The sequence below is a fragment of the Duganella sp. Root198D2 genome (assembly GCF_001428585.1).
Classification (GTDB): domain Bacteria; phylum Pseudomonadota; class Gammaproteobacteria; order Burkholderiales; family Burkholderiaceae_D; genus Rugamonas.
Genome location: NZ_LMIC01000003.1, coordinates 57,672 through 115,342 on the forward strand (window position 1 = coordinate 57,672; position 57,671 = coordinate 115,342).

At 65.2% G+C, this 57,671-nt stretch carries 49 protein-coding genes (2 of these 49 cut by a window edge); 39 read left to right on the top strand and 10 right to left on the bottom strand.

All coding sequences use genetic code 11. The features are described from left to right. The 15 genes in view from ASE26_RS05325 to ASE26_RS05395 are tightly spaced (at most 16 nt apart) and all read left to right on the top strand, a layout consistent with a single transcriptional unit that may run on beyond the window. Nucleotides 1–721, top strand: partial view of an XrtA-associated tyrosine autokinase gene (locus tag ASE26_RS05325; RefSeq protein ID WP_055926931.1) — the 3' portion only. The gene continues 218 nt to the left of window position 1, outside the view; 721 of the gene's 939 nt are visible here — the last part of the coding sequence; its start codon lies off the left edge, out of view; the stop codon is at nt 719–721. Continuing rightward, on the top strand, nt 714–2,270 hold the full coding sequence (locus tag ASE26_RS05330; RefSeq protein ID WP_055926929.1) for a TIGR03016 family PEP-CTERM system-associated outer membrane protein: 1,557 nt from the start codon (nt 714–716) through the stop codon (nt 2,268–2,270). The genes ASE26_RS05325 and ASE26_RS05330 overlap by 8 nt, the downstream gene beginning before the upstream one ends. A gap of 16 nt (nt 2,271–2,286) precedes the next feature. After that, entirely contained in the window at nt 2,287–3,315 is a 1,029-nt protein-coding gene (locus tag ASE26_RS05335; protein WP_055926928.1) for an XrtA/PEP-CTERM system-associated ATPase, read from the top strand. Further along, nucleotides 3,312–4,442, top strand: coding sequence for a non-hydrolyzing UDP-N-acetylglucosamine 2-epimerase (wecB, locus tag ASE26_RS05340; RefSeq protein ID WP_055926926.1), 1,131 nt, complete (start codon nt 3,312–3,314; stop codon nt 4,440–4,442). The genes ASE26_RS05335 and wecB overlap by 4 nt, the downstream gene beginning before the upstream one ends. 2 nt (nt 4,443–4,444) lie before the next feature. After that, nucleotides 4,445–5,290, top strand: coding sequence for an XrtA system polysaccharide deacetylase (locus ASE26_RS05345; protein WP_055926924.1), 846 nt, complete (start codon nt 4,445–4,447; stop codon nt 5,288–5,290). Next, complete coding sequence (locus ASE26_RS05350) at nt 5,287–6,513, top strand: FemAB family XrtA/PEP-CTERM system-associated protein (RefSeq protein WP_082507168.1); 1,227 nt, start codon at nt 5,287–5,289, stop codon at nt 6,511–6,513. Before ASE26_RS05345 ends, ASE26_RS05350 begins: the two co-directional genes overlap by 4 nt. 3 nt (nt 6,514–6,516) lie before the next feature. Further along, entirely contained in the window at nt 6,517–7,761 is a 1,245-nt protein-coding gene (locus tag ASE26_RS05355; protein ID WP_055926922.1) for a TIGR03087 family PEP-CTERM/XrtA system glycosyltransferase, read from the top strand. Next, complete coding sequence (gene xrtA, locus ASE26_RS05360; protein ID WP_082591294.1) at nt 7,758–9,305, top strand: exosortase A; 1,548 nt, start codon at nt 7,758–7,760, stop codon at nt 9,303–9,305. The genes ASE26_RS05355 and xrtA overlap by 4 nt, the downstream gene beginning before the upstream one ends. 9 nt (nt 9,306–9,314) lie before the next feature. Beyond that, nucleotides 9,315–10,484, top strand: coding sequence for a TIGR03088 family PEP-CTERM/XrtA system glycosyltransferase (locus ASE26_RS05365; RefSeq protein WP_057245719.1), 1,170 nt, complete (start codon nt 9,315–9,317; stop codon nt 10,482–10,484). Beyond that, the gene (locus ASE26_RS05370) at nt 10,472–12,367 is read left to right on the top strand and encodes an XrtA/PEP-CTERM system amidotransferase (RefSeq protein WP_055926918.1); all 1,896 of its coding nucleotides are present in this window, start codon (nt 10,472–10,474) and stop codon (nt 12,365–12,367) included. Before ASE26_RS05365 ends, ASE26_RS05370 begins: the two co-directional genes overlap by 13 nt. 2 nt (nt 12,368–12,369) lie before the next feature. Next, nucleotides 12,370–13,584, top strand: a complete 1,215-nt coding sequence (locus ASE26_RS05375; RefSeq protein WP_055927339.1) for a TIGR04063 family PEP-CTERM/XrtA system glycosyltransferase — start codon at nt 12,370–12,372, stop codon at nt 13,582–13,584. Further along, entirely contained in the window at nt 13,581–14,726 is a 1,146-nt protein-coding gene (locus ASE26_RS30450; RefSeq protein ID WP_229207077.1) for a glycosyltransferase family 4 protein, read from the top strand. The genes ASE26_RS05375 and ASE26_RS30450 overlap by 4 nt, the downstream gene beginning before the upstream one ends. Then, nucleotides 14,723–16,093 (top strand): phenylacetate--CoA ligase family protein, encoded by a 1,371-nt coding sequence (locus ASE26_RS05385; RefSeq protein WP_057245720.1) that lies wholly within the window; start codon nt 14,723–14,725, stop codon nt 16,091–16,093. The genes ASE26_RS30450 and ASE26_RS05385 overlap by 4 nt, the downstream gene beginning before the upstream one ends. Nucleotides 16,094–16,106: 13 nt before the next feature. Continuing rightward, nucleotides 16,107–17,399: a putative O-glycosylation ligase, exosortase A system-associated gene (locus ASE26_RS05390; protein WP_055926913.1), complete on the top strand. Its 1,293-nt coding sequence runs from the start codon at nt 16,107–16,109 to the stop codon at nt 17,397–17,399. Continuing rightward, nucleotides 17,389–18,360 carry a polysaccharide deacetylase family protein gene (locus ASE26_RS05395; protein WP_229208115.1) on the top strand — a complete coding sequence of 324 codons (972 nt, stop codon included), beginning with the start codon at nt 17,389–17,391 and terminating at the stop codon, nt 18,358–18,360. Before ASE26_RS05390 ends, ASE26_RS05395 begins: the two co-directional genes overlap by 11 nt. On the opposite strand, the gene ASE26_RS05400 is transcribed toward ASE26_RS05395, so the two are convergent. Next, entirely contained in the window at nt 18,357–18,674 is a 318-nt protein-coding gene (locus tag ASE26_RS05400; protein ID WP_055926911.1) for a hypothetical protein, read from the bottom strand. The two genes, ASE26_RS05395 and ASE26_RS05400, sit on opposite strands and share 4 nt — an antisense overlap. A gap of 62 nt (nt 18,675–18,736) precedes the next feature. On the opposite strand from ASE26_RS05400, the gene ASE26_RS05405 reads away from it, so the two are divergent. Further along, nucleotides 18,737–18,994: a MoaD/ThiS family protein gene (locus ASE26_RS05405; protein ID WP_055926909.1), complete on the top strand. Its 258-nt coding sequence runs from the start codon at nt 18,737–18,739 to the stop codon at nt 18,992–18,994. Nucleotide 18,995: 1 nt separating this feature from the next. Then, nucleotides 18,996–20,084: a hypothetical protein gene (locus tag ASE26_RS05410; protein ID WP_057245721.1), complete on the top strand. Its 1,089-nt coding sequence runs from the start codon at nt 18,996–18,998 to the stop codon at nt 20,082–20,084. Here the strand turns inward: ASE26_RS05410 and ASE26_RS05415 are convergent. After that, nucleotides 20,077–20,688 carry a TetR/AcrR family transcriptional regulator gene (locus tag ASE26_RS05415; protein ID WP_055926905.1) on the bottom strand — a complete coding sequence of 204 codons (612 nt, stop codon included), beginning with the start codon at nt 20,686–20,688 and terminating at the stop codon, nt 20,077–20,079. The two genes, ASE26_RS05410 and ASE26_RS05415, sit on opposite strands and share 8 nt — an antisense overlap. A gap of 104 nt (nt 20,689–20,792) precedes the next feature. On the opposite strand from ASE26_RS05415, the gene ASE26_RS05420 reads away from it, so the two are divergent. Both ASE26_RS05420 and ASE26_RS29695 read left to right on the top strand, forming a co-directional pair. Continuing rightward, a complete protein-coding gene (locus tag ASE26_RS05420) occupies nt 20,793–21,788 on the top strand; it encodes an MBL fold metallo-hydrolase (protein ID WP_057245722.1) in 996 nt (331 codons plus the stop codon). Between the two features lie 96 nt (nt 21,789–21,884). Further along, on the top strand, nt 21,885–22,904 hold the full coding sequence (locus ASE26_RS29695) for a TonB family protein (RefSeq protein ID WP_082591295.1): 1,020 nt from the start codon (nt 21,885–21,887) through the stop codon (nt 22,902–22,904). Here the strand turns inward: ASE26_RS29695 and ASE26_RS05430 are convergent, their stop codons facing one another. Together ASE26_RS05430 and ASE26_RS05435 are read right to left on the bottom strand one after the other, a co-directional pair. Further along, nucleotides 22,905–23,225, bottom strand: a complete 321-nt coding sequence (locus ASE26_RS05430) for a hypothetical protein (protein WP_156409883.1) — start codon at nt 23,223–23,225, stop codon at nt 22,905–22,907. 160 nt (nt 23,226–23,385) lie between these two features. After that, a complete protein-coding gene (locus ASE26_RS05435; protein ID WP_057245724.1) occupies nt 23,386–25,842 on the bottom strand; it encodes a TonB-dependent receptor in 2,457 nt (818 codons plus the stop codon). 140 nt (nt 25,843–25,982) lie between these two features. Here ASE26_RS05435 and ASE26_RS05440 point away from each other — a divergent pair, with 140 nt between their 5' ends. Genes ASE26_RS05440 through ASE26_RS05460 form a run of 5 tightly spaced genes read left to right on the top strand, consistent with a single transcriptional unit; the run spans nt 25,983 to nt 32,225 of the window. Then, nucleotides 25,983–26,960, top strand: coding sequence for a LacI family DNA-binding transcriptional regulator (locus ASE26_RS05440; RefSeq protein WP_229208116.1), 978 nt, complete (start codon nt 25,983–25,985; stop codon nt 26,958–26,960). A 51-nt stretch (nt 26,961–27,011) separates the two neighbouring features. After that, nucleotides 27,012–29,324 (top strand): glycoside hydrolase family 65 protein, encoded by a 2,313-nt coding sequence (locus ASE26_RS05445; RefSeq protein ID WP_057245726.1) that lies wholly within the window; start codon nt 27,012–27,014, stop codon nt 29,322–29,324. After that, nucleotides 29,321–29,992: a beta-phosphoglucomutase gene (gene pgmB, locus ASE26_RS05450; RefSeq protein ID WP_055926894.1), complete on the top strand. Its 672-nt coding sequence runs from the start codon at nt 29,321–29,323 to the stop codon at nt 29,990–29,992. Before ASE26_RS05445 ends, pgmB begins: the two co-directional genes overlap by 4 nt. Then, nucleotides 29,956–31,218, top strand: a complete 1,263-nt coding sequence (locus tag ASE26_RS05455; protein ID WP_057245727.1) for a sugar MFS transporter — start codon at nt 29,956–29,958, stop codon at nt 31,216–31,218. The genes pgmB and ASE26_RS05455 overlap by 37 nt, the downstream gene beginning before the upstream one ends. Beyond that, nucleotides 31,215–32,225 (top strand): substrate-binding domain-containing protein, encoded by a 1,011-nt coding sequence (locus ASE26_RS05460; RefSeq protein WP_055926890.1) that lies wholly within the window; start codon nt 31,215–31,217, stop codon nt 32,223–32,225. The genes ASE26_RS05455 and ASE26_RS05460 overlap by 4 nt, the downstream gene beginning before the upstream one ends. Here the strand turns inward: ASE26_RS05460 and ASE26_RS05465 are convergent, their stop codons facing one another. The 3 genes from ASE26_RS05465 to ASE26_RS05475 form a co-directional block, all read right to left on the bottom strand. Then, nucleotides 32,226–33,731, bottom strand: a complete 1,506-nt coding sequence (locus ASE26_RS05465; RefSeq protein WP_162259160.1) for an alkaline phosphatase D family protein — start codon at nt 33,729–33,731, stop codon at nt 32,226–32,228. Nucleotides 33,732–34,013: 282 nt separating this feature from the next. Next, the gene (gene icmF, locus ASE26_RS05470) at nt 34,014–37,307 is read right to left on the bottom strand and encodes a fused isobutyryl-CoA mutase/GTPase IcmF (protein WP_057245728.1); all 3,294 of its coding nucleotides are present in this window, start codon (nt 37,305–37,307) and stop codon (nt 34,014–34,016) included. A gap of 164 nt (nt 37,308–37,471) precedes the next feature. After that, complete coding sequence (locus ASE26_RS05475) at nt 37,472–41,005, bottom strand: indolepyruvate ferredoxin oxidoreductase family protein (protein ID WP_229208117.1); 3,534 nt, start codon at nt 41,003–41,005, stop codon at nt 37,472–37,474. Between the two features lie 211 nt (nt 41,006–41,216). Here ASE26_RS05475 and ASE26_RS05480 point away from each other — a divergent pair, with 211 nt between their 5' ends. Then, complete coding sequence (locus ASE26_RS05480) at nt 41,217–41,909, top strand: ABC transporter substrate-binding protein (protein WP_229208118.1); 693 nt, start codon at nt 41,217–41,219, stop codon at nt 41,907–41,909. Nucleotides 41,910–42,023: 114 nt separating this feature from the next. Here ASE26_RS05480 and ASE26_RS05485 read toward each other — a convergent pair whose 3' ends face one another. Continuing rightward, nucleotides 42,024–42,953 (bottom strand): LysR substrate-binding domain-containing protein, encoded by a 930-nt coding sequence (locus tag ASE26_RS05485; RefSeq protein ID WP_057245778.1) that lies wholly within the window; start codon nt 42,951–42,953, stop codon nt 42,024–42,026. Nucleotides 42,954–43,022: 69 nt separating this feature from the next. Between ASE26_RS05485 and ASE26_RS05490 the strand changes: the two genes are divergently transcribed. Continuing rightward, nucleotides 43,023–44,249: an HD-GYP domain-containing protein gene (locus tag ASE26_RS05490; RefSeq protein ID WP_055926881.1), complete on the top strand. Its 1,227-nt coding sequence runs from the start codon at nt 43,023–43,025 to the stop codon at nt 44,247–44,249. A gap of 3 nt (nt 44,250–44,252) precedes the next feature. On the opposite strand, the gene ASE26_RS05495 is transcribed toward ASE26_RS05490, so the two are convergent. Continuing rightward, nucleotides 44,253–45,299 (bottom strand): GGDEF domain-containing protein, encoded by a 1,047-nt coding sequence (locus ASE26_RS05495; protein WP_055926879.1) that lies wholly within the window; start codon nt 45,297–45,299, stop codon nt 44,253–44,255. A 299-nt stretch (nt 45,300–45,598) separates the two neighbouring features. Between ASE26_RS05495 and ASE26_RS05500 the strand changes: the two genes are divergently transcribed. The 13 genes from ASE26_RS05500 (at nt 45,599) to ASE26_RS05560 (ending at nt 57,474) form a co-directional block, all read left to right on the top strand. Continuing rightward, the gene (locus ASE26_RS05500; RefSeq protein ID WP_055926877.1) at nt 45,599–45,772 is read left to right on the top strand and encodes a Flp family type IVb pilin; all 174 of its coding nucleotides are present in this window, start codon (nt 45,599–45,601) and stop codon (nt 45,770–45,772) included. A gap of 48 nt (nt 45,773–45,820) precedes the next feature. After that, a complete protein-coding gene (locus tag ASE26_RS05505; protein ID WP_055926875.1) occupies nt 45,821–46,258 on the top strand; it encodes a prepilin peptidase in 438 nt (145 codons plus the stop codon). Nucleotides 46,259–46,325: 67 nt separating this feature from the next. Continuing rightward, entirely contained in the window at nt 46,326–47,615 is a 1,290-nt protein-coding gene (locus ASE26_RS05510; protein WP_057245730.1) for a hypothetical protein, read from the top strand. Further along, nucleotides 47,612–48,469: a Flp pilus assembly protein CpaB gene (gene cpaB / locus ASE26_RS05515; RefSeq protein ID WP_057245731.1), complete on the top strand. Its 858-nt coding sequence runs from the start codon at nt 47,612–47,614 to the stop codon at nt 48,467–48,469. Before ASE26_RS05510 ends, cpaB begins: the two co-directional genes overlap by 4 nt. 9 nt (nt 48,470–48,478) lie before the next feature. Continuing rightward, on the top strand, nt 48,479–49,846 hold the full coding sequence (locus ASE26_RS05520; RefSeq protein ID WP_057245732.1) for a type II and III secretion system protein family protein: 1,368 nt from the start codon (nt 48,479–48,481) through the stop codon (nt 49,844–49,846). Next, nucleotides 49,843–51,246, top strand: coding sequence for a pilus assembly protein TadG-related protein (locus ASE26_RS05525; protein ID WP_055926867.1), 1,404 nt, complete (start codon nt 49,843–49,845; stop codon nt 51,244–51,246). The genes ASE26_RS05520 and ASE26_RS05525 overlap by 4 nt, the downstream gene beginning before the upstream one ends. Continuing rightward, complete coding sequence (locus tag ASE26_RS05530) at nt 51,243–51,680, top strand: TadE/TadG family type IV pilus assembly protein (protein ID WP_057245733.1); 438 nt, start codon at nt 51,243–51,245, stop codon at nt 51,678–51,680. The genes ASE26_RS05525 and ASE26_RS05530 overlap by 4 nt, the downstream gene beginning before the upstream one ends. Beyond that, a complete protein-coding gene (locus ASE26_RS05535) occupies nt 51,670–52,230 on the top strand; it encodes a TadE/TadG family type IV pilus assembly protein (RefSeq protein ID WP_055926863.1) in 561 nt (186 codons plus the stop codon). The genes ASE26_RS05530 and ASE26_RS05535 overlap by 11 nt, the downstream gene beginning before the upstream one ends. Nucleotides 52,231–52,253: 23 nt before the next feature. Continuing rightward, on the top strand, nt 52,254–53,429 hold the full coding sequence (locus ASE26_RS05540) for an AAA family ATPase (RefSeq protein WP_055926861.1): 1,176 nt from the start codon (nt 52,254–52,256) through the stop codon (nt 53,427–53,429). A 13-nt stretch (nt 53,430–53,442) separates the two neighbouring features. Beyond that, nucleotides 53,443–54,786, top strand: coding sequence for a CpaF family protein (locus tag ASE26_RS05545; RefSeq protein ID WP_055926859.1), 1,344 nt, complete (start codon nt 53,443–53,445; stop codon nt 54,784–54,786). A 10-nt stretch (nt 54,787–54,796) separates the two neighbouring features. Further along, the gene (locus ASE26_RS05550; RefSeq protein WP_057245734.1) at nt 54,797–55,774 is read left to right on the top strand and encodes a type II secretion system F family protein; all 978 of its coding nucleotides are present in this window, start codon (nt 54,797–54,799) and stop codon (nt 55,772–55,774) included. Beyond that, a complete protein-coding gene (locus ASE26_RS05555) occupies nt 55,771–56,706 on the top strand; it encodes a type II secretion system F family protein (protein ID WP_057245735.1) in 936 nt (311 codons plus the stop codon). Before ASE26_RS05550 ends, ASE26_RS05555 begins: the two co-directional genes overlap by 4 nt. A gap of 9 nt (nt 56,707–56,715) precedes the next feature. Continuing rightward, nucleotides 56,716–57,474: a LytR C-terminal domain-containing protein gene (locus ASE26_RS05560; RefSeq protein ID WP_055926852.1), complete on the top strand. Its 759-nt coding sequence runs from the start codon at nt 56,716–56,718 to the stop codon at nt 57,472–57,474. 33 nt (nt 57,475–57,507) lie between these two features. On the opposite strand, the gene ASE26_RS05565 is transcribed toward ASE26_RS05560, so the two are convergent. After that, nucleotides 57,508–57,671: the 3' end of a GIN domain-containing protein gene (locus tag ASE26_RS05565; protein ID WP_055926850.1), read on the bottom strand. 598 nt of this gene lie beyond the right edge of the window; only the last 164 of its 762 coding nucleotides appear in the window; its start codon lies beyond the right edge, outside the window; it ends in the stop codon at nt 57,508–57,510.

Sequence of the window (57,671 nt, forward strand, 5' to 3'; positions counted from 1 at the left end):
CCATGTGGTGGAACTGGACCTGATGCGCATGCATGAATCCGGCCTGGTGACGGCCGCCGGCGGCCGCACCGCCCTGGTGGAAGACTTCCGCATCATCAAGCGCCCGCTGATCAAGCGCGCTTTCGCCGCCCGCAAGCCGGGCGACAACCCGGGCAACCTGATCATGATTACCAGTTCGCTGCCGGGCGAAGGCAAGACTTTCTGCGCCATCAACCTGGCCATGAGCATTGCCATGGAACTGGACCATACCGTGCTGCTGGTCGACGCCGACGTGGCGCGTCCATCGGTGCTGCGCACGCTCGGCCTGCCGGCCCAGCGCGGCCTGATGGACATCCTGCTGGACGACAATGTCGACATGGCCGACGTCATGCTGCGCACCAACGTCAATACGCTGTCGATCCTGCCGGCCGGCACCAGCTCGCCGCGGGCGACCGAGCTGCTGGCGTCGCACATGATGAAAAACCTGGTGAACGAGATCGCGAACCGCTACCCGGACCGTATCGTGATCTTCGATTCGCCGCCGCTGCTGCTGACGTCCGAATCGCATGTGCTGGCCTCGAATATGGGCCAGATCGTCATGGTGGTGGAGTCGGAACGCACCACCCAGCATGCGGTCAAGGAGTCGCTGCGCCAGCTGGAAGGCTTGAGCAACGTCAACCTGATCTACAACAAGTCGCGTGAATTCCCGGGTACCGAAACCTATGATTATCACTATGGCTAAGCGCCATGGGCTGGCCCTGCTGCCGCTGGCAGCAGGCCTGGCACTGGCCTTTCCGGCGCATGCCGCGTGGGATTTCACGCCCAGCGCCGCGGCGCGCGCCACGTATTCCGATAACGTCGGCCTGCAGACGGATGAGCGGGCCGAGAGCGGCTGGGTGCTGCAGCTCACGCCAGGCTTCCAGTTGCTCAACCATTCACAGCGCTTCGACTTCAGCCTCGACTATTCGCTGAACCTGTACGAATATGCCGGCGCGCGCCGCAATGGCGCCCAGCGCCACAACCAGAACCTGAATGGCTTGCTCAAGTCGCGCCTGCTGGACGACTTGCTGTACCTCGACGCCCAGGCCGGCATCCACCAGCAAGCCACCTCGGCCTTTGGCCCGCAGCAAGCCGGCAACGATTATGTGAGCACCAACCGCACCGAGGTGCGCACCTACCGCATCAGCCCCTACCTGGTGCACCGCTTCGGCGCGTTTGCCAACGGCCAGTTGCGCTACACGCGCGACTCGGTCAGCACCGACAACGCCGGCATGCGCCGCAGCGATGGCGACACCATCAGCGCCCAGCTGACCAGTGGGCCGACGTTCCGCCGTTTTGGCTGGGATGCCACGGCGTCGCGCTCGGTGTTCGACGAGCAGTTGCCGGTTGCCGGCGGCGGCGAGCGCCAGCAAAGCACCAGTTCCAAGGCCGCCAACGTCAACCTGCGCTACGCGGCCACGCCCCAGCTCAATCTCGGCATGTACGGCGGTTACGACAGTTTTGATTTCAGCAGCGTAGGCGGCGCCCAGTCCGGCGCGGCCTATGGCGGTTCGCTGCAATGGACGCCGTCCGCGCGCACCTCGCTGCAGGCCACCGCCGGCCACCGCTTCTATGGCCCCAGCTACAGCCTGGCGCTGCAGCACCGCAGCCGCGGCACCGTGTGGAACATCAGCTACAGCGATTCCGTCAGTTCGACCCGCAGCCAGTTCGTGCTGCCGCAGGCGATCGATACCGCTGCCATGCTGGACAACCTGTTCCGCGCCCAGGTGCCGGACGCACTGCTGCGCGCTGCCGTGGTACAGGCCTATATCCAGTCGGCCGGGTTGCCGCGTTCGCTGGCCACCAGCGTCAACTTCCTGAGCAACCGCTATTCGCTGAACAAGCAGCTGAACGCCGGCATGGCATGGCAGCTGGCGCGCACCACGACAACGGTCAGCATGTTCAAGAACAAGCGCCAAATGCTGTCGAGCCAACAGGTCGACAGCGTGCTGCTGGGCAGCTCGCTGGCCACCCTGAACGACAATACCGAGCAGATCGGCGCCATGGCCAGCATCAGTTACCGGCCCGGGGCGCAAACCGTGGCAACCCTGATCGGCAATGCCATGAATGTCAAATCGTTGAGCGATGCGCGCGGCAGCAACCATCGCGACGTGCGCCTCAACCTGTCGCGCACGTATACCCAGCGTACCACCGGCATGGTGGAGCTGCGCCACGTGCGCGGTTCGCTCGGGCTGGGCGGCCAGAAATACACGGAAAATGCCGTGTCCGCGACATTGACAACGAGATTCTAAGCATCAAGGCCTTCTCATGTACGAAAGCTATTACGGGCTCAGCGACAAGCCCTTCCGCCTGCGGCCCGACCCGCATTTCTTCTTCGGCAGCAAAGGCCATAAACGGGCCATGGCTTACCTGGAGTACGGCCTGTCGCAGGGCGAGGGCTTCATCGTCATCACCGGCGAAGTCGGGGCCGGCAAGACCACGCTGGTGCGCAACCTGTTCAACCAGATTGCGTCGGACAAGATCATCACCTGCCACCTGGTCAACACCCACCTCAATTCCGACGACGTGCTGCGCGGCGTGGTGGGCGGCTTCGGCCTGCCTTGCGAGGACACGGCCAGCAAGACCACCCTGCTGGGGCGCCTGGAAGTCTTCCTGCGCCAGTGCGAACAGGACGGCCGGCGCGCCCTGCTGGTGGTTGACGAAGCGCAGAACCTGACACCGAAAGTGGTGGAAGAATTGCGCATGCTGTCCAATTTCCAGACCGACGAGAAATCGCTGCTGCAGACTTTCCTGCTGGGCCAGCCGGAATTCCGCGCCACCCTGCACAGCCCCGGCATGTCGCAGCTGCGCCAGCGCGTGATCGCGACCTACCACCTGGGCCCGATGGACAGCAGCGAAAGCAATGCCTATATCGAGCACCGCATGCGCACCGTCGGCTGGCGCGGCAACCCGCACCTGACGCCGGCCGCCTATGCTGCCGTGTTCCAGTACACCGGCGGCATCCCGCGCAAGACCAACCACCTGATGGACCGCCTGCTGCTGATGGGCTTCCTGGAAGAGATGCAGGAGTTCACCGATAGCGACGTCGACACGGTGATCCGCGATATCGCGCAGGAATTCCAGCCGCCGCCGCCCGAGGCGGCGCCCGCCGATGGCGCTATTGGCGCGCCGCACGCCGCCGGCGGCGCCGACCTGGCGTTCGGCAGCCCGTACCCGGCGGTGCTGGACGAACGCATGATGCGCGTCGAGAAATCCCTGGCGTCGGTGCTGTCGATCCTGAAGAAGATCGTGCGTTCGCCTTCGTCTTACAACATCCACCAGGACAGCAACGAATGAGTGCCTTCCGTATCCTGTGCGTCGTCGGCGCGCGCCCGAATTTCATGAAGATGGCGCCCATCATGGCCGCCTTCGCCCAACTGAAGCCGCAGGTCGAGGCGCTGCTGGTGCACACCGGCCAGCACTACGACGTGGCCATGAACCAGCAGTATTTCGACGCGCTGGGCATCCCCAGCCCGGACATCAACCTGGAAGTCGGTTCCGGCAGCCATGCCCAGCAGACCGCCGACGTGATGAAGCGCTTCGAGCCGGCCATGGATGAAGTGCGGCCGGCTGCCGTGCTGGTGGTGGGCGATGTCAACTCCACCATCGCCTGCGCGCTGGTGGCGGCCAAGAAGGGCGTGCCGGTGATCCACGTGGAAGCGGGCCTGCGCAGCTTCGACCGCGCCATGCCGGAAGAAATCAACCGCCTGCTGACCGACCAGCTGTCCGACCTGCTGTTCACCACCGAGGAGAGCGGCGCCGACAACCTGGCCAAGGAAGGCATCGCCGGCGGGCGCGTGCACTTCGTCGGCAACGTGATGATCGATACCCTGCGCGCCAACCTGGCGCGCGCCGTCCCGGCGCCGCGCATCGCGGCCGATGCCGGGCGCCCCGACTTCAAGGCCGGCCAGGGCGAATACGCCGTGCTGACACTGCACCGCCCATCGAATGTGGACGACAGGGCTGTGCTGCAAGGCCTGCTGGAAACGGCCGCCAAAATCTCCGAGCGCACGCCGGTGATCTTCCCGGTCCACCCGCGCACCCGCGCCACCATCGAGAAGTTCGGCCTGAGCCACCTGCTGGACCGGCCGGAAGTGCTGCTGCTGCCGCCGATGGGCTACCTGGAGATGCTGGGCCTGATGAAGGATGCGCGCGTGGTGCTGACCGATTCCGGCGGCATCCAGGAAGAGACCACTGCGCTGGGCACGCCGTGCATCACGCTGCGCCACAACACCGAGCGCCCGATCACGGTCGACGAAGGCACCAACACCATTGCCGGCAACGACCCGGCGCACATCCTGGCGGCCTATGAGGCGCAGCTGGCCGGCGCCGGCAAGGCCGGCCGCATCCCGCACTTCTGGGACGGCCGCGCCGCCGAGCGCATCGCCGCCATCGTGCTGGACTGGCTGAAGGCGCGGGGCTGAGCATGGGCGCGGCCGTTCGCAATGCGATGACCATCGACGTGGAAGACTACTTCCAGGTATCGGCGTTCGCGCCGCACATCAGCCGCGAAAGCTGGCCGCAGCGCGAGTGCCGGGTGGAGGCCAATATCGAGCGCGTGCTGGCCATCCTGGACGAGGGCAAGGCCAAGGGCACTTTCTTCACGCTGGGCTGGATCGCCGAGCGCTATCCGGACATGGTGCGCCGCATCGTGGCCGGCGGCCATGAGCTGGCCAGCCACGGCTACGGCCACCTGCGCGCATCCGACCAGTCGCGCGCGCAGTTCATGGACGATATCTCCAGCAGCAAGCGGATCCTGGAAGACATCGGCGGCCAGCAGGTGCTGGGCTACCGCGCACCGAGCTTCTCGATCGGCCCGGCCAACCTGTGGGCGCTCGACGTGCTGCAGGAAGCGGGCTACCGCTACAGTTCTTCGATCTACCCGATTGCGCACGACCATTACGGCATGCCGGATGCGCCGCGCTTCGCCTTCCACCCGAACGGCGAGCAGGGCCTGCTGGAAGTGCCGATCACCACGGTGCGCGTGGGCCAGCGCAACCTGCCGGCCGGCGGCGGCGGCTATTTCCGCCTGCTGCCGTATGCGCTGTCGCGCGGCATGATGCGGCGCGTGAACAAGGCAGATGGCCAGCCGGCCATCTTCTACTGCCACCCGTGGGAGCTCGATCCGGGCCAGCCGCGCCCGGCAGGGCTGGGACTGAAGACGCGCTTCCGCCATTACGTCAACCTGCACCGCATGGAGTCGCGCATCAGGGCTCTGACGCGCGATTTCGCGTGGGATCGCATGGACCGCATTTTCCTGGGGCAGCCATGACGTCGATTATCGAAGCGGCGGCGGAACGCCGCGCGGCACGCGCCAAGGCGGAAGCGGAAGCGGCCACTGCGCTGGCGGTCGCTGCCGGGAAACCGCCAGGCCCGGGCCAGGCCCAGGGGCCGGAGCCGGACAGCGCGACTGCCCCGGACGGGTGCCAGGCACGGGTGCCTGACAGCGGCTTGCCGGTTCTGGTGCAGCTGCTCGGCAGCGGCGCCGACGAGCGCGCGCGCTGGGACGCCTTCGTCCAGACCTGCCCCGACGCGACCTTCTTCCACCGCAGCGGCTGGCAAACCGTGATCGAACAATGCTACGGCCACCCGACCTGGTTCTTCTATGTGGAAGAAGGCGGCGTGATCACCGGCGTGCTGCCGCTGGCCCGGATGAAAAGCCGCATGTTCGGCCACTACCTGGCCGCGCTGCCGTTCTGCGTGTACGGCGGCGTCGCTGCCATCACCGATACTGCGCGCCGGCTGCTGGACAAAGCCGCCGAAGAACTGGCCGCTGCGCTGGGCGTCGGCCACCTTGAGTACCGCAACTACGCGCCGGCCCACCCGGGCGACGCGAAATGGCAGGGCAAGGACCTGTACTACACCTTCCGCAAGGCGATCAGCGGCGACGACGAAGAGAATCTGAACGCCATCCCGCGCAAGCAGCGCGCGATGGTACGCAAGGGTATCAAGCTGGGCCTGCAGGGCGAGGTGGACGACAATGTCGACCGCATGTTCAGCGCTTACGCGCACAGCGTGCACCGGCTGGGCACCCCGGTGTTCCCGAAAAAATACTTCGCCCTGCTGAAGCAGACCTTCCGCGACGATTGCGAGGTGCGCGTCATCACGCAGGACGGCAAGCTGGTGGCCGGCGTGCTGAGCTTCTTCTTCCGCGACGAAGTGCTGCCTTACTACGGCGGCGGCATGGACCTGGCGCGCGAGGTGGCCGGCAATGACTTCATGTACTGGAACCTGATGCAGGCGTCCGCCGCCAACGGCTACCGCATGTTCGATTTCGGCCGCAGCAAGAAAGGCACCGGCGCCTTCGACTTCAAGAAGAACTGGGGTTTCACGGCGCAGCCGCTGCCTTACGAATACCAGCTGTTCGCCGCCGACGCGCTGCCGGACGTGAACCCGCTGAACCCGAAATACCAACTCTTCATCAAGCTGTGGAAGGCAATGCCGCTGCCGCTGGCCAATGCGCTCGGCCCTTTCATCGTCAAGAACCTGGGGTAAATCGTGGAAGACCTGCTGCTGCTGGTGCATCGCATGCCCTATCCGCCCAACAAGGGCGACAAGATCCGCTCCTGGCATTTGCTCAAGCACCTGGCGCAGCGCTATCGCGTGCACCTGGCCACCTTCGTCGACGATCCGGACGACTGGCAGCATGTGGCGGCGGTGCAGGCGCTGTGCGCCTCCTCGCATTTTGCCGCGCTGTCGCCGCGCGCGGCGCGCGTGCGCAGCCTGGGCGCCGTGCTGCGCAACCGCTCGCTGTCCTACGACTACTACCGCGACGCCGGCCTGCAGGGCTGGGTCAACCAGGCCATGCAGCAGCACGGCATCGACCGCATCGTGGTGTTTTCCTCGCCCATGGCGCAATATGCCGAAGCCTGGCCGCAGGCAAGGCGCGTCATCGATTTCTGTGATGTCGACTCCGACAAATGGCGCCAGTACGCCGGGCGCAAGCCCTGGCCCGCCAGCGCGCTGTTCGGCTACGAAGCCAGCCGCCTGCTGCGCTATGAGCGGCGGATTGCCGCCGCTTTCGACGCCGCGCTGTTCGTCTCGGCGCCGGAAGCGGAACTGTTCCGCACCCTGGCGCCGGAGAGCGCGGCCCGCACCGGCTGGTTCAGCAACGGCGTCGACACGTCCTATTTCGCGCCGGGCGAACTGGCCAATCCATATGCTCCCGGCGACAAGGCGCTGGTGTTCTGCGGCGCCATGGATTATTGGCCCAACGTCGATGCCGTGCAATGGTTCGCGGCCGAAGTGCTGCCGGCGCTGCGCGCGCGCGACCCGGCCGTGCGCTTCGTGATTGTCGGCGCCCGCCCGGCGGCCGAAGTGCAGGCGCTGGCTGCGCAACCGGGCATCACGGTGACCGGCACCGTGCCGGACGTGCGGCCTTATGTTGCGCATGCCACGCTGTCGGTGGCGCCGCTGCGCATCGCGCGCGGCATCCAGAACAAGGTGCTGGAAGCGATGGCGATGGCAAAAGCCGTGCTGGTCACGCCGCAGGCGCTGGAAGGCATTGATGCCGGCAGCGGCCGCGAGCTGCTGCTGGCCGACGGGCCGCAGCAATGGATCGCCGCGGCCGGCGCCGCCCTGGCCGGGCCGCCGGCCGCGCTGGCATCGCTGGGCCAGGCTGCCCGTGCGCGCGTGCTTGCGGCCTACAGCTGGGATGCCCGGCTGGCGCCGCTGGACCATATGATCGAAACCCCGGTTGCGCAGCCAGCTGGCGCAGCCCCAGCCCTTTGGAACCCGGCATGAATACCGTCCCTTCCACCGGCCCGGCCGCAGCCCCCGGCGCGGCGCCCGGCCCTGTAGCTGCCGCCCGCAATGCGCTGCTGGTGGCACTGGTCATGCTGCTGCCGCTGCTGGTATTCCATAAGACCGCGCTCAGCGTGGCCGAGATCTGGGAGCGCTCGGAAACCTTTGCGCACGGCTTCCTGATCCTGCCGCTCAGCTTGTGGCTGGTGTGGCGCCAGCGGGCAGTGCTGCAGCAGCTGCCGCTGCAGCCATGCTGGCCGGCCATGCTGCTGCTGGCCGGCTGCGGCGCCGCCTGGCTGCTGGCCGACCTGGCCGATGTCGGCATCGTGCGCCAGTACGCCCTGGCGGCCATGCTGCCGCTGACCGTGCTGGCCGTGCTGGGCCGGCGCGTTGCCGGCGCGCTGCTGTTCCCGCTGGCCTTTATCCTGTTTGCGGTGCCGGTAGGCGAAAGCCTGATCCCGCCGCTGATCGACCTGACCGCCAACTTCACCATCGATGCGCTGCGCCTGACCGGCATCCCGGTCCTGCGCGACGGTAACAGCTTCTCCATCCCCAGCGGCAACTGGTCGGTGGTGGATGCCTGCAGCGGCTTGCGCTACCTGATCTCCTCGATCACGCTGGGCTGCCTGTTCGCCTACCTGAGCTATCGCACCATGTGGCGCCGCGTCGCTTTCGTGCTGGCCTCGATCGTGGTGCCGCTGCTTGCCAACGGCGTGCGCGCCTACATGATCGTAATGATGGGCCACCTGAGCGACATGACGGTAGCCGTTGGCGTCGACCACCTGATTTACGGCTGGGTATTCTTCGGCATCGTGATGCTGCTGCTGTTCTGGGTCGGCAGCTTCTGGCGCGAAGACGGCCCGGCCGGCGCCGAAGCGCCGGCCAGTGCCGGCCCGCTGCTGCCGCTGCCATGGCGCGCGCTGGCCGGCGGCGCTGCCGCGGTGCTGGCGGTGTTGCTGGTGTGGCCGGCGCTGGCAGCGCGCGCCGACCAGCCCGCGCCGCTCCTGCCGCAAGCCCGGCTGGTGCTCGATTCGCCCACCGCGCCTGGCCAGCGCTTCACCGCCTGGCAGCCCGACTACGCCCCGGCCAGCAGCGCGCTGCGCCAGTACTTCGGCGGCAGCCACCCGGTCGGCTTGACGGTGCTGTTCTACCGCGACGTGCCGGGCGGCCCCAAACTGGTCAGCACGAGCAACCGCTTCAGCCCCGGCAAGAGCGAGTTCCGCGAAAACAGCGCCGACCTGCGCGACGAGCATTTCGGCGGGCGCCATATGGCCGTGCGCGAGGCGATGCTGGGCGGCGAAGGCCGGCGCCTGCTGGTGTGGCAGTGGTACTGGGTCAACGGCAGCATGACCAGCAGTAATTATGTTGGCAAATTGTTACAGATCAAGGGCAAACTCCTGTCCGGCAACGGCGACGGTGCGGCCGTGATGGTATTCTCGCCCTACGATGAAGACCCCGCCGTGGCGCGTGCCGCCATGCGTGCCTTCCTCGATAGCAACCTCGTTCCGCTGGACCAGGCCCTGGCCCGCACGCGGCGACCCTGATTCCTGGCCATGAACGACATTCCTCTCATCGTCCACCTGACGTATGCGCTTGATTTTGGCGGCATGGAAAACCTCATGGTCGAACGCATCAACCGCATGCCGGCGGAGCGCTACCGCCATGCCATCGTGTGCCTGACGCGCGTCAACCCGGACTTCGTCAGGCGCATCAACAAGGCCGGTGTTGCCGTGCACACGCTGGGCAAGCAACCCGGCCTGTCGCTGGCCACGCACGGCGTGCTGTGGCGCCTGCTGCGCGCGCTGCAGCCGGCCGTGCTGCACACCTATAATTTTTCGGCCATCGAATATGCGCCGGCGGCGCTGCTGGCGGGCGTGCCGGTGCGCGTCAACGGCGCCCATGGCCGCGACCATACCGATCCGGACGGCAGCAACCGCAAGCACAATTTTCTGCGCCGCCTGATGCTGCCGTTCTACGACGTGTGCTATGCCAATTCGGCCGCCATGGAGCAGTGGAACCGCGACGTGATCGGGGTGCCGCCGGCCAAGAGCCGCATGCTGGCCAACGGCATCGACGCCGAGCGCTTCCGCGTGCGCGGCGAGCGCGAGGCGCGGCCTTTCTTCAACGGCGGCGAGATCGTGATCGGCGCCGTCGGCCGGGTGCAGGACGTGAAAGACCATGCCACCCTGATGGATGCCTTCCTGCTGCTGCGCGAGTTGCTGCCGCAGCAGCGCGAGCGCCTGCGCCTGGCGGTGGTCGGCGACGGCCCGCTGCTGCAAAAGCTGCGCGACAAGGCCGCGGCAGCCGGCATTGCCGACGCGGTATGGCTGCCGGGCGCGCGCAACGACGTGCCGGACATCCTGCGCAGCTTCGACGTGTTCGTGATGTCCTCGATTGCCGAGGGCACGCCCGGCTCGGCGCTGGAAGCGATGGCCAGCGGCCTGCCGGTGGTCGGCACGCGCGTGGGCGGCATTCCGGAAGTGATCGAGAACGGCGTCACCGGCCAGCTGGTGCCGCCGTCCAATGCGCCGGCCATGGCCGCCGCACTGAAGCACTATGTGGAAGCACCGGCGCTGGCGCGCCGCCACGGCCAGGCGGGCCGCGAGCGGGTGCTGCGCAAATACAGCATGCAGGCCATGGTGGCCGGCTACCAGGACATGTACGACAGCTTGTGCGAACGCAAGCTCAAAATCAGAAAGCCAGTACCATCATGTGCGGAATAACAGGGATCATGGATGCGCGCGGCGGGCGCGCGGTGGACGAGGCGCTGCTGCGCCGCATGAACGACACCCAGCACCACCGCGGGCCTGACGAAGGCGATACCTACATCGAACCGGGCGTGGGCTTCGGCCACCGCCGCCTGTCGGTGATCGACATCGCCATGGGCCAGCAGCCGCTCGGCAACGAGGACGGCAGCGTCATGGTCTGCTACAACGGCGAAATCTACAATTACCGCGAGCTGACCGCGCAGCTCAAAGAGCTGGGCCACACCTTCAAGACCAGGAGCGACACCGAAGTGATCGTGCACGCCTGGGAACAGTGGGGCGAAGATTGCGTGCACCACTTCCGCGGCATGTTCGCCATCGGCCTGTGGGACCGCAACAAGCAGGTGATGTTCCTGGCGCGCGACCGCCTGGGCGTCAAGCCGCTGTACTACGCCATGACGCCGGACGGCTGGTTCGCCTTCAGTTCGGAACTGAAGGCGCTGCGCATGCATCCTTCGCTGCCGCGCGAGATCGACCCGCAGGCGGTGGAGGATTATTTCGCCTACGGCTACGTGCCGGAGCCGAAGACCATCTACCGCGGCGCGCTCAAGCTCTCGCCCGGCTTCCGCCTGACGCAAAAAGTCGGCGCGCCGCTGGCGGCGCCGCAGCAGTTCTGGGACGTGCCGTTCAAGCTGCACGAGAAAATGACCGAAAGCGACGCCCAGGGCGAGCTGGTGGAGCGCCTGCGCGAAGCGGTCAAGATCCGCCTGGTGGCGGAGGTGCCGCTGGGCGCTTTCCTCTCCGGCGGCGTCGATTCCTCCGCCGTGGTGGCCATGATGGCCGGGCTGGACGAAGGCGCCGTGCATACCTGCTCGATCGCCTTCAAGGACAAGGCCTTCGACGAATCGGAATATGCGCAGCAGGTGGCCCAGCTGTATAAGACCGACCATTTCGTGGAAACCGTCGACACCGACGACTACGGCCTGCTCGACACCCTGGCCCACCTGTACGACGAACCGTATGCCGACAGCTCGGCGATCCCGACCTACCGCGTGTGCCAGCTGGCGCGCAAGCGCGTCACCGTCGCGCTGTCGGGCGACGGCGGCGACGAGAACCTGGCCGGCTACCGCCGCTACCGCTATGCGATGGCGGAGCAGAGCGTGCGCGGGCGCATTCCGCAGGCGCTGCGCAAGCCGGTGTTCGGCACCCTGGGCCGGGTCTATCCGAAGGCCGACTGGGCGCCGCGCATGTTCCGCGCCAAGACCACCTTCGAAGCGCTTTCGCGCGACCTGGTGGAGGGCTATTTCCACGGCGTCTCGATCATGTCGGACGCCATGCGCGCGCGCCTGTTCTCGGCGAAATTCAAGGCCGCGCTGCAAGGCTACGGCGCGATCGAGGTGATGCGCGGCCACGCCGCCCGCTCGCCGACCGACGACCCGCTGTCGATGATCCAGTACCTGGACATGAAAACCTACCTGCCGGGCGATATCCTGACCAAGGTCGACCGCGCGTCGATGGCGCATGCGCTGGAGGTGCGGGTGCCGCTGCTGGACCACAAGCTGGTCGAGTGGATTTCCGGCCTGCCGCCGGAGATGAAGCTGAACGGCAGCGAGGGCAAGTACATCTTCAAGAAGTCGATGGAGAAATACCTGCCGCACGATATCCTGTACCGCCGCAAGCAGGGTTTTGCGGTACCGCTGGCGGCCTGGTTCCGCGGCCCGCTGCGCGAGCGCGTGCAGCAAGCCTTGCTGGGCCCGACCCTGGCCGATACCGGCATGTTCAACCAGGACTACCTGCGCGAACTGGTGGAGCAGCACCTGTCCGGCCGGCGCGATTACAGCGCGCCGATCTGGACCCTGCTGATGTTTGAAGCCTTCCTGAAAAAAGAGATGCAGGCATGAGTATCCGTATCCTGCACGTGCTGGACCATTCGATCCCGCTGCACAGCGGCTATACCTTCCGCACGCGCTCCATCCTGCAGGCCCAGCGTGCGCGCGGCTGGCAGACCTTCCATATCACCAGCCCGAAGCAGGGCGCCTGCAGTGCGGCCTGCGAAACCGTCGACGGACTGGAGTTCTACCGCACGCCGCCAGCCAGCGGGCCGCTGGCAAAGCTGCCGGTGTTGAACCAGGTGGCTGTCATCAACGCGCTGGCCGCGCGCCTGCTTGAAGTGGCGCGGGAAGTGAAGCCCGACGTACTGCACGCGCATTCGCCGGCCCTGAACGCCGTAGCCGCGCTGCGCGTCGGGCGCAAGCTCGGCATCCCGGTGGTGTACGAGATCCGCGCCTTCTGGGAAGACGCCGCGGTCGACCACGGCACCAGCAAGGAATGGGGCGTGCGCTATCGCCTGACGCGCGCCATGGAAACCTGGGCGCTGCGACGCGTCGACGCCGCCACCACCATTTGCGAGGGCTTGCGCAGCGAGATCATCGGGCGCGGCATCCCGGCCAGGAAAATCGAGGTGATCCCGAACGCGGTCGACATTGGCGACTTCGCAGTCGGCGGCGCGCGCGACGAAGCGCTGGCGCGGCAGCTTGGCCTGGAGGGCAGGACCGTGCTGGGTTTCATCGGCTCCTTCTACGCCTACGAGGGGCTGGACATCCTGCTCAACGCACTGCCGGCCATGCTGGCCCGGCGCCCGGAAACGCGCGTGCTGCTGGTGGGCGGCGGCCCGCAGGATGCAGCGCTGCGGGCGCAAGCCCGGGCGCTCGGCGTCGAGGACAAGGTGGTCTTCACCGGCCGCGTGCCGCACAGCGAAGTGCAGCGCTACTACAACCTGGTGGACGTGCTGTGCTACCCGCGCCACAAGATGCGCCTGACCGACCTGGTCACGCCGCTCAAGCCGCTGGAAGCGATGGCCCAGGGCCGCCTGATGGTGGCCTCCGACGTGGGCGGCCACAAGGAACTGATCGACGACGGCCGCACCGGCGTGCTGTTTGCCGCCGGCGATGCGGCAGCCTTGTCGCAGCAGGTGCTGGCGCTGCTGGAAGCGCCGCAAACATGGCAGCAACTGCGCCAGTCGGGGCGCCGCTTCGTCGAGGAAGAGCGCAACTGGACCGCCAGCGTGGCGCGCTACCGCAACGTGTACGGCAGCATCACGGAGAAGGCACTGGCATGAACGCGCCGCAGCAAGCCTTTGCCGCCGTGCCGCGCACCATGGATGCGCCGGAAGTGCAGCGCATAGCGCTGGTCGGCCCGCTGCCGCCGCCGTCCGGCGGCATGGCCAACCAGGCCTTGCAGCTGGCCGGCTTGCTGCGCGATGCCGGCATCGCCGTCGAATTCGTGCAGACCAACGCGCCCTACCGCCCGGCCTGGGCCGGCAAGCTGCGCGGGGTGCGCGCGCTGCTGCGCATGCTGCCTTATGTGGCGGGCCTGTGGCGCGCCGCCGGCCGGGTGCAGGTGTTCCATGTGATGGCCAATTCCGGCTGGTCCTGGCATCTGTTTGCGGCGCCGGCGATCTGGATCGCGCACCTGCGCGGCACCCCGGTGGTGGTCAACTACCGGGGCGGCGAGGCCGCCAATTTCCTCAAGCAGGCCGCAGCCTGGATGCGGCCCAGCCTGCGCCGCTGCGCCGCGCTGGCCGTGCCTTCTGGCTTCCTGGCCCATGTCTTCGGCCAGCACGGCATCAACTCGGTGATCGTGCCCAATATCGTCAACCTGGAGCGCTTTGCCGCCGACGCAGCGCCGCGTGCGCGCGGCGCCTTGCGCCTGCTGGTGGCGCGCAACCTGGAAGAGGTTTACGACAACGCCAGCGCGCTGCGCGCTTTCGCGCTCATCCGCCAGAGCCATCCCGAGGCCAGGCTCACGGTGGCCGGCTCCGGCCCGCTGCGCGGCGAACTGGAACAGCTGGCGCTGGGGCTGGGCGTGGCGCATGCCGTGCATTTCACCGGCCGCGTCGACACGGCCGATATGCCGGCCCTGTACCGCAACGCCGACATCATGCTGAATCCGAGCCTGGTCGACAATATGCCCAATTCGGTGCTGGAAGCATTGGCCAGCGGCGCCCTGGTGGTCAGCACCAATGTCGGCGGCGTGCCGTATGTGGTGGAAGACGGCAAGACCGCGCTGCTGGTGCCGCCGGCCGATCCGGCGGCGATGGCGCAAGCCGTGCTGCGCCTGGCCGAACAACCGGCGCTGGCCGAGGCGCTGCGCAGCGCCGGCCGCGCCAGCGTGGCGCAGTATGCCTGGTCAAGCGTCAAGCCGCGCCTGCTGGACGTGTACCGCCAGGCGCTGGCAAGCAAAGGAGGGCGCCGCCCATGATCTACACCGCCCTGGTCTCCGGCCTGCTGTTCCCGCTGCATGAAAAGCTCAAGAAGCACAGCAGCGTGGCCGTGCGCCGCCATATGGAGCAGACCCAGTACTGGCCGCCGGCCAGGCTGCAGCAACTGCAGCTCGAACGCCTGCGCGCGCTGCTGCTGCGCGCCCAGCGCCACGTCCCTTACTACCGCGCGGCCTTTGCCGGCATCGGCTTCGACGCCGCGCGCGACTTCAAGGGCGTAGCGGACCTGATGCGCCTGCCGCTGCTGGACAAGGCCGCGATCCGCGGCAATATCGACGCGCTGAAAGCCGACGACGCGCAGAACCTGGTGCGCTATAACACCGGCGGCTCGACCGGCGCGCCGCTCACCTTCTTTGTCGGGCGCCACCGCGTCAGCCACGATGTGGCGGCGAAATGGCGCGCCACGCGCTGGTGGGATGTCGATATCGGCGACCGCGAAATCGTGATCTGGGGTTCGCCCATCGAATTGGGCGCGCAGGACCGCGTGCGCATGGTGCGCGACACCCTGATGCGCACCGAGCTGATGTCGGCCTTCGCCACCACCGCGGCAGGGCTGGATGGCCATGTGCAGCGCATCCGCCAGCGCAAGCCGAAGATGCTGTTCGGCTACCCCACCGTGCTGGCGCGCATCGCCGCGCATGCCGAAGACAGTGGCATCCGCCTCGACCAGCTGGGCATCCGCGTGGCCTTCGTCACTTCCGAATGCCTGTACCAGTCGCAGCGCGAGCAGATCGAGCGCGTGTTCGGCTGCCCCGTGGCCAATGGCTACGGCGGCCGCGATTCCGGCTTCATCGCCCACCAGTGCCCGGCCGGCAAGCTGCACATCACGAGCGAAGACATAGTGATCGAGGTGCTGGACCCGGAGGGCCGGCAACTGCCGGCCGGGGAGTCGGGCGAAATCGTGGTGACCCATTTGCAGTCGGGCGATTTCCCCTTCATCCGCTACCGCACCGGCGACGTCGGCGCGCTGGACACCGAAGCATGCAGCTGCGGCCGCACCCTGCCGGCGCTGAAGGAAATCCACGGCCGCACCACCGATTTCCTGATCAACCAGGACGGCACCCTGATCCACAGCGCCGCGCTGGCCTATATCATGCGCGACCTGCCGGCGGTGCGCGCCTTTAAGGTGATCCAGGAGACCCTGGACTGGACCCGCGTGCAGATTGTGTACGACGGCCAGTTCGACGACAAGGCGCGACAGACTGTTGAAGCCGGCTTCCATGCCCGCATGGGCAAGCAGGTCCGGATCGAGGTGGAACTGGTGCCGGAAATCCTGCCGGAAAAGAGCGGCAAGTACCGCTATTGCGTGACCAAGCTGGAGACCCCATGGAACGCCTTGACGAAGTAAGCCGGGAGGCGCCATGCGCGACATAATCATTACCCTGATTGTTTTCGGCTCGCTGCCGTTCATCTTCAAGCGCCCGTTCTACGGTGCCGTGCTGTGGATCTGGATCAGCGTCATGAACCCGCATACCCAGAGCTGGGGGTGGGCGCAGAGCATGCCGTTCGCGGCGATCATCGCGGGCACGACGCTGCTGGCGATGCTGGCCAAGTCAAAGGAAGTGAAGTTCCCGAATACCGGCCTGACCTGGATCCTGGTGGCGTTTACTGGCTGGATGTGCCTGACCACCTTGTTTGCCATCGGCCCGGAAAACCCGCTGCCGCTGCTGAACAAAGTGGTGAAAATCATGCTGATGACCCTGGTTGTGGCGATGCTGGTGCGCAGCCGCAAGGACATTGAAATGGTGGTGTGGGCGATTGTGATCTCGCTGGGCTTTTATGGCGTCAAGGGCGGGCTGTTCACTATCCGCAGCGCCGGTGCTTACCGCGTCTGGGGTCCAGCCGGCACCTTCATCGAAGGAAACAACGAGATCGCGCTGGCCTTGATCATGGCGGTGCCCCTGATGCTGTTCCTGACAGGCTTGATCAGCGGCAAATGGGGGAAACGCGCAATGTGGGCGGCAGCGGGACTATGCGTGCTGGCTGCCCTCGGTTCCTACTCGCGCGGCGCGGCAGTGGCGCTGGCAGCCATGCTGGGCTTCCTGTGGCTGAAGAGCCAGGAAAAATTGAAGCTCGGTGCGCTGATGGTGGCGTTGGCGCCGCTGGCGCTGGTATTCATGCCGGAGCAATGGCACAGCCGGATCGATACCATCAACACCTATGAGCAGGACAGTTCGGCGATGGGCCGCATCAATGCCTGGAAGATGGCCATCAACCTGGCAAACGACCATCCGCTGTTCGGCGGCGGCTACCAGATCTACAACAAATACATCTTCCAGCTGTATGCGCCCAATCCGGACGATATCCACGCCGCCCACAGCATCTACTTCCAGGTGTTGGGTGAACATGGCTATGTCGGCTTGGCGCTCTTCCTGCTGATGTACCTGGTGGTCTGGCGCAATGGCACCTGGGTGATCCGGCACGCCGGCAAGGTGCCTGAACTGGAATGGGCCAGCAAGCTGGTACGCATGCTGCAGGTAAGCCTGATCGGCTTCCTGGTCGGCGGCGCCTTCCTCAGCCTGGCCTACTTCGACGTGCCCTACTACATCATGGTGCTCATGGTGGCGACCCGCCTGCTGGTGCAAAAAACCTTGAACGAACAGGCGGCGCCCGCGCGCTCCGCGCAGGAACAGGAGGCGCAAGGTGTGGCTTAAGCGGCAACTGGAGCGTGGCGCCCTGTCACTGCTGTCCGGCGGCGGCAGCCATGCGCCGGCCATCCTGATTTACCACCGCGTCCTGCCGGCGCAAGACCCGCTGTTCCCGGGCGAGGTGCACCGTGAGCAGTTCGAGCGCCAGCTTGGATGGCTCAAATCACGTTTCAAAGTGCTGCCCTTGCTCGATGCCGTGCGGCTGGCGGCAGAAGGGCGCCTGCCGGCGCGCAGCGCCTGCATCACCTTCGACGACGGCTACGCCGACAACGCGGAAGTCGCGCTACCCGTGCTGCAGAAGCACGGCCTGCATGCGACCTTCTTCATTGCCACGGGCTTCCTGGACGGCGGCCGCATGTGGAACGATACCGTGATCGAAACCGTGCGCCGGGCGCCGGGCGATGTGCTGGACGTGGGGGCGCTGGGCCTGGGGCGGCATGCCATCGATAGCTGGGAAGCACGGCGCAGCACGATCGGCGCCCTGCTTGGCCAGCTCAAATACCTGCCGCTGGAGCAGCGGCTGCAGCAGGTCGACCAAGTGGCCAACCTGGCCGGCATGGCGTTGCCGCGCGACCTGATGATGAGCAGCCTGCAATTGCGCACGCTGCATGCGGCCGGCATGGGCATTGGCGGGCATACGGTCAACCATCCGATCCTGGCGCGCTTGCCGCTGGCGGAGGCGCGCCGGGAAATCGCGCAGGGCAGGGCTGCGCTGGAGGCGGCGCTCGATGCGTCGGTGCGCGTGTTCGCTTACCCGAACGGCAAGCCGGGCCAGGATTACCTGCCCGAGCACGTCGCCATGGTGCGCGAGATGGGCTTCGAGGCGGCAGTCTCCACCGCGTGGGGCGCCAGCCGCGGCGAGACCGACTGGTACCAGCTGCCGCGCTTCACGCCCTGGGACCAGGGCATCGGCAAGTTCGGCCTGCGCCTGGCGCGCAATATGCTGCAGCCGGCGCAGCGCGTCTAGCCGGCGTCGCTGTCGCCCTTGCGCAGGCGCGACAGCAGGGCGGCGGTCTGCTCGTTGAGCGGCAAGCCGTGGCGCCTGAGCAGCTGGACATGCAGCACCAGGTTTTCCAGCACCAGTTTGGCCGCCACCGCCAGCAGGGTCAGGCGGCGGTCTTCTTCACTGAAGCGCTCCATGGCATCGGCCATTTCGCACAAATGGTTGGCCACCAGTTCGCGCAACTCCTGTTCGTCGAACGGCAGGTCGGCAAAATCGATCGGGTCTTCCTGCTCCACTTCGTGCATCAGCAGCTCGAGTTCCTGCGGGGTGATACCCATGCGCGGCTCCGGTTATGCAGACGAGTTTATTGTAGGCCAAAGCGCGCTAGAATAGCTTTCCCATGGCCCAGATCATCTTCACCCAGCAGTTGGCGCGCTTCCTGCCGGTTCCGACGCTGGAGACCCGGGCGGCCACTTTGCGCGCAGCGCTGGACGAGGCCTTTGCTGCAAACCCGCGCCTGGGGGCCTATGTGCTGGACGAACAGGGCCGCCTGCGTGCCAACGTCGTGGTGTTCATCGACGGCAAGCGCAGTGAACTGAACGAGCCGCTGCGCAGTGATTCCAAGATTTACGTGCTGCAAGCCTTATCCGGAGGGTGACATGGCAGACCGCGCTTTCATTGCAAGCCGCAAAGGCTTGTTCGAACTGGCTTACCGCAATGGCGAATGGACGCTGGAGGAGGACAAAGCCTTTTTCGGCGACCCGGTATCGATGGTGCTGCACGATGCGCGCGATGGCGCCACCTATGCGTGCCTGAACCTGGGCCATTTCGGCGCCAAGCTGCACCGGCGCGATGCCGGCAGTACGGCGTGGCAGGAAATCGCGGTGCCGGCCTATCCGCCCAAACCGCAGGACAGCTGCGACAAGCTGGACTGGACCCTCAAGCAAATCTGGTCGCTCGAAACGGGCGGAGCGGACCAGCCGGGCGTGCTGTGGGCCGGCACCCTGCCGGGCGGCCTGTTCCGCTCCGGCGACCGCGGTGCAAGCTGGCAATTGGTGGAGTCGCTGTGGAACGTTGCCGAACGCGCGCAGTGGTTTGGCGGCGGCTACGACGTACCGGGCATCCACAGCATCTGCGTCGACCCGCGCGACAGCAATGCGGTGCTGGTCGGCGTCTCCTGCGGCGGCGCCTGGCTGACGCGCGATGGCGGCGCAAGCTGGCAGCTGCGCACCCAAGGCATGGCCGCGCGCTACATGCCGCCCGAGATGCAGGACAACGGCGCGGTACAGGATCCGCACCGCATCGTGCGCTGCGCCGCCGAGCCGGACGTGCTGTGGTGCCAGCACCATAACGGCATCTGGCAGTCGCGCGATAACGGGGCCAGCTGGGAAGAAGTCACGGCGCCGCTGTCGAGCTTTGGCTTCGCCGTGGCGGTGCATCCGCGCGACGGCAAGACCGCCTGGTTCGCGCCGGCCGTGGCCGACCAGCAGCGGGTGCCGGTGCAGGCGGCGCTGGCCGTCAACCGCACCGCCGATGGCGGCGCCAGTTTCAGCACCTTGCGCGGCGGCCTGCCGCAGGAGCATTGCTACGACCTGGTGTATCGCCATGGCCTGGCGGTGGCCGACGACGGCAAGACCTTGCTGATGGCGTCGACCACCGGCGGCGCCTGGTTGTCGACCAATGGCGGCGAGCACTGGCAGACCATTTCCACCACGCTGCCGCCGGTGTACGCTGTACGCTTCAATTAATGCCGTAGTAGGACAGGAACATTTCGACGGTGGCGCTGATGACCGCCTCCTGCTCCTGCGGCGTCAGCGGCGTTTTGCCCATCGCCACTTGCGGCCACAGGGCGAACGATTTCAACTGGCCCTGCAGCATATGCGACATGAAGGCCGGGTCGCCCGCCTTCAGTGCCTTGTCCTCCTGGGCCGCACGCAGGAAGCTGGCCACGCCTTCTTCCTTCTTGCCCAGTTTGGTCATCATGTCGCCGGCGCGTTGCGGCGCATGGATCGCTTCCGCAATGGCGACGCGCACCAGGTCGAGGAAGTAAGCGTCGCGCAGCATGGCCATTTTCTGGCGCATCAGCTCCATCAGCTGCGGCTTGATCGGCTGGCCTTGCTGATAGGTGATGGCGTTCAGGGCGGCACTGCAATCCCACAATTCCTGCAGGATCTGTTCGAACAGCTCGTCCTTGCTGGCGAAGTGGTTGTACACCGTGCGCTTGGAAACGCTGGCTGCGGCCGCGATGCGGTCCATGCTGGTGGCTTCGAAGCCACGGGCACGGAATTCGGCAATGGCGGCCGTGATGATGGCGGCGCGCTTGCGGTCGGTGAGTTTGTCGGCTTGGTTCATAAAGAATATTTTACACCGGGTAGTTTACTTTTCCCAAAGTCGAAACTACACTGTGTAGTGTAATATCTTTGTGCGATCCCTGCCGACCTGGAGCAAGCCCCGTCATGACTAGCCTTATTTGCAATGCTGCCGATTCCCGCCCTGCGTACCGGAACGATGCCCCGCGCCAGCAGCCGGGCTTGCTCAAGACGCTGAAGATTTTCTGGGAGTTCACCTTCAATAAGCCGGCCAACACCGTGCCGGCCCAGGCGCTGCCGGTGCAAGCACTCACTCGCGAGCAATTACTGGCGGCACAGGACAATACCTTGTTCCGACTGGGGCATTCGACCATCCTGCTCAAGCTCAACGGCGAGTTCTGGCTGACCGATCCGGTATTCTCCAAGCGCGCTTCACCGGTGCAGTGGGCGGGTCCGGCACGCTTCCATGCGCCACCGGTCAGCATTGCCGAACTGCCGCCGATCAAGGGCGTGATCCTGTCGCACAACCATTACGACCACCTCGATTACGCTGCTGTTCGCGAGCTGGAAGCCAAGACCGAGTACTTCCTGGCGCCGTTGGGCGTGGGCGACACGCTGGTGTCCTGGGGCGTGCCGGCCGAAAAAGTGCGCCAGCTTGGCTGGTGGCAATCGGTGTCAGCGGGCAGCCTGAAGCTGACGGCCACCCCGGCCCAGCACTTCTCCGGCCGCACCTTGTGGGACAGCAATAAGACCCTGTGGGCGTCATGGGTGATAGAAAGCAGCGGCCTGAAGGTCTTTTTCAGCGGCGACACCGGCTACTTCAAGGGCTTCAAGGAGATTGGCGAGCGCTTCGGACCATTCGATCTGACCTTGATGGAGACCGGCGCGTACGACCCGCAGTGGCCGGACATCCATATGCAGCCGAAAGAAACCATGCAGGCCCATATCGATTTGCGCGGCAAGGTCATGCTGCCGATCCACAACGGCACCTTCGACCTGGCCATGCACAGCTGGGACGACCCGTTCGAGCAGATCACCGCCCTGGCTGCGGCCCGCAGCCAAACCCTGGCCACGCCGATGATCGGCGAAGCGCTGAATATCGCCCAACCGCCGGCCAGCGCCGCCTGGTGGAGGATGCCATGAAACCGTACCAGCAGTTTCTGAAATTGTGGCCCCTGCCACAGCAGAGAGAGTCGTGCTACAGTGAGGAAAATATTAACTTCCTGGCAAGTGACTACCATGACCTTACTGAAACTCCTGCCAGCCCTGTTGGCCGGCCTGGCTATCCTCCCGGCCCAGGCGGACACGGTTGGACGCACCGACCGGACTGCCGCGAAGCAGATTTCCGCTGACCTGAAGACTTGCGCCAAGCCTGAATGGCCGAAGGAGGCGCTGCGCAATGAGCAGGTCGGCACGGTGACGCTGGCCTTCCTGGTCGGCCTGGACGGCAAGGTGTTGGAATCGCGCGTTGAAAAGTCGAGCGGCCACGCCCAGCTGGACCTGGCGGCTCAGGACGGTTTGGCCAAGTGCCAGTTCACCCCGCCGGAAAGCGTCGGCCGCACTGAGCCGACCTGGACCAGGATGCAGTACGTCTGGACCCTGGAAACCAAAAGAACGCCGCAGCAGCTGCAGGTCGAATTCGAGAAGAACAAAGTGCTGGCGGCCCAAGGCGATGCCGACGCCATGTACCGCCTGAGCAATATCTATGCGAACCGCCGTGGCGCTGAACGCAATATCGAAGAATCCATGCGCTGGCTGCGCAAGTCTGCCGAATTGGGACATCCCATCGCCCAAGAGGCCTTGGGTTACGTGTTAATCACCGGGAAGGACACGCCAAGGAACCCCGAGGAAGGCTGGGCCTGGACAGAGAAGGCCGCTGCCCAGGGCCGCTCCCAGTCACAAATGGCCTTGGGCGTGTCGCTGCTGAGCGGGATGGCCGGAGTGCAGGACCAGCAGCGCGGGCGCGAACTGCTGGAGAAATCCATTGCCCAAGGCAATCCCATGGCCATGGGGGCACTCGGTGCATGGCTGGTGCGCGAAGGCGTTGAACCCCAGCTGGGCTTGAAACTGCTCGAGGACGGGGCTGGAAAGCAGGACCGGATGGCACAATTCGCGCTCGGCGAGGTGCTGGAAAAGGGGGAGTTGCTGCCCCAGGACAATGCACGCGCGCTGGAGTTATACAAGCGGTCGGCGGCCGGCGGCTATTCACCGGCAATTCGTGCACAGGCTCGCCTGCAGCCGCCGCCGCAAAAAAAATGATCAGACTGCGATACTGATCAGCTTGCCGATTGCCTGGCCCAGGGTGTTGATGGTTGGTGGCGCGGGCAGCACGCCGGATGGAATGCGCTGCTCGATCGCGTTGTCGAGCCGGGGTGGGGCAAGCGCGGTCGTATTGGCGGCTTCCGCGCGGCGGCTTGCGAGCTGGGTACGGGAAAGTTCCTGGCTGTCGCGCTCCAGGATTGCGCGGCTTTGGTCGAGGCGGTCTTCATCTTGCGCGACCCGGTCGCGATCCTGCTGCACCTTGCGTTCAGCAAATGCCGCGCCAGTCTGCAGAGCGTTAACGGGATTTAGCCTATCCACGAATCCTACCTTCGTCGCAAGCTTTCACTCAGGCACCACGGTCAGCTTAGGCGAAAACCCAGGCGAATGCTAGAGCTCAGTTTGCAAGCGAAAAAAGGGCGCCACAGCCTTGGAAAATCCTGCGGCGCCCGGAGGGGAAAGCTAAGGAAGGGTTACTGCATCAGAAGCGGTAGGCCAGCGACAGCTCCCAGCTGCGGCCGAACAGCGGGCGGGCATTGATCGGGCCGCTGCCGCCGGTGGTCAGGCGCGAGTTGCCTTCGGTCAGGCCGAGCTCGTTGGTGATGTTGTTGCCGCTCAGGCGGAGCTCGATCTTGTCGCCGATGGTGTACAAGGCGCCCAGGTCCACCGTCTTGTAGGAAGGCAGGTATTGCAGGTTCGACTGGTCGGCCCAGCGGTCGCCCACATAGGTGTAAGTGCCGTACAGCTTGAGCGCATTGTTCTCGCCCATCGGGATACGGTAGGTCGGCGTGAAGCGATATTGCAGCTTCGGCTGGCGCTGCACCAGTTTGCCTTCGGTCAGCGGATTGTCCTTGTACTTCGAGTCCTGCCAGTTGCCGGACAGGCTGAGCGAGAGGTCGCGGATCGGGCGCACGGCCAGCTCCACTTCCACGCCATCGCCCTTGGAGCCGGACACCGAATTCAGGATAGTGCCGTTCGACAGGATCTGCTGGAAGGCGATGCCTTCAAAGTCTGTGTGGAAGTAGTTGATATAGGCGCTGTACAACTGGCCGGCGGTCTTGAAGCCCAGCTCGTACTGCTTGATCTTCGGCGTCGGCAGGATGCTGCGGTCATTGACCCTGGCCTGGGTGCCAGCATTGCGCAGGTCGTCAAAGGCGACGAAGGTGTGGCCCATATTGGCCCGGGCGAACACGCTCATATCCTTGGCCAGCTTGTAGTTGCCGCCGATCGTGAAGCTGTTGGCGGAATCGGTGCGGTTCAGCGCGGTGTTGGCGCCGGTCGGCATCGAAGTATTGTTGTTGTAGACCGTCAGCGGGTTGTTGTCCGTGTCGCCGCTGGCCAGGTTGGAGATCGTCGCATCCAGCTTCTGGCGCTCGCGGCGGATGCCGCCGTCGATCTTGACCTGGTCGTTGACCCTCCATTCGTTGGCGATGAACAAGGCGGTGTTGCTGCCGTCGTAAGAGGCAACCGGCGCGTAGAACACGCTGCCGTCCTTGCCGTTGTTGGAGACGATGACGCCGTTGTCCAGCTTGACGTTGATCAGGCGCGCGTTCGGCACGGCCGTCATCAGGTGGCTGCTGCCCAGGTACCACACGTCGTCCGAGGAGTAGTTGGCAAAGTAGCCGCCCACGGTCAGGGTGTTGTCCTGCATCCACTCCTTGCTGACGCGGATCTCGTCGGTGAAGGACTTCAGTTTCTTCTCGACCGCCCACAAGCCGGCTTGCACCACCTGCTGGTTGCCCGCGACCGCGGTGCCATCCAGGTAGGTGGCGGTAGCGGTGGCGCCGCCATTTGCTGCCAGTGCGGCAGTGTTATAAGCCGACATGGACAAGGGGTTGTTACCGGTGAACATGGCAATGGTGTTCAAGTCGCCGTCGAAGTGATTGAACTTGTTCGATACGTTCCAGCCGTTGATGTTCTGGTCGAACTCCATGCCGAGCACGGTCGATTTCAGGCCGCGGCCATCGCCCAGGTCGTAATTGAGGGTCTTGCCCGGGCCGGCTTCCACGGTGAAGCGGCGCATCTCGTTGCTCATCAAGGTGCCCTTGAGCGGATCGAAGCCCGGGAATTCCGTAATGGTGTGCCCGTCGTTGCTGGAGACCAGCGGCACGCCGGTATAGAAAGCGTTCTTGTCGTCGGTGCGGCGCACGTAGAAGGTCGCTGCGCCCTGGTCCAGCTTGCGGGTCAGGGTCGCAGTGACCTGGCCGCCATCATCGGAAGGGAAGCCGGAATCGCGCACGCCATGGGTGTTGCGGTAGAAGCCGCCGACGGTGCCATACCAGCCATCGGAAATCTTGCCGCCGTAGAAGACATCGACCCGGCGCAGTTCGCCGGTACCGGTAGTGAAGCGCACCGAGCCTTCCGGCGTATCGCCGCCTTTCTTCAGGATGAAATTCATGGTGGCGCCCGGCTGGCCGCTGGAGAAGATGGTGCTTGGACCGCCGCGCAGCACTTCCACCCGCTCAATGGTGTCGTCCAGGCGGAAAGCCGAAGAGCCTTCGAAGAACGACAGGGTGGACACCGGGTAGAGCGGGTTGCCCTGCATTTGCACCGACACGAATGGCGAATCGGAACCGGACGGGAAGCCGCGCACCTGGATATTGGCGCCAGACTGGCCGCCGGTGGATTCGGCAAAGGCGCCCGGCACCAGTTTCATGACGTCGGCGGTGCTGATCGGAGCGGCTTGTTTGAGTTGTTCTTCCGACGCGGTGGTGATGGAAAAGGCGGAGTCCAGCTTGCGCACGCCGCGCGCCGAAGCCACGCCGGTCACGACCACTTGCTGGATTTCTTTCTGGACGGCGGCGTCTGCCGCTGACGGGGCTGGTGCGGCTTCCACCGCGGCTTGCTGGCCTTCCTGTTCCGTGGCCTGGGCCTGGCCGATCAAGGTCAGTACAGCGATGGAAATGGACGACAACAGGAATTTCCGATGGTTTTTCATACTTGTCTCTTCTTTCGTTTTATGTGATTCGGCTTTCCAAGGCCTGACCATTGAAACAAGAAATGATATCGATGTCAAACGAAATGTTATCGATGTCATTTTGTTGTTGCGTGGTTTCGAAATCTGTCATAATGCCCCGCATGGCTGTCAATAAAACTATGGAAGACCTCGCCAAGCTGGCAGGGGTTTCGAAAATTACCGTGTCGCGCGCCCTGCGTGGCAGTCCCCTCGTCACGGAAGAAACGCGGGAGAAAGTGCGCCAGATCGCGGAAGCCCAAGGCTACCGCCTGAACGTCAGCGCGCGCAACCTGCGCATGGGGCGTTCGTATTCGGTGGCAGTTGTGGTGGAAATGACGCCCGAGAAGGGGCGGCCGATGTCCGACCCGTACCCGCTGGAATTGTTGGGCGGAATCACGCAGGAGCTGACGACTGCCGGCTACAGCGTGGTGCTGACCTCGCGCCAGTTGCTGGATACCGCCCCGGTGCAAGGCGCCGACGGCTTGATCCTGCTGGGCCAGGGTTCGCATGGCGAAGCGGTGACGGCGCTCAAAAAGCGTACCCAGCCGCTGGTGGTGTGGGGCGCGCCGGAAGCCGGTGCCGACACCGTGGTGGTCGGCAGTGACAACCGCAAGGGCGGTATCAGTGTCGCCCAGCGCTTCATCGAACTGGGTCGCAAGAAGGTGTTGTTCGTTGGCGACGTCGACCACGCCGAGGTGCAGGAACGCTGTGCGGGCTTCATCGACGCGCTGGGAGGGCAGGGCAGCGTGCACATCATGCGGCCGAAGGCATTTACCTTCGAAGCCGGCTTTGATTGCCTGGATTCCCTGCTGAAAAAGAAAGGTTTGTCGTTCGACGGCGTGTTTGCCGCCAGCGACTTGCTGGCGATGGGCGCGATCCGTGCGCTGGCCGAGCGCGATGTGCGGGTACCGGAACAGGTGTCGGTTATCGGCTACGACGATACGCCGGGTGCAGTGAGCTTTGTGCCGGCCCTGACTAGCGTGCACCAGTACCTGCGCGATGGCGGCGTGCTGCTGGCCAAGAAGATGCTGGACTTGCTGGAGGGGCGTCCCGTGACTTCCGAAACCTTGCCGACGGCGCTCATCGTGCGCGCTACGTAAAAATTTTTTATACCGAATCCAAACCGGTTTGAATCGAAAAGAAGGAAGAAGATGCAGCATACCTACCCCCTCGATGCCTGGTGTATCCGCGAAACATCCTTCGATGCGGCGTCGAATTTCCTGGATGAGACCCTGTTCGCACTGGGCAATGGCTACATCGGCCTGCGCGGCACGCCGGAAGAAGGCTATGCCGGCCCGGCCGGTACCTCGCTGGACGGCACCTACCTGAACGGCTTCTATGAATCGGAGCCGATCCAGTACCCCGAGAATGCTTATGGCCTGGCACGCAACAACCAGTTCATGCTGAATGTGCCGAACGCCAAGGGCATCGTGCTGTGGGTGGGCGAAGAGCGCTTCGACCTGCTGCAGGGCCGCCTGGAGAGCTACGAGCGCCGCCTCGACTTCCGCAGCGGCCTGCTGCAGCGCGAAATCGTGTGGCAAGCGCCGTCCGGCCGCCGCCTGCAGGTACGCAGCCGCCGCCTGGTCAGCTTCGCCAGCAAACACCTGTTTGCGATTGAATTTACGGTGACGCCGCTTGGCTTCGATGGTGCGCTTCGGCTGGAATGCGCGGTGGATGGCGTGGTGCGCAACCTGGAAGCCGGCGACGATCCGCGTGTCGGCTCCGCCACCACCGGCCCGGCGCTGGCGCTGACCGGCACCGAGCTGGCGCCGCATTTCGCCGCCCTGCAGCAGCGCACCCACAACAGCGGCTTCACGCTGGTGAGCGCTGCCGCACAGGTGATCGATGCGCAGCATATCTTCGCGCAGCGCGTCGAAGGATCGCGCCTGGTGCAGTCATATTCCGTTGATGCACGCGACGGCCAGGCCGTGCGGCTGGTGAAGTACGGCTGCTATTACAGTTCGCGCGACCATGCCGCCGACGAATTGATGGCGCGTTCGCGCGCGGAACTCGAGGTGGCGCGCGGCCTCGGCTTCGACCAGCTGGCAGCGCAGCAGGAAGCCTACCTGGCCGACTTCTGGGCCCAGGCCGATGTGGAAGTGGCGGGCGACGACGCGCTGCAGCAGGGTATCCGCTTCAACCAGTTCCACCTGCTGCAGTCGGTCGGGCGCGACGGTAAAACGAATATCTCCGCCAAGGGCGTGACGGGCGAGGGCTACGAAGGCCATTATTTCTGGGACACCGAGATCTACATCTTCCCGTTCTTCCTGTACAACAAGCCTGAGATTGCACGCAAGCTGCTGGAGTACCGCTATGCCGGGCTGCCTGCCGCGCGCGAACGTGCGCGCCAGATGTCGCACGCCAAAGGCGCGTTGTACCCGTGGCGCACCATCGCAGGCGAGGAATGCTCGGCCTATTTCCCCGCCGGCACCGCGCAGTACCACATCAACGCCGACGTGGCCTACTCCATCAAGCAATACATGGATGCCACGGGCGACGATGCCTACCTGCTGCAATACGGCGCCGAAATCCTGATCGAGACCGCGCGCATCTGGCTCGGCATCGGCAGCTACAACCGCGCGGGCGCCTTCGTGATCAACGAAGTGACAGGGCCCGATGAATACACCGCGCTGGTGAACAACAACTACTACACCAACGCCATGGCCAAGCTGCACATGCAGTTTGCTGCAGCGGCCGCCGAGCGCATCGAACGCGATTACCCGCAGGAATGGCCGCGCATTGCCGCCGCCGTGGCGCTGGCCGACGGCGAACTGGAAGAACTCCGCCGCGCCGCTGACGCCATGTTGCTGCCATACGACGCAGCGCTCGGCATCCACCCGCAAGACGACAGCTTCCTCGACAAGAAAGTTTGGGACTTCGCAGGAACGCCGGCCGACAAATACCCGCTGCTGCTGAACTACCACCCGATGGTGATCTACCGCCACCAGGTCTGCAAGCAGGCCGACGTGGTGCTGGCGCTGCTGCTATTGAGCGAGCAGTTCACGCTGGAAGACAAGAAGCGCGATTTCGACTACTACGAAGCGGTGACCACGCACGATTCCTCGCTGTCGTCCTGCATCTTCAGCATCATCGCCTCCGAAGTGGGCTACGCAGGGAAGGCCTACGACTACTTCATGGAGACTGCGCGGCTCGACCTGGACAACACGCACGGCAACACCCACTACGGCGTGCACACCGCGGCCATGGCCGGCACCTGGCTGGGCGTGGCCTACGGCTTTGGCGGCATGCGCGTTGTAAACGGCGAAGTACGCTTTGCACCGACCTTGCCGAAGCAGTGGCAGCACTACCAGTTCCGCATTCACCTGCATGGCAGCTTGCTGCAGGTGCGCGTCAGCCCAGGCGGCACGCAGTACACCCTGCTGCGCGGCGAAGCACTGGCCTTCCGGCACCGCGGCGTGCCCGTCACCGTTACCCCGGCCGCGCCGGTCCAGGAGCTCGCATGAAAGCCGTTATCTTCGACCTCGATGGCGTGATCACCGATACCGCCCATTACCACTTCCTGGCCTGGCAGAAACTGGCGCAGTCGCAGCAAGTGCACTTCGACGAAGCCTTCAACGAAAACCTGAAGGGCATTGACCGCATGGGCTCGCTGGAGCTGATACTGGCCGGTGCGCCGCGTACTTACAGCGACGCCGAGAAGCTGGCGCTGGCCGACAGCAAGAACGAACACTACAAGACGTTGATCGCCGAGATGTCGCCCGCCGACCTGCTGCCCGGCGCAGTAGCCGCGTTGGACTGGTGTCGCGCGCAAGGCTTGAAGGTGGGCCTTGCGTCGGTCAGCAAGAACGCCTTCACAGTGCTGGAAAGCCTCGGCATCACCGAGAAGTTCGACTATGTCGTCGACGCGGCGACGATCGCGCGCGGCAAACCCGATCCCGAAATCTTCCTGCGCGCGGCGTCGGAACTGGGCGTAGACCCGGCCGATTGCGTTGGCGTGGAAGACGCTGTTGCCGGCGTAAGCGCTATCAAGGCGGCCGGCATGTTTGCCATTGGCGTAGGCCAGGCGGCCACGCTGTGGCAGGCAGATACGGTGATCCCGGGACTGGAACAATTCAAAAATATAATGGAGACACTATGCAAAACCGGCGCATCATCTGGGTCCTGTTCCTGATCTATTTCACCTTCGCCATCCTGTTGAACAGCGTTGGCACGGTGATCCTGCAGGTCATCAACAACTACGGTGTCAGCAAATCCGCCGCCAGCGTGCTGGAAGGGTTCAAGGACTTGCCGATTGCCGTGGTTTCCTTCCTGGTGGCGAGCTTCCTGCCGCGCATCGGGTACAAGAAGGCGATGCTGACCGGGCTCGCCATTGTCACGGCGGCTTGCCTGTCGATGCCGCTGCTGCCTTCCTTCCTGACCACCAAGATGCTGTTCCTGTGCGTCGGCGTTGCCTTCGCGCTGGTTAAAGTGTCGGTCTACTCCACCCTTGGCCTGGTGGCCGCCGACCGCCGCCAGCATGCCGGCATCATGAATACGCTGGAAGGCTTTTTCATGGTGGGCGTGCTGTGCGCCTATTGGGTGTTCAGCTTCTTCATCGATTCTGACGATCCGCATCCTCAAAGCTGGCTGCATGTGTACTGGGCGCTGGCTGGCCTGTGCGCGCTGACTTTCACGCTGTTGCTGCTCACCCCGTTCGACGAACGCCTGGCCGCGCCGCCGGGAGCGCGCAGCTTGCCGCAGGAATTTGCGGCCATGCTCAAGCTGTTCTTCAAGCCGCTGGTGTGCGTATTCGTGCTGACGGCTTTCCTGTACGTATTGATCGAGCAGAGCGTGGGTACCTGGCTGCCGACCTTCAACAACGAGATCCTGCACCTGCCGGCCGCCATGAGCGTGCAGGTCACCAGCATCTTTGCGGCTTGTCTTGCTGCAGGCCGGCTGTCGGCCGGGGTACTGATGCGCCGCGTGAACTGGTACCCGGTGATGAACGCTTGCCTGTTCGGCATGGGCGCGGTGGTGCTGGTTGCGCTGCCGATGACGCATGACGTCGTGGTTCCTGCGGGTGCCGGGTGGCGCGATGCGCCGCTGGCAGCCTTCGTGTTTCCGCTGATTGGCTTGTTCATGGCGCCGGTCTACCCAGGCATCAACTCGGTGATGCTCAGCTCCCTGCCCAAGCACCAGCATTCGGCGATGACTGGCCTGCTGGTGATCTTCTCCGCTTTGGGCGGCACCACGGGTTCCCTGATCACCGGCTATGTGTTCGGCGCCTTCAGCGGCCACTTCGCGTTTTACCTGACGCTGGTCCCGATTGCAATCGTGCTGGTGACGCTGTATTTCTTCAAGCGGGCAGTGGATGGCACGGACGACGGGCTGGATGCTCCCGCTATAATCTCGCCATGAATCTGAAGAGCCTCGCCGACAAACTCGGCATGTCCAAGACGACCGTCAGCCGCGCGCTGAACGGCTATCCCGAAGTCAGCGAGTTGACGCGCGAGCGCGTGCTGCGTGCCGCGCGCGAATCCGGCTACGAGGCCAATCCCATGGCGCGCAGCCTGGCCGTTGGCCGCAGCAACGTGCTCGGCACGATCTATCCGCTGCTGCCGGCAGACCTGGGCGACGCCATGTTCCTCGAGGTGGTTGGGGGCATGTCGGCGGCGCTGGAAGAGAAGCGCATGAATTTCATTATTGCCCCGGTGTCGCCGTCCAACGAAATGCCGTCTTATGAGCAGATGGTGCGCGGGCGGCGCGTTGATGGCCTGGTCGTGAGCCGCACGCTGGTGCACGATGAGCGCATTGCCTATCTCACGAAAGCGGGCTTCCCCTTCATCGCGCACGGCCGCACAGAGCTCGATGCGCCTTACGCCTGGTTCGACTACGACAACGAAGCCGGCATCCGCGTGGCGCTGGAGCGCTTGCTGTCGCTGGGCCACCAGCGCATCGCCATGATCAGCGCGCCGCTGGCAATGAACTTCGCTGCGCAGCGCCGCGCCAGCTTCCTTGCCACGCTGGCAGGCGCCGGCCTGTCTGCCGATCCGCGCCACCTGGTGGACGATTGCATCGACCGCCGCGCTGGTCACGCTGCTGTACAAGCGCTCCTGGCCGCCACGCCGCGACCGACCGCAATCGTGGTCGACAACCACCTCGCCGGCGTAGGTGCAGTGCGCGCGCTGCTCGACGCCGGCATCGTAATCGGCAGGGATATCTCCCTGATCGTGTGGGGCAGCATGGCCGACACCCTGGCCGACATCGACGTCACCACCATCGACCAGCCCAACGCCCGCGCCGCCGGCGCCAGGATGGCCGACATGCTGCTCGCCCTTATCAACGGCAAGCCCGCTGCCAGCCTTCAGGAACTATGGCAGCCGGCGCTACTGGCTGGTGCTACAACCGGTGCCGTCGCAAGTTAATCAGTCTGTCAGCGGAAGGATCGCTTGCCGGTAAGGCTGTGCTTCATTCTCCACATACCAGTTGGCCCATAGCCGGTTGCGCGAGCGGCCGTCCACAATGCGGTCAGGCTCAAGGCTCAGGTAATTGCGTGCGCCGATGTAGCGGTGCGAGGTGCCGGGGAATTTGTACATCGAGGTCGTGATACCGCCTTCCAGCTGTTCCACTTTGTCGCCGACGTGTTCGAGGTAGAACAGCGCCATCGCTGGTGGCGGCGGATGTACCACGCCCGAAGAAGTCAGCTGGTGGATGGTGATCGGCTTGCCCTTATACTGCTTCTGGCTGGATTCGATGGCGCCGATGGCGCCCACGTGCACGTCGCCGGAGAGGATGGTCACGCGGCCGCCGGTACGCTGCGACCATTCCTGCAGGCGGTGGATCAGGCGCAGGCGTTCCCATTGGTGGGTGCGGCTTAGCCAATGGTCTTTCAGGTCGTCTTCCAGTTCCTGCTGGCCCGGCATGGCGCACAGCAGCATTTCCAGCGTGCTGAAGTCGGGGTGCACGACGGGGATGCTGGACATGATCAGCAAGTGCTTGCAGTCCTCCTGGGACTCCAGCCAGGTATAGGCGGCCTGCCATGATTGATCGCCCATGACGACCTCCGGCGAGCGTTCGCTGCGCAGGTCGAGCACCAGCAGGCCGTAGTCGCCAATGCGGGCGGCCTTGGTGAAGCCAGGCTGCGACGGGAGGCGCAGCGGCACGTCGGCCTCCGATGTGCTGTGCTGCTGGAATAGCAGGAAGTAGTCGCGCGCGATGTTGTAGATCGCCTTGAACACGGGCGACTGCTGGAATTTGTCCGGATACGAGCCCCAGCCATCGATGATGTCGTGATCGTCCCACATCATCACTGTTGGAACGGTGGCGAACATGCGCGCCACATGCGGATACGCCCACACCTTCAGGTAGTTACCGAAGAAGAAATCGTCGACTTCGGTTTGCAGCGTCTTGGTAATCGGCTTGTTGGCGAGTTTTTTGTCGTTTGGCGCGGCGGCCCAGTCGTTCAGGGCGGTGGTGGTCCACATTGCATCGCTGTAAATCTGGTCGCCGCCCATCAGCAGCAGGTGGTAGGGACGCTGCGCGTGGTTGTCGCGCATCTTGTTCCAGACCGGGTCCTGCGGGATGTCCTTCATTTTCTTGTAGTCGGAGAAGCCGTTGCAGGAGGTGTAGGCGCAGGTGGGGGCGCTGTCGCGCGCCGGCACGGTGAAAGTGAATGCCTGGCCGTCGACGAGGTATTGGACTTGCTGCTCGCGCGTGGCGTGCTGCTCAATAGTGAACCGCCAGCTCTCGACGACATGCACTGCGCGCTTGTGCAAACGGGTGCGCAAGCGGCGGGACTCGACGGCCAGCGGTCGAACCTCGGCCGCGGCACCAGGCAGCACGGCCGCTGTTACCGCCGGCGCTACTTCGCCTGTCCACACCGCCAGCGCGCTGACAGCCCACATGCCGTCGGCACAGCCACAGAACTTCAAGATAGGCCCCAACACTAATGCCATTGCAATCCCCGCAAGGTTATCAAATCACCAAATGATAGCTTGTTCGTTGAGCTGCGTGTGTTCCAGCTAACTGACGGCCTGCGGTGCGGGTCGTAGCCTGTGACTATTGTTCAACGTCACAGGGAGGCTGTCATGGGGAAGTATTTCTTGGCTTGGCTGCTGGGGGTGCCGGGGATTGTGCTGCTGCTGGTGTGGCTGTTTTTCCATTGAAACCGGTAAACCGGTGTCAGACCCGTTGGGTCTGACACCTTGCTTCGATTACATGTTGCGGCGGTATTGGCCGCCGACTTCGAACAGCGCGGTCGTGATCTGGCCCAGCGAGCAGACGCGGGCGGCGTCCATCAGTTTGGCGAACACGTTTTCGTTGTCGATGGCGGCCTTCTGCAGCGCGGCCAGGGCGGCCGGTGCCGCATCCGCATTGCGGGCGTGGAAGTCCGCCAGGCGGGTCAGCTGCGATTGCTTTTCGTCGTCGGTGGAACGGGCCAGTTCGATGGTGGCCGGGGCTTCCGAACCTTTCGGGTTGCGGAAGGTGTTAACGCCGATGATAGGCAGCGTGCCGTCGTGTTTCTGGTGCTCGTACAGCAGCGACTCTTCCTGGATCTTGCCGCGCTGGTAGCCGGTTTCCATCGCGCCCAGTACGCCGCCACGTTCGGCAATGCGTTCGAACTCCTGCAGAACGGCTTCTTCCACCATGTCGGTCAGCTCTTCGATGATGAAGGCGCCCTGGTTCGGGTTCTCATTCTTGGCCAGGCCCCATTCGCGGTTGATGATCAGCTGGATCGCCAGCGCGCGGCGGACGGATTCGTCGGTCGGCGTGGTGATCGCTTCATCGTAGGCGTTGGTGTGCAACGAGTTGCAGTTGTCGTAAATCGCGATCAGCGCCTGCAGCGTGGTGCGGATATCGTTGAAGTCGATTTCCTGCGCGTGCAGCGAACGGCCGGAAGTCTGGATGTGGTACTTCAGCTTTTGCGAGCGGTCGTTGGCACCGTATTTCTCTTTCATGGTGACGGCCCAGATGCGGCGCGCCACGCGGCCCAGCACCGTGTATTCCGGGTCCATGCCGTTGGAGAAGAAGAACGACAGGTTCGGCGCGAAATCGTCGATGTGCATGCCGCGTGCCAGGTAGGCTTCCACGAAGGTGAAGCCATTCGACAGCGTGAAGGCCAGCTGCGAGATCGGGTTCGCGCCCGCTTCCGCGATGTGGTAGCCGGAGATCGACACCGAGTAGAAGTTGCGCACCTGGTGGTGCACGAAGTATTCCTGGATGTCGCCCATCACCTTCAGCGAGAACTCGGTCGAGAAGATGCAGGTGTTCTGTCCCTGGTCTTCCTTCAGGATGTCGGCCTGCACGGTGCCGCGCACGTTCATCAGCACCCAGTCCTTGATCTTCTGGAATTCGTCTTCCGAAGGCTGGCGCTTGTTCTCGGTGACGAACTTCCCGACCTGCTGGTCGATGGCGGTGTTCATGAACATCGCCAGGATGGCAGGCGCAGGGCCGTTGATGGTCATCGACACCGAGGTGCTTGGGTTGCACAGGTCGAAGCCGTCGTACAGCACTTTCATGTCGTCCAGGGTCGCAATGGACACGCCGGAGTTACCGATCTTGCCGTAGATGTCCGGGCGGATCGCAGGGTCGGCGCCGTACAGGGTGACGGAGTCGAAGGCGGTCGACAGGCGTTTGGCGTCCATTCCGGTGGAAACCAGTTTGAAGCGGCGATTGGTACGGAATGCGTCGCCTTCGCCGGCAAACATGCGGGTTGGATCTTCGCCTTCACGCTTGAAGGCGAACACGCCGGCGGTGAACGGGTAGGAGCCCGGCACGTTTTCCAGCATCAGCCAGCGCAGCAGCTCGCCGTGGTCTTGGTACTTCGGCAGCGACACCTTGCGGATCTTGGTGCCGGACAGGGTGTGCTGCACCAGGCCGGTACGGATTTCCTTGTCGCGGATTTTCACGACGTATTCGTCGCCGGCGTAGGCTTGCTGCATATCCGGCCATTGCGCCAGCAGCTTCTTGGAACCGGCCTCCATGGCGTGGTCGCGCTCGACGATCAGGTCGTCGAAGTCCACGACGGATTTACCGGCGACGGCCAGCATGCGCTTGGATTCCTGCAGTTGCTGGCGTTCGCGCGCCAGCTTGGCTTGCGCCTGGGTCTTCTTGTGGTAGCCGCGCACGGCGTCGGAGATTTCGGCCAGGTAGCGCGCGCGTGCCGGCGGCACGATCACGTTCTTGCCGGAGCTGAAGCGCACCTCCATCGGGGCCAGTACACCCTTCACGGTCTTCAGGCCTTTGCCAGCCAGTACCGGCAGCAGGCCCTGGTACAGCGCGGTCACGCCGTCGTCGTTGAAGCGGGAGGCCTGGGTACCGAATACCGGCATTTCTTCCGGACGCTTGCTCCACATTTCGCGGTTGCGCTGGTATTGCTTGGCCACGTCGCGCAATGCATCCTGCGCGCCCTTGCGGTCGAACTTGTTGATCGCGATGAAGTCGGCGAAGTCCAGCATGTCGATCTTTTCCAGCTGCGATGCGGCACCGAATTCCGGCGTCATCACATACATGGAGACGTCGACGTGCGGCACGATCGCGGCGTCGCCCTGGCCGATGCCGGAGGTTTCCACGATCACCAGGTCGAAGCCCGCCACTTTACAGGCCGCGACGACGTCAGGCAGGGCCTGGGATATTTCGGAGCCGGCTTCGCGCGTCGCCAGGGAGCGCATGAAGACGCGGGTCTTGCCGTTCCATGGGTTGATCGCGTTCATGCGGATACGGTCGCCCAGCAGTGCGCCGCCGGATTTGCGGCGCGACGGGTCGATCGAGATCACGGCGATGTTCAGCGCGTCGCCCTGGTCCAGGCGGATGCGGCGGATCAGTTCATCGGTCAGCGAGGATTTACCTGCGCCGCCGGTGCCGGTGATGCCCAGGGTTGGGGCGGTGACCGCCTTGGCTGCCTCGGTCAGTTCGGCGCGCAGCTTGTCGGAGGCCTTGCCGTTTTCCAGCGCGGTGATCAACTGGGCCAGCGGGCGGTGGCGTTGCTCGATATCGCCGTTGCGGATCGCATCCAGCTGGGTTGGCGAGTAGGTGGACAGGTCGACGTCGCATTGCTGCACCATCCACTGGATCATGCCGACCAGGCCCATACGCTGGCCGTCTTCCGGCGAGAAAATGCGGGTGACGCCGTAATCGTGCAGGTCGGCGATTTCGCTCGGGACGATTACACCGCCGCCGCCGCCGAAGACCTTGATATGCGAGCCGCCGCGCTGGCGCAGCAGGTCGATCATGTATTTGAAGTATTCGACGTGGCCGCCCTGGTAGGAGGAGATGGCGATGCCTTGCACGTCTTCGGTCAGGGCCGCGGTGACCACTTCGTCCACCGAGCGGTTATGGCCCAGGTGGATCACTTCGGCGCCCTGCGATTGCAGGATGCGGCGCATGATGTTGATCGAGGCGTCGTGGCCGTCGAACAGGGACGCGGCGGTGACAAAGCGGACTTTGTTCGCGGTCTTGGCCTGCTCAGGCTCAGCGGACAGTTTCTTGGCGTTGGCGAGGTCGTTCATTTTTGTTCCTTGGAACGGGGGAATTTTGATTATATGACGTTTACGTTAACGTCAAGTCAAGCGATTCTAAACCGGTAAATCAGGGTACGACCCAAGGGTCGGACCCGACCGGCGGCTGCCGCATAGCGGGTCTGACCCTTGGGTCAGATCCAGTCTTGCCGGTTTCAAGCAGCGTGTGCGTGACCCGCGCCCTTGAACGCAGCCATCATCTTCGCCCGGTTCACCTGGTACTCCGCGACAGCCTTTTCCTTCACATGGCCAAAGCCACGAATCTTCTCCGGCAGGTTGGCAATCGCCACCGCCTGCTCATGGTTCGCAGCCGACAATCCGCCCAGCAGCTCAGCAATAACGCCGCGGAACTCGGTGATCAGCGCGCGTTCCATCATACGCTCCTCGGTGTAGCCGAAGATGTCGAACGTACCACCGCGCAGGCCCTTGAACCTGGCCAGCAGGGTGAACGCCTTCCACATCCACGAACCGTACTCCGCCTTGACCAGGTGGCCCTTGGCATCCTTCTTCGCGAACAGCGGCGGCGCCAGGTTGAACTTCAGCGAGAAATCGCCTTCGAACTGGGTCTTCAGCTGCTCCACGAAGCGGCCGTCGGTGTACAGGCGCGCCACCTCATATTCATCTTTATAGGACATCAGCTTGAACAGCGACTTGGCGACCGCGGTCGACAGCTTGTTGCCCAGGCCCAGCAGGGTCTCTTTCGAGCGCACTTGCTGCACCAGGTCTTCATAGGTCGCAGCGTAAGCAGCGTCCTGGTAAGCGGTCAGGAACTCGACGCGCTTCTTGATCACGTTTTCCAGCGATTGTGGCATCTGCACCACGACCGCCTGGGTCGGGGTCGCAACCTTTTCCACGCGCTTGAAGTCCACGGCGGCACGGCGGCCCCACAGGAAGGAGCGCTTGTTCGATTCAACCGCCACGCCATTCAGTTCAATGGCGCGCAGCAGGGCGGCTTCGCTCAGCGGGATGCGGCCTTTCTGCCATGCGTAACCCATCATGAACAGGTTGGATGCAATCGAATCGCCCATCAGCGCGGTAGCCAGCTTGGTGGCGTTGATGAAGTCCACCGATTGCGCGCCGCCGACGGATTCGGTGATCAGGGCTTCCACGCTTTCAGCCGGGTACTGCCAGTCGGCGTTCTGCGCGAAGGTGCCTGGCGGCTGCTCGTGCTGGTTGACGATGGCGAAGGTGCGGCCAGGGCGCATCTTCGACACGGCGTCATAGGCGCCGGAGGTCAGCATGTCGCAGCCCAGGATCAGGTCTGCTTCGCCGGTGGCGATACGCTGCGCGCGCAGGTGGGCCGGGGTCTTTGCCACTTTGACGTGGGAAGTCACGGAGCCGTTCTTCTGCGACATGCCGGTCATGTCCAGCACGGAAGCGCCTTTGCCCTCCAGGTGCGCGGCCATGCCCATCAGTGCGCCGACGGTAATCACGCCGGTGCCGCCGATACCATTGATCAGGATGTTGTATGGGTGCTCGATGCCCGGCAGTACCGGCGCAGGGATATCGCCCCAGTCGTCGTTCTTCGCGGTGCCGGTCTTGGTCTTCTTCAGCGTACCGCCTTCGACGGTGACGAAGGATGGGCAGAAGCCCTTGGTGCACGAGTAGTCCTTGTTGCAGGAAGACTGGTCGATGGTGCGCTTGCGGCCGAATTCAGTTTCCTTCGGCAGGATCGAGACGCAGTTGGACTGGATGCCGCAATCGCCGCAGCCTTCGCACACGGCTTCGTTGATGACCATGCGCTTGCTCGGGTCAGGGAACTCGCCCTTCTTGCGGCGGCGGCGCTTCTCGGCGGCGCAGGTCTGGTCGTAGATGATGACGGTGCAGCCGGGCAGCTCACGCATTTCGCGCTGTACGGCGTCCATCTCCTTGCGGTCGTGCAGGGAAACGATGGCAGGCAGGGCGGAACGGTCGGTGTAGCGCGACAGGTCTTCGGTCACCAGCGCGATGCGCTTGATGCCTTCGGCCGCCATCTGCTGCGCGATCATCGGCACGGAAACAGTGCCGTCAACAGGCTGGCCGCCGGTCATTGCCACCGCATCGTTGTACAGGATCTTGTAGGTGATGTTGACCTTCGCAGCCACGGCGGCGCGGATCGCCAGGTAGCCGGAGTGGAAGTAGGTGCCGTCGCCCAGGTTCTGGAATACGTGCGGCACCTTGCTGAATGCAGCCTGGCCGATCCACGGCGTGCCTTCTCCGCCCATATGGGTGGTCAGCTTGTTCATCTCAGGGTAGATCGAGGTGGCCATCACGTGGCAGCCGATGCCGGCCAGCGCGAAGGAACCTTCCGGCACCTTGGTCGAGGTGTTGTGCGGGCAGCCGGAGCAGTAGAAGGCCGGGCGGAACGGGGTCTCGATGGCCTTCTTCAGCACTGCATCCTTGGCTTCAAGGAAGCTCAGGCGGGCCTTGATCTGGTCCTGGATGCCGGCGTCGGCGATGTAGCGCGCTACGCGGCTGGCGATCACGCGCGCCACCTGCGACACGGAGAAGTCGGCCTTCGGCGGCAGCAGCCATTCACCGCGCGGCGCAACCCACTCACCCTTGTCGTCGAACTTGCCGATGATGTGTGGACGCACGTCGTCGCGCCAGTTGTACAGTTGTTCCTTCAGCTGGTATTCGACGAACTGGCGCTTCTCTTCCACCACCAGGATTTCGTCCAGGCCTTGCGCGAATTCGCGCACCGAGTCCGGCTCCAGCGGCCATGGCATGGAGACCTTGAACAGGCGCAGGCCGACCGTGGCGGCCATGGCTTCGTCGATGCCCAGTTCTTCCAGCGCTTCCAGCACGTCCAGGTAGGACTTGCCGGAGGCGATGATGCCCAGCTTGGCGTCCTTGGAATCGATGGTGGTGTGATTCAGCTTGTTCTCGCGGGCGTAAGCCAGGGCCGCGTAGATCTTGTAGTCCTGCATCAGCGCTTCCTGGTTGCGCGCTTGCTGGCCCAGCGGGATCGCGGACAGGCGGGCATTCAGGCCGCCTTCCGGCATCACGAAGTCCTTCGGAATCTTGACGTCGACGCGGAAAGGATCGGCGTCGATCGAAGCGCTCGACTCCACGGTGTCCGCCAGCGCCTTGAAGGCAACGGCGCAGCCGGAGAAGCGCGACATGGCCCAGCCGTGGATACCGAGGTCGATGTATTCCTGCACATTGCATGGATACAGGACCGGGATCATGCAGGCGGAGAAGATGTGGTCCGACTGGTGCGGCAGGGTGGAGGAATAGGCGCCGTGGTCGTCGCCGGCCACCAGCAGGATGCCGCCATGCCTGGACGTGCCGGCATGGTTCATATGCTTGAAGACGTCGCCGCAGCGGTCCACGCCAGGGCCCTTGCCGTACCACATGGCGAACACGCCGTCGTACTTGGCCGGGCCGATCAGGTCAACCTGCTGCGAGCCCCAGACGGCGGTCGCCGCCAGGTCCTCGTTCACGCCCGGCACGAATTGCACATTGTGTTTCTCGAGGTGCTTTTGCGCCTTCCACAGGGTCTCGTCCAGGCCGCCCAGCGGGGAACCGCGGTAGCCGGAAATGAAGCCGCCGGTGCTCAGGCCGTCGCGCGCATCGCGCAATTGTTGCATCATTGGCAAGCGCACCAGCGCCTGGATGCCGGACAGGAAGACTTTACCGGTGGTGGAAGTGAATTTGTCGTCGAGGGTGACGTCGTGTAGTACAGGCGAGCTGCTGCCGTCTGGCATGGTGGCTGTCTCCAAAATCATGATTCGGTGCGTGCCTGGCATTGGTCGGCGCCGGGTAAGCGCGTCCTTGCCTAAGTCACAACGCCTGCGGGTGTGCAGGCCTTTTCAACGGGCGAGTTTACGGTTTACTTTACGTATACGGAAATACGGTTTGGGGATGGGGGTATAAGAAAAAATGATAGCTCGACGAACAATCCTGGCGGCGACAGCCGTGTTTTTGGCCAGACCGGTGCTGGCGCTGGCCGGTGTGGCGCGCAAGATGCAGCTGGTGACCAGCCACTTGCCTTCCCTGGTGCATGAAAGCGGCCAGCCAGGCGGCCTGCAAGAAATTGTGGCGGAGTTATGCCAGCGGGCCGGCGTGCGGCCGGCGACCCAGTTCGTGCCCTGGCGCCGCGCGCAATTCCTGGCCACCACCATGCCCGCCACTGCCATCTACCCGCTGACCCGCCTGCCGGAGCGCGAGGCGCAATACCGCTGGCTGGTGCCGCTATTTGAGGAAAACTATGTGCTGCTCGCAGTGCGCGGCAAGCTTCTGCCGCTGGAGCAGATGAAGGAAAAGCGCATCGCCCTGCTGCGCGGCGCCGCCCAGGCCGCCATCTTGAAAGAACAGGGTTTCACGCGCCTTGTCGAAGCCAGTTCGATCGATGAAGTGCACCGTTTCCTGCTGGGCGGCATGGCCGACGCGGCGTTCGGCGAGCGCCGCATCATTTCCGCTTCGCTGAAAGGCCAAGGGGCGAGCGAAAGCGGGTTCGAAACCAGCGCGCCGGTCGGCACCAGCACCGCCTGGCTGGCCGGCTCGCTGGATTTTGATGCCACCGATGTCGGCCTGTTCCAGCGTGCGCTGGAATCAATGCAGGCCGACGGCACCTTGCGCCGCATCCTTGCAAGACATAAGCTGACCTAACGGCCCAGTCCGTGTCCCACCATGGGGTCACACCCGAAGTGTGACACGAGCACATGCATCGAACAGTTGAGCTCGTGTCACCTTTGGGGTGTGACCCCAAGGTGTGACACGGGCTCAACTGAGGAGGCGGGCGCCGGGCCAGGTGTTGCGCTGGCACAGCTCGGTGGCGACTTGCTGGGTCAGTGCGGCGATGGCGTTGGCGGCGTTGGTCAGGGGGATGTTGCGCGAAGCACACAACACCACGGTACGGCTGATGGCGGGATTGTTGATGCGCACGCTGCGCATCTGGCCGAGTTCGATTTCAGACAAAACTGGTGCAACCGGCAAGATTGTTGCGCCCATGCCGGCCATGATGGCGGACTTCAGGATGGCGATCGAGTTGATTTCGATGACGTTGCCAATCACCAGCCCGGCGGCGCGCGCCATCGCTTCGATACGCGGCCGTACGCCATGCTGCAAGCCGGGCAGGATCAGGGTGGTGTTCAGGGCTTGCTGCAGCGTCACCGTGTCGCGGTCGGTAAACCACACGGCGTCGTGGCGGCATATGAAGCGCAGTTCTTCTTCCGCCAGCGGGGTGGTGGAAAACGGCGTCAACTGGCCGTCGTCGAACAGGACGGCCAGGTTGACCCGGCCGCTTTTGAGCTGTTCTGCCAGGTTTCCGGTCAGTTCTTCGGTCAACTGCAGCGTAATGTCGGGATATTGCTCGCGCGCGGCGGTCAGCAGGGGCAGCGCCAGGGCCCCGGAAATACTGTGCGGCAGGCCCATGGTGACACTGCCGGAAGGTCGCGCCGACTGGGTGACGGCGGAGCGGGCGTCGGCCACCTGCTTCAGGATTGCTTGCGCATGGTCGTAAAACACTTTGCCGGCATCGGTGCTGACCACGCCCTGGGCGCTGCGGTGCAGCAGCTGGGCGCCCAGTTCCTCTTCGAGCTGGCGTAGCTGCTGGGTCAGCGCGGGTTGTGCAACATGCAATACCAGTGCGGCTCGAGACAACGATCCGTGGTCAACAATGGCGACAAAATAGCGCAGTTGGCGAAGTTCCATATTCCCGTAGGATAACATTGTGTATACTTATTCTAACGTTCTTCACGGATTTATCTCGCGAGCCTCACCATGTTAAAGAAAGTCGATTCGGCGCAGTTAAAGGTCGGCATGTATATCCACGACCTGAGTTGCGACTGGATGACCCACCCGTTCGTCCGCAACCGCTTCGAGATTTCCAGCCAGGAGCAGATCCAGAAGATCATCCAGGCCGGCATCCATGATGTGGTGATCGATGCGTCCAAAGGACTCGATGTGGAGGATGCGCCTTCGCTCGCCGAAGCACAGGCCGCCACCGAGCGTGAAGTCGAAGAGATCGCTAAAGAGCCGTCGCGCATCATCCGCACTTCCCTCGGCGAGGAGTTGCAGCGGGCGGCACAGATCCGCCACCAGGCCGCCGGCGTGGTGCGCAATGTGATGGCCGATGCCCGCCTCGGCAAGGCAATCGAGATCGGCTCGGTGCAGCCGGTGGTGCAGAACATCACGGAATCCATCCTGCGCAACCCGGGCGCCTTGCTGGGCCTGCTGCGCATCAAGTCCAAGGACGATTACACCTTCCTGCACTCGGTCAGCGTGTGCGCGCTGCTGGTGGCTTTCGCCAATGCGCGCGAGATGGACGATCACATCGTGCGCGAGGCCGGCCTCGGCGGCCTGCTGCACGATACCGGCAAGGCACTGGTGCCGGACGCGATCCTGAACAAGCCGGGGCCGCTGACCGACGAGGAATTCGCCATCATCAAGAAGCACCCGATGGATGGCTTCAACATCCTGAAGGAGTCGCCGGACGTGCCGGCGCTGGCGCTTGACATCACGCGCCACCACCACGAGCGGCTCGATGGCACCGGCTACCCGGACAAGCTGGCCGGCAACGAAATCAGCGAGATTGCGCAGATGGCGGCAATTGTCGACGTTTACGATGCCATTACGGCAGACCGCGTGTATCACAAGGGCCTTCCGGCCGCGGCCGCCCTGCGCAAGATTTACGAATGGAGCAAGCACCATTTCAACCCGAAACTGGTGCAGGAATTCATGCGCTGCGTCGGCATCTACCCGGTCGGCACGCTGGTGATGCTGGAATCGGGCCGACTTGGCGTTGTGGTCGAGCCGCACGAAAGCAACCTGCTGGCGCCGAAGGTGAACGTGTTCTTCAATACCAGGAAAAATGTCTACATCAAGCCGGAAACGGTCGACCTGTCGCGCGGCCTGGGCTTCGGTGGCGGCGACAAGATCGTGGGCCATGAATCGCCGGCCAAGTGGCAAGTGGACCCGATGCGCTTCCTGACCCTGGCAGGGGCCTGAGCGTCAGAAGAATTCGGCGGTATCGTTCGATTCGACGGTCTGCAGCTGGCCGCCGCTGACCAGCTCATCGTAATGGCAGGCCATATTGCGGCCGTGGCTCTTGGCGTAATACAGGGCCTGGTCGGCACGGCCGAGGATGATCACCGGCGCCTCATAGGCGCTGATGCTGACGAAGCCGACACTCACCGTCACTTGCCCGACTTGCGGGAAGACGTTCTGTTCGACGTTCATGCGGAAGCGTTCGATGATCTTCTTGGCGTTATCCAGCGTCGAAGAACGCAGCAGCACCACGAATTCCTCGCCGCCAAAGCGGAACACGCGGTCCTGCGCGCGGAAGGAAGACTGCAGCAGGTTGGCGATCAGGATCAGCACCTCATCGCCGTATAAATGCCCGAATTTGTCGTTGACTGCCTTGAAATGGTCGACATCGACCACGGCCAGCCACTGTTTTTCCTGTTCCTGCGGATTGCGGCGCTCGCGCCCGTCCGGCGGCAAGGCCAGCACGTCGTGCTCGGCCGAAGCCTGCAGCATCTTGGCCAGCTGGTCGTCGAAGGTCTTGCGGTTCAGCAGGCCGGTCAGCGAATCGCGCTCGCTGTAATCGAGCAGGTTCTGGAAATTGCGGTATACGCTGACAACGCCACCGATGATATGGATGGTGTCGCTGGTGTACGGGGTCGGATTGATGATTTCCAGGCAAGTATCGGCCTTGTCGCCCATCCAGATCGGTAGCCAGAGTGTGTGCTCACCCTCGGGCGACATGTAGTCGGCGCTCGATTCGTGGTGGGCCAGGCAGCGCGCCAGGGCCGGGAAGTTGCTGACCGGGTCGCCCGCAATGGCCGGGTCCATGTATTCCTCCATGCGCGCGGGACGGCCTTGCTCGATCACGGCGCGCGCGCGCACGTACAGCTGGCCTCGTATATTGACGATGCTCAGCACACGTGCCTGCGTGGCGGATGCCAATTCCGCTACCGCCGAGATCACCGAGATGTCGAGCATCGTGTGATCGCGGTGGCCGGTCATGTCCACCATATGTTTCAAAAGGGAATCCATGTGAGTGTCCGATAACTAGGCGCTCAGCGGCAAAACAAGGGGCTTTCTAAAGAATAGCTGATCAGGATAAATCTTTTTTGCATTCTCGGCAATTAACTTTGCGTAGTTTCATGCGAAACGCGACCTCATTGCAACACCCCTCCCATACCTCCAGTGTGACATAGAACACGGGACAGAGAGAAAAAGTTCTGTGCGGAAAACTTGCGCAATATCAACTTGCTCGTAGGAATGGCTCCTATAGTAAAGCCAATGATGCGCAGCCCAGGCATCAGAGTTTTCCTAGCGAAAGGGAGTTCATCATGAAAGCACTTTCTGCAGTGAGGCGTTTCATCAGGGATGAGCGGGGCGTGACGGCGATCGAGTATGGCCTGATCGCTTCGCTGATTGCACTGGCAGTCGGCACGGCAATGACCAGCGTCTCGAGCGAGCTGACCGCCGTGTTCAACAGCGTGGTGAGCGCGCTGACGCCTTGATGGGGGTGGCTGGCGCCCGGCGGCGGCCGGGTTGCCAGCCTTGACGCCATGAGCGGACTCGAGATCATCCTGCTGTGCCTGGTGCTCCAGGCGGCAGTATCGGACCTGGCCTGGCGCCGGATCCCCAATGTACTGGTAGCGGCAGGCTTGCTGCTGGCGCTGGCACTTCACTGGCGCCTGGGCGGCGGCGCGCTGCTGGTACAGGGCCTGGCCGGCGCAGCGGTGGGCTTGCTGCTGTTCCTGCCCTTGTATGCGCTGGGCGGGATGGCGGCCGGCGACGTCAAGCTGCTTGCCATGGCGGGCAGCTTCGTCGGGCCCTGGCAGGCGCTGCAGCTTTCTTTGCTCAGTGCGCTGGCGGGCGGCTTGCTGGCCCTGTGCTGGCTGCAACTGGCGCGCTGGCGCGGCAGCAGCAAGCCGGAAGGCATGCCGTACGCGGTAGCGATCGCGGCCGGCACCTTGGCGACCGTTGCGTTGGCGCATCGCTGATCTTTTGCTCCACCTCAATATCCAACCGGAAACCCATGGCTATCATCGTTTCCAACAGGAGGACACCATGATCGATTTTACGGACGATGAACAGCCGCTGCTGCCAGCCCCGCCGCGCACGGTGCGCGACACCGGCCTGGAGCCGGCGCTGCTGGCCGAGCTGGCGGGCAAGGCTTTGCTGGGCGCGGGCAAATGCCATTTGTCGGTGCTGACCGGCCGTTTGCGGCTGTCGATCAATGTGCTGCGGGAAGTGCTGGACGGCCTGCAAGGCGAACAACTGGTGGAAGTGGCGTGGCGCGGCGATTCGGATATCGACGTGCAGTACCAGCTGACCGGCATCGGCCGCCAGCGCGCGGCGGAGTGGCTCGAGCGCGCGCCCTATGTGGGCCCGGCGCCGGTCCCGCTGGAGGCCTGGCGCGCGCTGCTGCAACGCCAGGCCCTGCAATTGCCGCCAGTGCTGGCTGCCGACGTAGCCAGCCTGTTTGCCGACGACTGCCTGCCGCCGCGCATCCATGAACTGGTGGGCGCGGCCATGCATGCGGGACGTTCGGTTTGCCTGTACGGGCCTTCCGGCAGCGGCAAGACCACGCTGGCGCGCAAGCTGGGACGCCTGCTGCAGGGCGTGGTGGCGGTGCCGTATGCGGTGGCCGTGGGCAGCGCCATCATCCAGCTGTACGACGCTGCGGTACACCTGGCGCCGCCGCCCTTGCCGGGCCGCGCTTCCAGTGCCCGCAGCGGCGACTTGCGCTGGCTGCTGTGCCAGCGTCCGGTGGTGCAGCTGGGGGCGGAACTCGATGGCGCCATGCTGGACTTGCGGCACGACGCCGCCGGCGGCTGCTATCTGGCGCCGCCGCAGCTGAAGGCTTGCCACGGCTTGCTGATCATCGACGACCTGGGGCGCCAACGCTTGCCGGCCACTGCGCTGCTGAACCGCCTGGCGCAACTGCTCGATACCGGCACCGAGCGGCTTGCACTGCCCGGCGGGCATGCGTTCAGCGTGCCATGCCAGGCAGCGCTGGCCTTCGCCACCAGCCTGGCGCCGCAAACCCTGCTCGATGGCGCTGCGCTGCGCCGCATCGGCTACAAGGTTGCGCTCGGGCCGCTGCCGGAAGCCAGCTACCGCAGCCTGCTGCGCCAGCAATGCCGGGCGCGCGGCATGGAAGCCGATGAGGCGGCGCTGGCCTACCTGGTCGGCGAGCTGCACCGGGGCAGCGGCCAGCCTTTGCTGGCCAGCCTGCCGCGCGAAATCGTGGCGCGGGTAGCGGAATTTGCCGGCTTCGCCGGCACCGTGCCCAGCCTGAATCCCGCCACGCTGGACCAGGCCTGGTCCAGCATGTTTGCCGATGGTGCCGTATGAAGAGCCGGCGCGCCCTGTCGATGCTGGCGATGGCGACGGTGCTGGGGCTGGCCGCCGTGCTGCTGGCCTCGCGCTGGCTGCGCCAGCCAGCTGCGTCCACCGTGCGCATTGCGGTGGCGGCAGCCGATGTCGGCCTCGGCCAGCGCCTGGCGCCGGACATGCTGGCGCTGGCCGAGTGGCCGGCCAACAGCATGCCGGCCGGGGCCCAGCGCGAGCCGGCAGCGCTGGCGGGCCGTGTGATGAAGGCCAGCATACAGCGCGGCGAACCGGTGACGGACGCCAAGCTGGCGCCGGCCGGCACGCTGGGCGGCCTGTCTGCCCTGATTGCCGAAGGCAAGCGCGCCATCACGGTGCGCGTCAACGACGTGGTGGGCGTGGCGGGATTTGCCCTGCCGGGTAACTTCGTCGACATCCTGGTGTATGCACCGGCACAGAACAACGGCAGCAACGGCGCCAGCGAAACCGCGCTATCGAAGATCGTGCTGGAGCGGATCCTGGTGCTGGCCGTGGCGCAGGAAGTGGCGCGCGACGATACCAAGCCGCGCGTGGTCAACGCCGTCACGCTGGAAGTCACACCGGGCCAGGCCGAGCAGCTGGACCTGGCGCGCAGCGTCGGCACGCTGTCGCTGGTGCTGCGCAACCAGGTCGATCCGCGGCCGGGCGCGACGCCGGGCGCCACCCGCCACAGCGTGCTGGGCATGGAAGCCGCCGCGGCAGTTGCCGGCGCCGCCAGCGCCGCGGCGCCTGCCGCCGGGCCGCGCCTGGCGCGCGCCGCATTACCTCCTTCCGCCGCGCCGGCGCGCTACTGCATCGGCGTCATCGACGGCAACCGCAGCAGCAAGGAATGCCTGTGAGGAGGCGCCATGCGATCCGTCCCTGCCTGCCTGCCAGCCGTGCTGGCCCTGTTGCTCCTTCCCGCCGCGCCGGCGCTTGGCGACAACCTGCGCTGTGCCGGTTCGCCGGCCGTTCCCGGCAAACTGGCGCTGGAACTGGGCAAGTCCACCTTGATGCGCCTGCCCGACACGGTCGGCGGGCGCAGCATCGGCAACCCGCACGTGCTGCAGGCAACGCTGGTGGCGCCCGATACGCTGTACCTGGTCGGCGCTGAAATCGGCAGCACCAACCTGATCGTGCAAGGCAGATCCGGCGCCTGCAGCGTGGTGGAAGTGGCGGTGGGGCTGGACGTGTCGCCGCTGCGCGCCAGCCTGGCCGTGCTGATGCCGCAGGAGAGCGGCATCAAGGCCAGTGCCGCCGCCGATGCCATCGTCCTGAGCGGCAGCGTGAGCGATGGCGCCACGCTGGCGCAGGTGCTGGACCTGGCGCAAGCCTTCGTGCGCCAGGCGCCGCAGCCGCTGGCGCGCAAGGAAGGCGCAGCGGCGCCGGCGGCGGCAGCCGGTCCGCGCCTGGTGAACCTGCTGGCGGTCAGCGCGCCGCAGCAGGTCAGGCTGGAAGTGAAAGTGGCGGAAGTTTCCAAGACCCTGCTCGACAAGCTGGAAGCGGGCCTGTCGCTGCGCCACGCCAGCGGCAGCTGGACTGCCATGGTGCTGGCCGATTTCCTGAGCGGCACGCTGGGCGGCGGCCTGGCGCTGTCCAGGTCGAACGGCAGCAGCCTGCGGCTCGATGCGGAGCGGCAGGACGGCCAGGTGCGCATCCTGGCCGAACCGACCGTGATGGCGCTGAGCGGGCAGGAGGGCAACTTCCTCGCCGGCGGCAAGGTGATGGTGCCGGTGGCGCAGGAAAACAACCGCACCACGCTGGAGGAAAAGGAGTTCGGCGTCGGCCTGAAATTCACTCCTACCGTGCTGGCGGGCGGGCGCATCAACCTGAAAGTGGCGCCGGAAGTGTCGGAGCTGTCGCGCGATGGCATCGGCGTCAGCAACGGCAGCTTCAGCGGGCGCGCCATCTTCCCGTTGATTACCACGCGCCGCGCCAGCACCACGGTGCAGCTGCAGGATGGCCAGAGCTTTGCCATCGGCGGCCTGATCCGGCATACGCAGGTCAACAGCATGAGGGGCGTGCCGCTGCTGAGCGAAATACCGGTGCTGGGCGCGCTGTTCCGCAGCACCGATTTCCAGAACGACCGCAGCGAACTGCTGTTCGTCATCACGGCGCACCTGGTCAAGCCGGAGGGCGAGGGGGCGGGACTGGACGGCGCGGCAGCGGCGGCGGCCCAGGCGCGCTACCGCAAGTCCTTCAGCGCTCCCGCAGCGGAGACGGGAGAACGCAAATGAAGCGGCAGCGCGAGCGCGGCGCCATCCTGGTCCTGACGGCCGTCATGCTGCCGCTGGCGATCGGCGTTTGCGCGCTGGCGCTGGAACTGTCGATGGCCTTCCAGCGGCAAAGCCAGTTGCAGCAGGTGGCCGATTCGGCCGCGCTCAGCGCCGCCCAGCAACTCGACGGCACCGCAGGCGGCGTCGCGCAGGCGGTCATCGCCGCCGGCTCCGCGGTGCGCAGCCGCTACGTGCGCGGCGTCGATCGTGTCGTGCTCAATCCCGCCGTGTTGGCGTTCGCCGCCGACCTGGCCGGGCCCTGGCTGGACGCCGGCGCGGCGCAGGGCGCGCCCGCTGGGCTGCGCTATGTGCGCACCGACATGGCCGCGCAAGGCGCAGCCTTCACCGTACTGCCGGTCGCTTTCGGCCGCCTGCTGGGCGGCAGCGCGGCCACAACGGTAGGCGCGCGCGCCGTGGCCGGCCCGAACGGCACGCGCGTGCTGCCCTTGGCGATCTGCGCCCCCAGCAGCCTGCCGACCGCGACGCGCTTTAACGGCGCCGGCCTGGACGAGCGCATCGACTACGGCCTGCGCTTCGGCGTCGCCTACAACCTGCTGGCGCTGAATCCGGCACCGGGCGCCGCCAGCGGCGAGTACTTCCTGCTCGATCCGGCCAGCCCGCCCGGCAGCGCCGCCGTGCCAGCCAGCACCGAGAACAGCCAGGTGGCGCCCTTCATGTGCGTCGGCAAACTGGCCTACCCCTCGCTGGCGGGCGCGCTGCACCTGCGCCGCAGCGGCAGCTTCGGCCTGTGGCAGCAGCTCAACTCGCGCTTCGGGATTTACAGCGGCAGCGATGCCTGCGATCCGTTCACGGCGCCGCCGGACAGCAATGTGCGCGAATACCGCGGGTCGCTGGCGAGCTGGCTTAGCAGCTATCCGCCGCAGGCCGCGGCCGCGTCCAGCACGCCGGGCGCCGGCAAGCCCCTGGCCAGCGTCGCCGATGGCGCTTACCCCTTGCCGCCCTCGCCCCCGGCGCAATATGGCACGCTGTGGGCATACGGTCCGGCCAGGCGCAGCAACAACAGCGCCTTCCTTGCCAGCCACTGGAACAGCTTGTACCCCGCCGCGCCGGCGTTCAGCGCCACCGGTAGCAACTGGCCGGCCTTGGGACCCTATAACAACACCCTGTTCAAGACCGCGCCCACGGCATACCCGGGCCGCAAAGACCGGCGCCTGCTGTATGTGCCCCTGCTGGCGTGCCCGGTCGCGGCCGGCACCAGCGTGGACGGCACGGTGCTGGCGGTGGCACGCTTCTTCCTGACGGCGCAGGCCTCGGCTGCCGAGGTGCCGGGCGAGTTCGCCGGCATCCTCAGCGCGCAAGAGCTGGCGGCGCTGGCAACCGACGTGGAGCTGCTGCGATGAAGCGCCTGCGCTGCCGCGGCGTCGCCGCCATCGAGGCCGCCCTGGTCATGGCGGCGCTGGCGCCGTTGCTGGTGCTGCTGCTGAACACGGGCCGGCTTGCCATCAACGGCGCGGCGGTGGACCGGGCCGCCAGCAACGCCGCGCGCCTGCTGTCCACGGTGCCGCTCGAGATCCTGCGCGATGGCAGCCGGCGCAGCGCAGCCCTGGACAGCGCCCGCTACCTGATTGATGAAACGCTGGCCGCCGCCGGGGTCGACGTGCAAACGCTGCACGTCGAGTACATGTGCGATCCCGGCCACTGCGACGAACTGCAGGCGACCAGCACCCCGAGCAGGATCGGCGTGCTGGTGGTCGTCGACAACCAGCCCGTGGTCGATTTCGGCGCCGCCCCGGTGACGCTGAGCGCGTATGCGGAGGTCGGCCGTGGCGACTAAGGCATGGTTCGCGCGCGGCAACACCAGCATCGAATTCGGCCTGGTCTGCATGGTCTTCATGCCTTTGCTGTTTGCCCTGTTCGAATACGGCCGCCTGCTGTTCCTGTGGAACATGCTGCCGCAAGTCAGCCAGCGCGCCGCGCGCGCCGCCGCGATCACGGACTTCAGCGACCCGGCGGCAATGCAGGCGCTGCGCCGGGCCGCAATGTTCCGTACCGACGACGGCGCGCTGCCGCTGGCCCCCAATGTCAGCAGCGCCAGTATCCGCATCGACTACCTGTGGCAGAACAGCGCCGGCGTGCTGGCCCCGCTGCCGCTGCTGCCGGCCTGCCCGCTGGCCAACCGCGTCAACTGCGCGCGCGACCCGCATGGCCCGAGCTGCATCAGCTTCGTGCGCGTCAGCCTGTGCGGCAGCGGCGCCGCCTGCCCCGCGCTGGACTATGAGCCCTTGCTGCCGCTGGTGCCGGTGCCGCATGTGCTGCCGTCCGCCAGCACGCTGGTGGCTGCCGAATCGCTGGGCTACGTGCCGGGCCAGGCACCTTGCCCCTGAACCCGCAAGCAAAGGAGGGTCCCATGAAAGCGCTGTTGATCAGCAATGACGAACGGCTGCAGGCGGAGCTGGCGGCACAGGGCTCGGCGCGCCTGCCGGCCTTGCAGCTGGCGGCCACGCGGCGCAACTTGCGCGACACCCTGGAGCGCCTGCTGCCGCAGCCGCCCGAGCTGGTGCTGTTCGATGCCAGCGAGGCGGAGCCGGGCCAGGCCGAGCTGCTGGAGCCGCTGGCGCGGCATTATCCCGACGCCTCGTTCATCCTGCTGACGCGCGCGCCGCAGCACGAACTGCTGATCCGCGCCATGCGCGTCGGCATGCGCGAAGTGCTGCCGCTGCCGCTGGTGCACCGCGCGCTGCATGAGGCGCTGGACCGCATCGAGATCGAGCGCGGCGTGACGGCGCTGCGCGAGGGCAAGGCGCTGGCCTTCATTTCCTGCAAGGGCGGCAGCGGCGCCACCTTCCTCGCCACCAATTTCGGCTACGCGCTGGCGGCGCTGGCCGGACGCAAGGTGCTGCTGCTCGACCTGCACGGCCAGTTTGGCGATGCCACGCTGTACGTGTCGGACCAGAAGCCGGCCATGACCCTGTCCGATATCTGCAGCCAGATCGGCCGCCTCGACGCGGCATTCCTGGAATCGTGCCTGGTGCACGTGGCGCCGGGCTACGGTGTGCTGGCGGCAGCCGACGACCCGGCGCTGGCGACGCAGATGAAGCCGGACCATATCGACGCCATCCTGCGCGTGGCGCGCCAGCATTACGACTATGTGCTGCTGGACGTGGGGCGCCAGATCGATGCGCTGTCGCTGCGCGCGCTGGACCAGGCCGACGCCATCTATCCGGTGCTGCAACTGGCGCTGCCCGATATCCGCGACGGGCGCCGCCTGCTCGACATCTTCCGTTCGCTGGGCTACCCGCAGGAACGCACGCGCCTGATCGTCAACCGTTACGAGAAGGGCGGCAAGCTGCGCCTGGCCGACCTGGAGCAGGCGCTGGGCGCCGACGTGCTGCACACGGTGCCCAACGACTACCTGTCGGCCACCGATTCGGTCAACCAGGGCATTCCGCTGCTGCAGCTGGCGCGCAGCAGCCCGGTGGCGCGCAGCCTGGCGGAGCTGGTGGAGGCGGTCACCGAGCGCCGCCTGCCCGAGAGCAAAGGCTTGTTCGACCGGCTGTTCGGCCGCGCCGAAACCGAACATTGAAAGGGAGCCGACCATGAGTCTGCGCGAACGCCTGGCCTTGGGCGATGATGGGCAGCAGGCCTCGAGCGCCCCGGCAATGGCCGATGGCGCCTACCAGGATCTGAAGAAGTCCATGCACCAGATGATCCTCGAGCGCATCGACCTGGAACGCCTGAAGCGCCTGACGCCGGAACAGTTCAAGCACGAACTGGCGCTGCTGGTGGCGCGCATCGTCGACGACGAACGCATTGTGCTGAACCAGGGCGAGCGCCACAAGCTGGTGCTGGACATCCAGAACGAGATGCTGGGCTTCGGGCCGCTGGAGCCGTTGCTGGCCGATCCCGGCGTCTCGGATATCCTGGTCAACACCCATGCCCGGGTCTATGTCGAGCGCAGCGGCCGGCTGGAGCTGACCGGCATCACCTTCCACGACAACACGCACCTGATGAAGATCATCGAAAAGATCGTGTCGCGCGTCGGCCGGCGCGTCGACGAGTCGAGCCCGATGGTCGATGCGCGGCTGCCGGACGGCTCGCGCGTCAATGCCATCATCCCGCCGCTGGCGGTGGATGGGCCGATCCTGTCGATCCGCCGCTTCTCGGCACAGCCGCTGTCGATGGAGAAGCTGCTCGAGTTCAAGAGCCTGACGCCGCCGATGTCGGAAGTGCTGAAGGCGCTGGGCCAGGCGCGCCTGAACGTGCTGATCTCCGGCGGCACCGGCAGCGGCAAGACCACGCTGCTCAATGTGCTGTCCGGCTTCATCCCGCCCAGCGAGCGCATCGTGACCATCGAGGACGCGGCGGAACTGCAGCTGCGCCAGCCGCACATCGTGCGCCTGGAAACGCGCCTGCCGAATGTGGAAGGCAAGGGCGAGGTGACGCAGCGCGCGCTGGTGCGCAATGCGCTGCGCATGCGGCCCGACCGCATCATCCTGGGCGAAGTGCGCGGCGCCGAGGCGGTCGACATGCTGCAGGCCATGAACACCGGCCACGAGGGCTCGTTCGCCACCATCCATGCCAACTCGCCGCGCGATGCGCTGTCGCGGCTGGAGAGCATGGTCGGCATGGCGGGCGCCAACCTGGCGCCGCGCACGGCGCGCCAGCAGATCTGCTCGGCAATCACGGTGGTGATGCAGCTGTCGCGCCTGACCGACGGCACGCGCAAGCTGGTCAGCCTGCAGGAAGTGACCGGCATGGAGGGCGACACCGTGGCCATGCACGAGATTTTCCACTTCGAGCAGACCGGCGTGGATGCGCAGGGCAAGGTGCAGGGGCATTACTACGCCACCGGCGTGCGGCCGCGCTTTGCCGAACGCCTGCGCATGTTCGGGGTGCCGGTGCCGGACAGCGTCTTCGATCCCGGCAAGGTGTACGAATAGGGAGGCCGCCATGGATTTCGCCTGGACCGGATTTTCCGTGTTGCTGTTCGCAGCCGTGATCTGCCTGTGCGAGGCGGCCTGGCTGTGGTGGAGCAGCACGCATGGCCACAGCGCGCAGCGCATCGCACGCCGGCTGCGGCTGATGTCGGGCCGCACCGACACTGCCGGCGGCGCCATCAGCATCCTCAAGGAGCGCCGCTACGCCAAAGCGCCGGCGCTTGATGCGCTGCTGCGGCGTATCCCGCACATCGGCGCGCTGGACCGGCTGCTGCTGCAAGCGGGCCTGCGCTGGCAGGTGGCGCGCTTCCTGCAGGTGCAGGCCGGCGCTGCGCTGGCGGGACTGCTGGCGCCGGCCGCCGTGCACATGCCGCCGCTGCCGTCGATCATCGTTGGCGTGCTGTCGCTGGCGGCGCCGGCCATGCTGCTGTTGCGAACCCGGGCCGCGCGCGTGCGCCGCATCGAATCGCAACTGCCCGAGATGGCCGACTTCCTGGCGCGCGGCCTGCGGGCCGGCCACTCCTTTGCCAATGTGATGCAGATGGCGGGCGATGAAGTTGCCGATCCGCTGGGCGGCGAATTCCGCGCCACCTACGAGGAAGTCAACTTCGGCGTCACCATGCAGGACGCGCTGCACAGCCTGGCCGCCCGCGTGCCGCTGACCGACTTGCGCTACCTGGTGATTGCGGTCCTGATCCAGCGCGAATCGGGCGGCAACCTGGCCGAACTGCTGGACAATGTCTCGCGCATGACGCGCGCCCGCCTGCAATTGCTGGCGCAAGTGCGGGTCATGTCGGCGGAAGGCCGCATGTCGGCCTGGGTCCTGACCCTGATGCCGCTTGGCCTGATGGCCGCCATGCAGGTAAGCAATCCGAAATACAGCGCGGTCCTGTGGCAGGACCCGGGCGGGCAACGCATGCTGTGGTACGGCGCCTGCGCCATGGTGGCCGGCATGTTATGGATGCGCCAGGTGATCAGGGTGCGCGTATGAGCGGCGCCGATATCCGCGATATCCTGTTGCTGCTGCTGGTGTTTGGCGCGGTGGCCGGCCTGGCCTTGTGGGCCATGCTGGCGCTTTCCAGCGTGCCTTTGCGCGAACGCCTGAAGTCTTTCACCGGCGCTGCCGAAATGATGCCCGCGCCGGGCCAGGGCGAGTGGATCGAAAAAGTGGCGCGGGTGGCCGAGCCGTTCAGCCGCCTGTCCTTGCCGGAAGACGGCTGGGAGCAGTCGCTGCTGCGCACGCGCTTCATGAATGCCGGCTGGCGCCAACCGGCTGCGCCAAAGCTGTATTTTGCGGCCAAATCCCTGCTGGCCCTGGCCCTGCCGGCGCTGGTGGCAACGCTGGCGGGACGCAGCGGCCACCTGCTGCTGGTACTGTTTGCCAGTGCGGCCATCGGCTACTACCTGCCGAATGGCGTACTGGCGCGCCGCGCGCAACTGCGCCAGCGCGACATTTTCGAAAGCCTGCCCGACGCGCTCGACTTGCTGACCATCTGCGTCGAGGCCGGCCTGAGCATGGAGCGTGCGCTGGCCAAAGTCGCCGGCGAAATCCACATCAAGAGCGTGGCGCTGGCGCAGGAGCTGCAGCTTGTATTGATGGAGATGCGCTCCGGCTTTTCCAAGGAGCGTGCGCTGCGCAACCTGGCCCTGCGCAGCGGGGTGGAAGACGTGGACGCGCTGGTAGCAATGCTGGTGCAGGCAGAGCGCTTCGGCACCAGCATGGGCGATTCACTGCGCGTGCATGCCGATAACCTGCGCCGCAAACGGGCGGTGGTAGCGCAGGAGGCGGCGGCCAAGGTGGCGCTGAAACTGCTGTTTCCCCTGATTTTCTGCATCTTCCCGGCACTCATGATTGTATTGCTGGGGCCCGCATCGATCCAGATGAAAGCCGTATTCCATCCTGTTGCGCAAAGCGCGCGTTAGGAGCTTGCCATGCGTAAGACGATCATTGCCGCCGCCGTTGGGCTGGTGGCGGCGTGCAGCATGCCGGTGCTGCCGCCGCCTCCCGCCTTCGGTTCGGCCACGCCGGCCGCCACGCCCGCCCCCGGAGCGCTGGCCGGGGATGGCCGCTACCAGGAAGCCATTGCGCTGCTGGAAGAGCGCGCGCGGCGCACGCCCGGCGCGGCCCTGTTTGGCGACCTTGGCTACGCCTACTACCTTGGCGGACAGCTGGAACAAGCGCAGGCGGCGTTGGAACGGGCCTGCCTGATGGCGCCATCCAGCGCGGTTGCGTGGGAACACCTGGCTGCGCTGCTGGAGGCGATCGGCGACAGCGCCCGTGCGCTGGAAGCAATGCGCCATGCGCGCCTGTTGCGCGAGCGGGAGGAGGGCGCGGCCGGCCAGGACAAGGCCAGCGGGGCTGGCGGCGGCCTGTGGCCGGACGGGATGGCGCGCGTCGAAGTGCGGCAGGTCGGCGCCGGGCTGGTTGAAGTCGCAAGAGTGGAGCGCGGCGCGCCGACGCGCCTTGAAGTCAGCAACGGCAACGGCATCCGCGGCATGGCCGCCGCGGTGGCGCGGCGCTTACGGGCGGAAGGAATGCAGGTCGTGCGCCTGACCAACACCATCCCCTTCAATGTGGAACAGACGCGGGTCGAAATCCGCGCCAGCGGCGAGGCGCAACTGCGCATCGTGCTGGGCAAGGACGCGGGAATAAAAAAGCCGCCCGGGGTTAGCGGGCGGCAAGCACCGTGAAACAACTCACGAGTTGGTAGGGAATCGTTGGCTTCAGTTCCAGGACACGCTGCCCATGCCACGTGCGGTGGACTGGCGGTTGGCTGGCTTGCCGTACACAGTTGCCGAACCCATGCCAGAGAGGCGCAGGTTGGCGGAAGTCTTTGCGTTGAAGGTGGCGCTGCCAAGGCCGGTCATGTCGGCATCCACGCTATCGC

Bases quoted from the DNA above. Each gene is read 5' to 3' on its own strand.
- ASE26_RS05330 (WP_055926929.1), top strand. From the start codon at position 714: ATGGCTAAGCGCCATGGGCTGGCCCTGCTGCCGCTGGCAGCAGGCCTG.
- ASE26_RS05335 (WP_055926928.1), top strand. From the start codon at position 2,287: ATGTACGAAAGCTATTACGGGCTCAGCGACAAGCCCTTCCGCCTGCGG.
- wecB (WP_055926926.1), top strand. From the start codon at position 3,312: ATGAGTGCCTTCCGTATCCTGTGCGTCGTCGGCGCGCGCCCGAATTTC.
- ASE26_RS05345 (WP_055926924.1), top strand. From the start codon at position 4,445: ATGGGCGCGGCCGTTCGCAATGCGATGACCATCGACGTGGAAGACTAC.
- ASE26_RS05350 (WP_082507168.1), top strand. From the start codon at position 5,287: ATGACGTCGATTATCGAAGCGGCGGCGGAACGCCGCGCGGCACGCGCC.
- xrtA (WP_082591294.1), top strand. From the start codon at position 7,758: ATGAATACCGTCCCTTCCACCGGCCCGGCCGCAGCCCCCGGCGCGGCG.
- ASE26_RS05365 (WP_057245719.1), top strand. From the start codon at position 9,315: ATGAACGACATTCCTCTCATCGTCCACCTGACGTATGCGCTTGATTTT.
- ASE26_RS05370 (WP_055926918.1), top strand. From the start codon at position 10,472: ATGTGCGGAATAACAGGGATCATGGATGCGCGCGGCGGGCGCGCGGTG.
- ASE26_RS30450 (WP_229207077.1), top strand. From the start codon at position 13,581: ATGAACGCGCCGCAGCAAGCCTTTGCCGCCGTGCCGCGCACCATGGAT.
- ASE26_RS05385 (WP_057245720.1), top strand. From the start codon at position 14,723: ATGATCTACACCGCCCTGGTCTCCGGCCTGCTGTTCCCGCTGCATGAA.
- ASE26_RS05390 (WP_055926913.1), top strand. From the start codon at position 16,107: ATGCGCGACATAATCATTACCCTGATTGTTTTCGGCTCGCTGCCGTTC.
- ASE26_RS05400 (WP_055926911.1), bottom strand. From the start codon at position 18,674: ATGGGTATCACCCCGCAGGAACTCGAGCTGCTGATGCACGAAGTGGAG.
- ASE26_RS05405 (WP_055926909.1), top strand. From the start codon at position 18,737: ATGGCCCAGATCATCTTCACCCAGCAGTTGGCGCGCTTCCTGCCGGTT.
- ASE26_RS05410 (WP_057245721.1), top strand. From the start codon at position 18,996: ATGGCAGACCGCGCTTTCATTGCAAGCCGCAAAGGCTTGTTCGAACTG.
- ASE26_RS05415 (WP_055926905.1), bottom strand. From the start codon at position 20,688: ATGAACCAAGCCGACAAACTCACCGACCGCAAGCGCGCCGCCATCATC.
- ASE26_RS05420 (WP_057245722.1), top strand. From the start codon at position 20,793: ATGACTAGCCTTATTTGCAATGCTGCCGATTCCCGCCCTGCGTACCGG.
- ASE26_RS29695 (WP_082591295.1), top strand. From the start codon at position 21,885: ATGACCTTACTGAAACTCCTGCCAGCCCTGTTGGCCGGCCTGGCTATC.
- ASE26_RS05435 (WP_057245724.1), bottom strand. From the start codon at position 25,842: ATGAAAAACCATCGGAAATTCCTGTTGTCGTCCATTTCCATCGCTGTA.
- ASE26_RS05440 (WP_229208116.1), top strand. From the start codon at position 25,983: ATGGCTGTCAATAAAACTATGGAAGACCTCGCCAAGCTGGCAGGGGTT.
- ASE26_RS05445 (WP_057245726.1), top strand. From the start codon at position 27,012: ATGCAGCATACCTACCCCCTCGATGCCTGGTGTATCCGCGAAACATCC.
- pgmB (WP_055926894.1), top strand. From the start codon at position 29,321: ATGAAAGCCGTTATCTTCGACCTCGATGGCGTGATCACCGATACCGCC.
- ASE26_RS05455 (WP_057245727.1), top strand. From the start codon at position 29,956: ATGCAAAACCGGCGCATCATCTGGGTCCTGTTCCTGATCTATTTCACC.
- ASE26_RS05460 (WP_055926890.1), top strand. From the start codon at position 31,215: ATGAATCTGAAGAGCCTCGCCGACAAACTCGGCATGTCCAAGACGACC.
- icmF (WP_057245728.1), bottom strand. From the start codon at position 37,307: ATGAACGACCTCGCCAACGCCAAGAAACTGTCCGCTGAGCCTGAGCAG.
- ASE26_RS05475 (WP_229208117.1), bottom strand. From the start codon at position 41,005: ATGCCAGACGGCAGCAGCTCGCCTGTACTACACGACGTCACCCTCGAC.
- ASE26_RS05485 (WP_057245778.1), bottom strand. From the start codon at position 42,953: ATGGAACTTCGCCAACTGCGCTATTTTGTCGCCATTGTTGACCACGGA.
- ASE26_RS05490 (WP_055926881.1), top strand. From the start codon at position 43,023: ATGTTAAAGAAAGTCGATTCGGCGCAGTTAAAGGTCGGCATGTATATC.
- ASE26_RS05495 (WP_055926879.1), bottom strand. From the start codon at position 45,299: ATGGATTCCCTTTTGAAACATATGGTGGACATGACCGGCCACCGCGAT.
- ASE26_RS05500 (WP_055926877.1), top strand. From the start codon at position 45,599: ATGAAAGCACTTTCTGCAGTGAGGCGTTTCATCAGGGATGAGCGGGGC.
- ASE26_RS05505 (WP_055926875.1), top strand. From the start codon at position 45,821: ATGAGCGGACTCGAGATCATCCTGCTGTGCCTGGTGCTCCAGGCGGCA.
- ASE26_RS05510 (WP_057245730.1), top strand. From the start codon at position 46,326: ATGATCGATTTTACGGACGATGAACAGCCGCTGCTGCCAGCCCCGCCG.
- cpaB (WP_057245731.1), top strand. From the start codon at position 47,612: ATGAAGAGCCGGCGCGCCCTGTCGATGCTGGCGATGGCGACGGTGCTG.
- ASE26_RS05520 (WP_057245732.1), top strand. From the start codon at position 48,479: ATGCGATCCGTCCCTGCCTGCCTGCCAGCCGTGCTGGCCCTGTTGCTC.
- ASE26_RS05525 (WP_055926867.1), top strand. From the start codon at position 49,843: ATGAAGCGGCAGCGCGAGCGCGGCGCCATCCTGGTCCTGACGGCCGTC.
- ASE26_RS05530 (WP_057245733.1), top strand. From the start codon at position 51,243: ATGAAGCGCCTGCGCTGCCGCGGCGTCGCCGCCATCGAGGCCGCCCTG.
- ASE26_RS05540 (WP_055926861.1), top strand. From the start codon at position 52,254: ATGAAAGCGCTGTTGATCAGCAATGACGAACGGCTGCAGGCGGAGCTG.
- ASE26_RS05545 (WP_055926859.1), top strand. From the start codon at position 53,443: ATGAGTCTGCGCGAACGCCTGGCCTTGGGCGATGATGGGCAGCAGGCC.
- ASE26_RS05550 (WP_057245734.1), top strand. From the start codon at position 54,797: ATGGATTTCGCCTGGACCGGATTTTCCGTGTTGCTGTTCGCAGCCGTG.
- ASE26_RS05555 (WP_057245735.1), top strand. From the start codon at position 55,771: ATGAGCGGCGCCGATATCCGCGATATCCTGTTGCTGCTGCTGGTGTTT.
- ASE26_RS05560 (WP_055926852.1), top strand. From the start codon at position 56,716: ATGCGTAAGACGATCATTGCCGCCGCCGTTGGGCTGGTGGCGGCGTGC.